49 protein-coding genes and 1 pseudogene (2 of these 50 cut by a window edge) are annotated in these 57,671 nt (G+C 73.6%); 25 read left to right on the top strand and 25 right to left on the bottom strand.

Annotated elements, in window-relative coordinates:
• The 4 genes and pseudogenes from BUE41_RS13455 to BUE41_RS32905 all read right to left on the bottom strand — a co-directional run.
• Positions 1-256, bottom strand: the 5' portion of a protein-coding gene (locus BUE41_RS13455) for a GH12 family glycosyl hydrolase domain-containing protein (protein ID WP_073457420.1). Its footprint begins 575 nt before the window's first position; the window shows 256 of its 831 coding nt (coding positions 1-256); the start codon lies at positions 254-256; the stop codon falls past the left edge of the window.
• Between the two features lie 133 nt (positions 257-389).
• Complete coding sequence (locus tag BUE41_RS13450) at positions 390-1,103, bottom strand: class II aldolase/adducin family protein (RefSeq protein WP_073457419.1); 714 nt, start codon at positions 1,101-1,103, stop codon at positions 390-392.
• 132 nt (positions 1,104-1,235) lie between these two features.
• Complete coding sequence (locus tag BUE41_RS31895) at positions 1,236-1,448, bottom strand: hypothetical protein (RefSeq protein WP_234997233.1); 213 nt, start codon at positions 1,446-1,448, stop codon at positions 1,236-1,238.
• 98 nt (positions 1,449-1,546) lie between these two features.
• Positions 1,547-1,921, bottom strand: a pseudogene (locus BUE41_RS32905) (nuclease-related domain-containing protein); the annotation flags it as partial.
• Positions 1,922-2,029: 108 nt separating this feature from the next.
• On the opposite strand from BUE41_RS32905, the gene BUE41_RS13440 reads away from it, so the two are divergent.
• Entirely contained in the window at positions 2,030-3,844 is a 1,815-nt protein-coding gene (locus BUE41_RS13440; RefSeq protein ID WP_073457417.1) for a glycoside hydrolase family 2 protein, read from the top strand.
• Positions 3,845-4,298: 454 nt separating this feature from the next.
• On the top strand, positions 4,299-5,657 hold the full coding sequence (locus tag BUE41_RS13435) for a serine/threonine-protein kinase (RefSeq protein WP_073457416.1): 1,359 nt from the start codon (positions 4,299-4,301) through the stop codon (positions 5,655-5,657).
• On the opposite strand, the gene BUE41_RS13430 is transcribed toward BUE41_RS13435, so the two are convergent.
• The 11 genes from BUE41_RS13430 to BUE41_RS13380 all read right to left on the bottom strand — a co-directional run bounded on the left by BUE41_RS13430 (position 5,654) and on the right by BUE41_RS13380 (position 18,737).
• On the bottom strand, positions 5,654-7,111 hold the full coding sequence (locus BUE41_RS13430) for an amidohydrolase (RefSeq protein ID WP_234997231.1): 1,458 nt from the start codon (positions 7,109-7,111) through the stop codon (positions 5,654-5,656). The two genes, BUE41_RS13435 and BUE41_RS13430, sit on opposite strands and share 4 nt — an antisense overlap.
• A 21-nt stretch (positions 7,112-7,132) precedes the next feature.
• On the bottom strand, positions 7,133-7,615 hold the full coding sequence (locus BUE41_RS13425; RefSeq protein WP_073457414.1) for a hypothetical protein: 483 nt from the start codon (positions 7,613-7,615) through the stop codon (positions 7,133-7,135).
• A gap of 9 nt (positions 7,616-7,624) precedes the next feature.
• On the bottom strand, positions 7,625-8,908 hold the full coding sequence (locus tag BUE41_RS13420; RefSeq protein WP_073457413.1) for a VWA domain-containing protein: 1,284 nt from the start codon (positions 8,906-8,908) through the stop codon (positions 7,625-7,627).
• Positions 8,905-11,100, bottom strand: coding sequence for a DUF5682 family protein (locus BUE41_RS13415; protein ID WP_084754910.1), 2,196 nt, complete (start codon positions 11,098-11,100; stop codon positions 8,905-8,907). The genes BUE41_RS13420 and BUE41_RS13415 overlap by 4 nt, the downstream gene beginning before the upstream one ends.
• Positions 11,097-12,182 (bottom strand): ATP-binding protein, encoded by a 1,086-nt coding sequence (locus tag BUE41_RS13410; RefSeq protein WP_073457412.1) that lies wholly within the window; start codon positions 12,180-12,182, stop codon positions 11,097-11,099. Before BUE41_RS13410 ends, BUE41_RS13415 begins: the two co-directional genes overlap by 4 nt.
• Complete coding sequence (locus BUE41_RS13405) at positions 12,179-13,729, bottom strand: DUF5691 domain-containing protein (protein WP_143172133.1); 1,551 nt, start codon at positions 13,727-13,729, stop codon at positions 12,179-12,181. The genes BUE41_RS13410 and BUE41_RS13405 overlap by 4 nt, the downstream gene beginning before the upstream one ends.
• Positions 13,726-15,075 (bottom strand): SWIM zinc finger family protein, encoded by a 1,350-nt coding sequence (locus BUE41_RS13400; protein ID WP_073457410.1) that lies wholly within the window; start codon positions 15,073-15,075, stop codon positions 13,726-13,728. Before BUE41_RS13400 ends, BUE41_RS13405 begins: the two co-directional genes overlap by 4 nt.
• 50 nt (positions 15,076-15,125) lie before the next feature.
• The gene (locus BUE41_RS13395; RefSeq protein ID WP_073457409.1) at positions 15,126-15,488 is read right to left on the bottom strand and encodes a VOC family protein; all 363 of its coding nucleotides are present in this window, start codon (positions 15,486-15,488) and stop codon (positions 15,126-15,128) included.
• A 168-nt stretch (positions 15,489-15,656) separates the two neighbouring features.
• Positions 15,657-16,250, bottom strand: a complete 594-nt coding sequence (locus tag BUE41_RS13390) for a class I SAM-dependent methyltransferase (RefSeq protein WP_073457408.1) — start codon at positions 16,248-16,250, stop codon at positions 15,657-15,659.
• 180 nt (positions 16,251-16,430) lie between these two features.
• Positions 16,431-18,086: an AMP-binding protein gene (locus tag BUE41_RS13385; RefSeq protein WP_073457407.1), complete on the bottom strand. Its 1,656-nt coding sequence runs from the start codon at positions 18,084-18,086 to the stop codon at positions 16,431-16,433.
• Positions 18,087-18,110: 24 nt separating this feature from the next.
• A complete protein-coding gene (locus BUE41_RS13380; RefSeq protein WP_073457406.1) occupies positions 18,111-18,737 on the bottom strand; it encodes a TetR/AcrR family transcriptional regulator in 627 nt (208 codons plus the stop codon).
• Between the two features lie 72 nt (positions 18,738-18,809).
• On the opposite strand from BUE41_RS13380, the gene BUE41_RS13375 reads away from it, so the two are divergent.
• Genes BUE41_RS13375 through BUE41_RS13340 form a run of 8 tightly spaced genes read left to right on the top strand, consistent with a single transcriptional unit; the run spans position 18,810 to position 28,881 of the window.
• On the top strand, positions 18,810-19,961 hold the full coding sequence (locus BUE41_RS13375) for an acyl-CoA dehydrogenase family protein (protein WP_073457405.1): 1,152 nt from the start codon (positions 18,810-18,812) through the stop codon (positions 19,959-19,961).
• 33 nt (positions 19,962-19,994) lie between these two features.
• Complete coding sequence (locus BUE41_RS31890) at positions 19,995-20,498, top strand: AMP-binding enzyme (protein WP_073457404.1); 504 nt, start codon at positions 19,995-19,997, stop codon at positions 20,496-20,498.
• Positions 20,499-22,094, top strand: coding sequence for an acyl-CoA carboxylase subunit beta (locus BUE41_RS13365; RefSeq protein ID WP_073457403.1), 1,596 nt, complete (start codon positions 20,499-20,501; stop codon positions 22,092-22,094).
• Positions 22,095-22,098: 4 nt separating this feature from the next.
• Positions 22,099-24,039: an acetyl/propionyl/methylcrotonyl-CoA carboxylase subunit alpha gene (locus BUE41_RS13360; protein WP_073457402.1), complete on the top strand. Its 1,941-nt coding sequence runs from the start codon at positions 22,099-22,101 to the stop codon at positions 24,037-24,039.
• Between the two features lie 21 nt (positions 24,040-24,060).
• A complete protein-coding gene (locus BUE41_RS13355) occupies positions 24,061-25,572 on the top strand; it encodes a class I adenylate-forming enzyme family protein (protein WP_073457401.1) in 1,512 nt (503 codons plus the stop codon).
• Entirely contained in the window at positions 25,569-26,324 is a 756-nt protein-coding gene (locus BUE41_RS13350; RefSeq protein ID WP_073457400.1) for an enoyl-CoA hydratase/isomerase family protein, read from the top strand. The genes BUE41_RS13355 and BUE41_RS13350 overlap by 4 nt, the downstream gene beginning before the upstream one ends.
• The gene (locus BUE41_RS13345) at positions 26,324-27,118 is read left to right on the top strand and encodes a TIGR03084 family metal-binding protein (protein WP_073457399.1); all 795 of its coding nucleotides are present in this window, start codon (positions 26,324-26,326) and stop codon (positions 27,116-27,118) included. The genes BUE41_RS13350 and BUE41_RS13345 overlap by 1 nt, the downstream gene beginning before the upstream one ends.
• A complete protein-coding gene (locus BUE41_RS13340) occupies positions 27,115-28,881 on the top strand; it encodes an acyclic terpene utilization AtuA family protein (RefSeq protein WP_073457398.1) in 1,767 nt (588 codons plus the stop codon). Before BUE41_RS13345 ends, BUE41_RS13340 begins: the two co-directional genes overlap by 4 nt.
• Before the next feature lie 270 nt (positions 28,882-29,151).
• Here the strand turns inward: BUE41_RS13340 and BUE41_RS13335 are convergent, their stop codons facing one another.
• Complete coding sequence (locus tag BUE41_RS13335) at positions 29,152-29,724, bottom strand: TetR/AcrR family transcriptional regulator (protein ID WP_073457397.1); 573 nt, start codon at positions 29,722-29,724, stop codon at positions 29,152-29,154.
• A gap of 73 nt (positions 29,725-29,797) precedes the next feature.
• On the opposite strand from BUE41_RS13335, the gene BUE41_RS13330 reads away from it, so the two are divergent.
• The 7 genes from BUE41_RS13330 to BUE41_RS13300 all read left to right on the top strand — a co-directional run bounded on the left by BUE41_RS13330 (position 29,798) and on the right by BUE41_RS13300 (position 36,915).
• Positions 29,798-30,634 carry an SDR family NAD(P)-dependent oxidoreductase gene (locus BUE41_RS13330; RefSeq protein WP_073457396.1) on the top strand — a complete coding sequence of 279 codons (837 nt, stop codon included), beginning with the start codon at positions 29,798-29,800 and terminating at the stop codon, positions 30,632-30,634.
• Between the two features lie 205 nt (positions 30,635-30,839).
• Positions 30,840-31,901, top strand: coding sequence for a sensor histidine kinase (locus BUE41_RS13325; protein WP_084754903.1), 1,062 nt, complete (start codon positions 30,840-30,842; stop codon positions 31,899-31,901).
• A 43-nt stretch (positions 31,902-31,944) separates the two neighbouring features.
• Complete coding sequence (locus BUE41_RS13320) at positions 31,945-32,718, top strand: LytR/AlgR family response regulator transcription factor (protein ID WP_073457395.1); 774 nt, start codon at positions 31,945-31,947, stop codon at positions 32,716-32,718.
• The gene (locus BUE41_RS13315; RefSeq protein WP_073457394.1) at positions 32,715-33,065 is read left to right on the top strand and encodes a DUF485 domain-containing protein; all 351 of its coding nucleotides are present in this window, start codon (positions 32,715-32,717) and stop codon (positions 33,063-33,065) included. The genes BUE41_RS13320 and BUE41_RS13315 overlap by 4 nt, the downstream gene beginning before the upstream one ends.
• A gap of 26 nt (positions 33,066-33,091) precedes the next feature.
• Positions 33,092-34,777 (top strand): sodium/solute symporter, encoded by a 1,686-nt coding sequence (locus BUE41_RS13310; protein ID WP_073457506.1) that lies wholly within the window; start codon positions 33,092-33,094, stop codon positions 34,775-34,777.
• Between the two features lie 147 nt (positions 34,778-34,924).
• On the top strand, positions 34,925-35,275 hold the full coding sequence (locus BUE41_RS13305; protein WP_073457393.1) for a DUF485 domain-containing protein: 351 nt from the start codon (positions 34,925-34,927) through the stop codon (positions 35,273-35,275).
• The gene (locus BUE41_RS13300; protein ID WP_073457505.1) at positions 35,275-36,915 is read left to right on the top strand and encodes a solute symporter family protein; all 1,641 of its coding nucleotides are present in this window, start codon (positions 35,275-35,277) and stop codon (positions 36,913-36,915) included. The genes BUE41_RS13305 and BUE41_RS13300 overlap by 1 nt, the downstream gene beginning before the upstream one ends.
• Positions 36,916-37,123: 208 nt before the next feature.
• On the opposite strand, the gene BUE41_RS30200 is transcribed toward BUE41_RS13300, so the two are convergent.
• Together BUE41_RS30200 and BUE41_RS13295 are read right to left on the bottom strand one after the other, a co-directional pair.
• Positions 37,124-37,285, bottom strand: a complete 162-nt coding sequence (locus BUE41_RS30200) for a DUF1059 domain-containing protein (protein ID WP_143172132.1) — start codon at positions 37,283-37,285, stop codon at positions 37,124-37,126.
• A gap of 236 nt (positions 37,286-37,521) precedes the next feature.
• On the bottom strand, positions 37,522-38,253 hold the full coding sequence (locus tag BUE41_RS13295) for an AfsR/SARP family transcriptional regulator (RefSeq protein ID WP_073457392.1): 732 nt from the start codon (positions 38,251-38,253) through the stop codon (positions 37,522-37,524).
• A gap of 161 nt (positions 38,254-38,414) precedes the next feature.
• On the opposite strand from BUE41_RS13295, the gene BUE41_RS13290 reads away from it, so the two are divergent.
• A complete protein-coding gene (locus BUE41_RS13290; RefSeq protein ID WP_073457391.1) occupies positions 38,415-39,380 on the top strand; it encodes an MBL fold metallo-hydrolase in 966 nt (321 codons plus the stop codon).
• The gene (locus BUE41_RS13285) at positions 39,380-40,894 is read left to right on the top strand and encodes an FAD-dependent monooxygenase (protein WP_073457390.1); all 1,515 of its coding nucleotides are present in this window, start codon (positions 39,380-39,382) and stop codon (positions 40,892-40,894) included. The genes BUE41_RS13290 and BUE41_RS13285 overlap by 1 nt, the downstream gene beginning before the upstream one ends.
• An 82-nt stretch (positions 40,895-40,976) precedes the next feature.
• Here BUE41_RS13285 and BUE41_RS13280 read toward each other — a convergent pair whose 3' ends face one another.
• Positions 40,977-41,342 carry a hypothetical protein gene (locus tag BUE41_RS13280; protein WP_234997229.1) on the bottom strand — a complete coding sequence of 122 codons (366 nt, stop codon included), beginning with the start codon at positions 41,340-41,342 and terminating at the stop codon, positions 40,977-40,979.
• Positions 41,343-41,358: 16 nt separating this feature from the next.
• Here BUE41_RS13280 and BUE41_RS13275 point away from each other — a divergent pair, with 16 nt between their 5' ends.
• Both BUE41_RS13275 and BUE41_RS13270 read left to right on the top strand, forming a co-directional pair.
• On the top strand, positions 41,359-42,546 hold the full coding sequence (locus tag BUE41_RS13275) for a homogentisate 1,2-dioxygenase (RefSeq protein WP_073457388.1): 1,188 nt from the start codon (positions 41,359-41,361) through the stop codon (positions 42,544-42,546).
• Complete coding sequence (locus BUE41_RS13270; protein WP_073457504.1) at positions 42,543-43,667, top strand: fumarylacetoacetate hydrolase family protein; 1,125 nt, start codon at positions 42,543-42,545, stop codon at positions 43,665-43,667. The genes BUE41_RS13275 and BUE41_RS13270 overlap by 4 nt, the downstream gene beginning before the upstream one ends.
• A 51-nt stretch (positions 43,668-43,718) precedes the next feature.
• Here BUE41_RS13270 and BUE41_RS13265 read toward each other — a convergent pair whose 3' ends face one another.
• Positions 43,719-44,774 (bottom strand): class I SAM-dependent methyltransferase, encoded by a 1,056-nt coding sequence (locus BUE41_RS13265; RefSeq protein WP_073457387.1) that lies wholly within the window; start codon positions 44,772-44,774, stop codon positions 43,719-43,721.
• 129 nt (positions 44,775-44,903) lie between these two features.
• Here BUE41_RS13265 and BUE41_RS13260 point away from each other — a divergent pair, with 129 nt between their 5' ends.
• Entirely contained in the window at positions 44,904-46,970 is a 2,067-nt protein-coding gene (locus tag BUE41_RS13260) for an alpha/beta fold hydrolase (RefSeq protein ID WP_200803883.1), read from the top strand.
• A gap of 16 nt (positions 46,971-46,986) precedes the next feature.
• Here the strand turns inward: BUE41_RS13260 and BUE41_RS13255 are convergent, their stop codons facing one another.
• Complete coding sequence (locus BUE41_RS13255) at positions 46,987-50,208, bottom strand: ATP-binding protein (protein WP_073457386.1); 3,222 nt, start codon at positions 50,206-50,208, stop codon at positions 46,987-46,989.
• Between the two features lie 88 nt (positions 50,209-50,296).
• Here BUE41_RS13255 and ligD point away from each other — a divergent pair, with 88 nt between their 5' ends.
• Positions 50,297-51,274 (top strand): non-homologous end-joining DNA ligase, encoded by a 978-nt coding sequence (gene ligD / locus BUE41_RS13250; RefSeq protein ID WP_234997228.1) that lies wholly within the window; start codon positions 50,297-50,299, stop codon positions 51,272-51,274.
• 105 nt (positions 51,275-51,379) lie between these two features.
• On the opposite strand, the gene BUE41_RS13245 is transcribed toward ligD, so the two are convergent.
• Both BUE41_RS13245 and BUE41_RS13240 read right to left on the bottom strand, forming a co-directional pair.
• The gene (locus BUE41_RS13245; RefSeq protein WP_200803882.1) at positions 51,380-52,762 is read right to left on the bottom strand and encodes an alkaline phosphatase PhoX; all 1,383 of its coding nucleotides are present in this window, start codon (positions 52,760-52,762) and stop codon (positions 51,380-51,382) included.
• Between the two features lie 77 nt (positions 52,763-52,839).
• Positions 52,840-53,454 (bottom strand): TetR/AcrR family transcriptional regulator, encoded by a 615-nt coding sequence (locus BUE41_RS13240; RefSeq protein WP_234997226.1) that lies wholly within the window; start codon positions 53,452-53,454, stop codon positions 52,840-52,842.
• Between the two features lie 199 nt (positions 53,455-53,653).
• On the opposite strand from BUE41_RS13240, the gene BUE41_RS13235 reads away from it, so the two are divergent.
• On the top strand, positions 53,654-53,878 hold the full coding sequence (locus BUE41_RS13235) for a hypothetical protein (RefSeq protein WP_073457383.1): 225 nt from the start codon (positions 53,654-53,656) through the stop codon (positions 53,876-53,878).
• A 91-nt stretch (positions 53,879-53,969) separates the two neighbouring features.
• Here the strand turns inward: BUE41_RS13235 and paaK are convergent, their stop codons facing one another.
• Positions 53,970-55,229 carry a phenylacetate--CoA ligase PaaK gene (paaK, locus tag BUE41_RS13230; protein WP_084754899.1) on the bottom strand — a complete coding sequence of 420 codons (1,260 nt, stop codon included), beginning with the start codon at positions 55,227-55,229 and terminating at the stop codon, positions 53,970-53,972.
• Between the two features lie 50 nt (positions 55,230-55,279).
• Positions 55,280-57,271, bottom strand: a complete 1,992-nt coding sequence (gene paaZ / locus BUE41_RS13225; RefSeq protein ID WP_073457381.1) for a phenylacetic acid degradation bifunctional protein PaaZ — start codon at positions 57,269-57,271, stop codon at positions 55,280-55,282.
• Positions 57,272-57,480: 209 nt separating this feature from the next.
• On the opposite strand from paaZ, the gene BUE41_RS13220 reads away from it, so the two are divergent.
• Positions 57,481-57,671: the start of an FAD-binding oxidoreductase gene (locus BUE41_RS13220; protein WP_073457380.1), read on the top strand. The gene runs 1,204 nt beyond the window's last position; 191 of the gene's 1,395 nt are visible here — the first part of the coding sequence; it begins with the start codon at positions 57,481-57,483; its stop codon lies beyond the right edge, outside the window.

Here is a 57,671-nt window from a genome sequence, read left to right as displayed (position 1 = left end):
TCGACGGGTACGCGGCCGGCATGGACGAGTTGTGGTGGGCGCCCTCGGTGACCTCGAAACCGACGTCGAAGGCGCGCACGCACTGGGGCTCGTCCGAACCCCAGACGTTGTTCTGCACCTCGTAGCGGCCGTCGGCGACCGGTGTGGAGCCGAACTTCTCGCACACCACGTCCCCGGGTGCCGCGCTCGCGGGGGCCGAGGCGACGGTCAGCAGCGCGAGCACGGTGCAGGCGAAGGTCAGCAGCGTTCGGCGCACCCGATCATGCTGGGGGCGGCGGGGCCGGCGGGGTGGGCACGACGCGCCGAGGAGTGCGTCACGATCAGGCGAACCGGTGGCGAGCCGGCGAACGCAGGGCCCGAGCCACGACCCCGTCCTGCGTGGGCCCGCCCTACGTGCGGGGCTGGCCGTAGCCGCGCAGCAGCTCCCCGACGCGGGCGATCTCCTCCGGCGGCAGCAGCCGGGGCGTCCCGGCCAGCTGCGCCTGGTGCCACAGCCGGCACAGCCACTCCAGCAGCACGGCCCGGTCGTACGCCTTCGCCAGGTCCGGTCCGATGGTGGTGGCGCCGTGGTTGGCGTGCAGCACCGCGGACCCCGTCGCCAGTGCGGCGACAGCGTGCGCCGCCAGTTGCGGCGTGCCGTACGTGGCGTAGGGCGCGACCGGCACCCGGCCCCCGAGCTCGGCGATCATGTAGTGGATCGGCGGGAGCTCGTCGACCAGGGTGGACACCGCGGTCGCGTAGAGCGGATGGGTGTGCACTACTGCACCCGCGTCCGTGGCCGCGTAGATCGCCGTGTGCATCGGCGCCTCGGAGGACGGGACCGGTCCGGGTCCGACGGTGCGCCCTTCGAGATCGATCACGCAGATCTGTTCGGGCGTCAGCTCCGGGTACGGCACGCCGGACGGGGTGATCGCGATGCGGTCGCCCATCCGCACCGAGATGTTCCCGGACGTGCCCAGCGTGAGCCCGTCGTCCGCCATGCGCCGGCACCGGTCGACGATCGCGGTCCGCGCTGCGTCGAGGAGATCCGCGTGGTCGTCTCCGCCGCCGAACCGGTGATCGGCCCGGTGATCAGCGCGGTGATCAGCGCGGTGATCGGTCATGGGCTCAGCCTGCCATCGGGCGGTTGTGGATGATCGCGCGGTCGATGGGCGTGACCTCGCTGAGGTCGCCGCCGGTCGGGCGCACCGGGCGCATGATCGGGGCGGTCCGCGCTGCCTCCGCTCACCCATGGCTCAGCCCACCGCCGTCCAGGTGGCGGGACGGCGGGCCACCGCGAACGCCGCGGCGACGTCGGCCCGGTTCCACACTGCGGGAAGCCTCCGCAGAGTGCTGACGAGCTCGGTGGCCGTGCACACGATGATCCCGCGCGGGGCGGCCTGCTCCCACAACAGGGCACCCACGAGCGCGACCACCGGCAGCACCGGCACCGGCGTGCCCAGCGCCACCGACAGGGCCTCGGCCGCGCGGCAGGCCTCGGCGCGCGCGGTGCCGAGGTGACGACCACGCGCCCGCCGACCAGCACCGTCTCGCCGTCCACGACGACCCGGCCCTCGGGATGGTGGTGGGTGTTGATCACGACCACGCCCGGCGGGCCGAGCACGAGATGATCGATGTCGCGGATCCGCCCGCCCACCTCACCGAGCGGCACGGAGTGCAGGACCCGCCAGCGCGGTTCCCGGCCGAACGCGCGGCCCAGCAGCCGGTCGAGCGTCGGTGCTCGGGCGAGCCGGGACAGGACCTCGGCGACCGCGACCTCCCCGTCGGCACCGAGGCGCCAGCTGCGGTCGGCACCCGGGCCCTCGGCCAGGCGGCGCCGAGCCGCCTCGTGAGCGACGTGGATGCCGGGCGGGGTGGCGGCGAGGTCGGTGGTCAAGCCGGTGGTCAGGACTGCGGGACGGGCGATCGGGAGGTTCGGCATGGCTGCATGGTTGCGGAGACCCCCGACAGGGATGGGCGGGCGCCGCCCGTCGTAGCCTCGGGAGGCGGGCAGCGCTGATCAGCTCCCTCGAGACGGAGGTGTCGGCAGGTGATCGAGGTCCCTCGGCCCGAGCATCCGCGCCCGACGGCGGTGCGCCCGCTGTGGCGCTGCTTGAACGGGCGCTGGGAGTTCGAGATCGACCAGGGCGACTCCGGGCTCGAGCGCGGGCTGCTCCACCGGCCGCTGAGCGGAGAGATCCTCGTGCCGTTCGCGCCGGAGTCGGCCGCCTCGGGGGTTGGCGTGACCGACTTCCTCGAGGCGGTCTGGTACGCCCGCGACGTCGAGATCCCGGCCGAGTGGACCGGACACCGGGTGCTGCTGCACTTCGGCGCCGTCGACCACGACGCCACTGTGTGGGCCGACGGCGTGGAGGTGACGCGCCACCGCGGCGGGTTCTCGTCGTTCACCGCCGACCTGGGGGAGCGGGCCGGGCAGACCGTGCGGATCGTCGTGCGGGCCCGCGACAGCCGGCACGGGGTGCAGGCCCGCGGCAAGCAGTCCACGCGGTACGCCAACGCGGACTGCCACTACACCCGCACGACCGGGATCTGGCAGACGGTCTGGCTGGAGGCGGTCCCGCCGCTGCACGTGCGGAGCCTGCGGATCACGCCGAACCTGGCGGCCGGCTCGGTCACCGTCGCCGCCCCGTTGAGCGCGAACCGGCCGGGGCACCGGCTCGTGGTCACGCTCGCCGACGACGCCGGACCGGTCGCGTCCGCCGAGTCGCGTGCCGACCTGGACCTGACCCCGACCGTCACGGTGATCGTGCCGCCGGAGCGGCTGCGGCCCTGGTCACCGCGCGACCCGCACCTCTACGACGTCACGGTGCGGCTCGTCGGCGCCGCGGGCGAGGTGATCGACGAAGTGCGCAGCTACACCGGCATCCGTTCGGTCGCCATCGACGGCAAGCGGCTGCTGCTCAACGGTGAGCCGGTGTTCCAGCGGCTCGTCCTCGACCAGGGCTGGTGGCCGGACACGTTGATGACCGCGCCGTCCGACGAGGCGCTCGTCCGGGACATCGAGCTGGCGCAGGCCGCCGGGTTCAACGGGGCCCGCCTGCACCAGAAGGTGTTCGAGGAGCGGTTCCTCTACCACGCCGACCGCCTCGGCTACCTCGTGTGGGGCGAGTTCGGCGACTGGGGCGCTGCGGGGCACGGGCCGGCCGGGGACAACCAGCAGCCGACCGCGTCGTACGTGACGCAGTGGCTGGAAGTGCTGGCCCGCGACCACAACCACCCGGCGATCGTCGGGTGGTGCCCCCTCAACGAGACCTACCAGGTGCTGCACGACCGCATCACCGTGCTCGACGACGTCACGCGCGCGATGTTCCTGGCCGCGAAGCTGGCCGACCCGACCCGGCCGGTGATCGACGCGTCCGGGTACTCGCACCGCGTCGCTGAAACAGACGTCTACGACGCCCACCTGTACGAGCAGGACCCGGCGCGGTTCGCCGAGCTGGTCGAGGGCCTCGCCGAGGACGCGCCGTTCGTCAACACCCACGAGGACCGCAGCATCTCCCTGCCGTACGCCGGGCAGCCGTACTTCATCTCGGAGTTCGGCGGGATCTGGTGGGACCCGGACGCCGCCCGCGACCCCGGTGCCGGCGCGGACCGGGAGCGGTCGTGGGGCTACGGCGACCGCGTGCGCGACGAGGAGGAGTGGCACGAGCGCTTCGCCGGGCTGACCGGGGTGCTGCTCGCCGATCCGGACATGTTCGGCTACTGCTACACCCAGCTCACCGACGTCATGCAGGAGCGCAACGGCATCTACCGGTTCGACCGCACGCCCAAGCTGGACGTCGAGCGGGTGCGGGCGGCCCAGCTGCGGCCTGCGGCGAGCGAGGCCCGGCGGCCGGAGGGCTGAGCCGGGCCGGCCCGGCTCCGGGCGCGCTGCGAATCCCGCACACCGTCTCGCGAGTCGCGCGTTTCGTCCGGCGAGTCCGGCACTCCAGCCGGCGAGTTCTGCGATTTGCCCGCTGAGTTCGGCGTCGCACACCCGGCGAGCCCGTACTCGCTCGGCCCGGCACAGCGGCCATGGGCCGCCGGAACGCGCAGGTCGTACGGCCGAACGGGGGACTCGACGGCAGGAGGCGATGCTCGCCGAACCGCACGACTCGACTCACGGAGCGCGGGGCCGGCGGGCAAGACGCGGCACTGGCTGTGCTGTGTGCGCGACTCGCTGGCCGAAACGCGCGACTCGCCGGGCGAGCTGCGGGACTCGCGTACCCGCCTGCGTCTCCACGACCCCCACCGCGGAGCAGGTGATCCACACTGCGGGGGAGTTCCGCCCTCGCCAGGACGCCGTAGGGTCGTCGCCGATGGACCCGCTGCTCCCCACCGATCCGCGCACCATCGGCCCGTTCCGGGTCGACGGGCGGATCGGCGCCGGGGGCATGGGACAGGTCTATCGCGGCACCGACCCCCACGGCCGCCGGGTCGCGATCAAGGTCGCGCACGCCGAGCTGGTCACCGACGCGAAGTTCCGCGAGCGGTTCCGCCGCGAGATCCGCATGGCTTCGGCGATCCCGCCGTGGTTCACCGCCGCGGTGCTCGCCGCCGATCCCGACGCCTCGCCGCCGTGGCTGGCCACGGCGTTCGTCGACGGCCCGTCGCTGGAGGACCGGGTCCGCGAGGGCGGGCCGCTCCCGTCCGCCCAGGCCACGCAGCTGGGGGCACGGCTGGCCGCCGGGCTCGCCATCGTCCACGCCACCGGCCTGGTCCACCGCGACCTCAAGCCGTCCAACGTGATCCTCTCCTCAGACGGCCCCCGGCTGATCGACTTCGGCATCGCCCGCGGTCTGTTCCCCGCGGGGCTCACCGGCACCGGGCACCTCATGGGCACCCCGTCGTTCATGTCGCCGGAACAGGCGGCGGGCGCCCGCGACGTCGGCCCGCCGTCCGATGTGTTCGCCCTCGGCACCCTCCTCGTCTACGCCGCCACCGGCGCCTCTCCGTTCGACGCCCCGACGGTCGCCGGCACGATCTACAAGATCGTCAACACCACGCCGGACCTCTCCGCCCTGCCCGAGCCGCTCCGCTCGACCGTGCAGCGCTGCCTCGTCCGCGATCCCGCCGCCCGCCCGACCGCTGTCCAGGTCCGCGACGCACTCGGCGGCGCCGCGTTCGAGCCGCCCCCGTCGGTGACGGTGCCGCTGGTCCGCCGTCCGGCCCCACCCGAGCCGCCCCCCGAGCGAACCCGTGCGCCCGACCCGCCGCCGCAGCGCCGCCGCACCTGGCTGATCGCGGTCGCCGCCCTGCTCGCCATCGTCGTGGCCGGCGCAGTCCTGGCGCTGCGCGGCTCGGCCGGCCCGGCCCCGGTCGACGCCCGACCCGGCACCGACGCCGTCGTGTTCCGCAGCCCGTCGGGCAACATCGGCTGCCGCATCGCCGCCGGAGAGGCCCGCTGCGACGTCGGCGAACACACCTGGACGGTGCCCGCCCGCCCCGCCGACTGCACCGGCGCCTGGGCGGCCGGTGCAGTCGTCACCGGTGACGCACCCGGCGCGCTGACCTGCGCCACCGACGCCATCGGCTTCGACGGCGCCGTCCTGGGCTACGGCGAGGCGGTGCGGCTCGACGCACTGACGTGCGTGAGCCGTCCGTCCGGCGTGCGCTGCGAGAACGCCGCCACCCTGCACGGGTTCACGGTCTCGCGCACCACCTTCGAACTGTTCTAGCTCGAGATCCGGTGGGTCACCCGCCCCGCCACCGTGGTGAGCAGCACCTCCGTCGCCCGCAGATCCGGGCTGACCGTGAGATCGCCGGTCACGACGGTGAGATCGGCGACGTCCCCCTCGGTCAGCGCCGCCCGGCCCCCGCACGACGCCGCCACCGCCACCGCCAGCGGCAGCGCCTGCTCGGGGTGCCACGGTGGGCGCTCGTCGTCGGTGCGCGTGACCGCCGACGCGATCCCGTCCCACGGGTCCAGCGGCGCGACGGGCGCGTCGGAGCCGAACAGGAGCGTCACCCCGGTCGCGTGCAGGCTCGCGTACGGGTACGCGTGCGCGGTGCGGTCGGCCCACCACCGGTCGGCGACGTCGCGGTCGTCCGGCTGGTGCGCGGGCTGCACGCTCGCGGTGATCCCGAGCTCCGCGAACCGCGCGACGTCGCGGGGGCGCACCAGCTGCGCATGCTCGATGCGCCCCCGGGTGCCGACGGCGGCGAACGCGTCCAGCGCGACCGCGGCCGCGGCGTCCCCGATCGCGTGCACGGCCGAGCTGATCCCGTGCGCTGCCGCGTGAGCGATCAGCGACGTGAGCTCGGGCAGCGGCAGCGCCAGATGGCCGCGGGAGTCCGTGCCCGGGTACGGCGTGCAGCACCACGCCGTGCGGGTGTTGAGCGACCCGTCGACGAACAGCTTCAACGGCCCCACCGTCACCAGCGGGTCGGTCAGCACGTGGCCGGTGCGGTGCCCGCGGGCGATCGCGGTGTCGAGCAGGTGCCGGGAGATCACGCAGCCCACCCGCGTGGCGAGCGGCCGCTGTTCCGCCCGCCGGACCCAGTCCGCGGCGGTGTCGCCGTACTCGAAGTCGTCGATCGCGGTCACCCCGCGCGCGGCTGCCGCAGCGAGCGCGTCGTGCACCCAGGCGTCGGTGGTGGCGGTGTCGGGCGCGGGCAGCGCCGCCGTGGCGCGGTAGCAGTCCTCCTCGACGAGCACACCGGTCGGGTGGTCGAGCCCGATCGCGACGAGCGCGGCGGGGGAGAGCCACAACGTGTGCAGGTCCTGGCTGGTCAGAGCCACCGGGCGGTCGGGGAGCGCCGCGGCCAGCAGGTCCTTGTGCGGCTCGTCGGGCCACAGCGCGTCGCGGAACCCGCTGCCGATGACGAAGTCCGTGCCGGGCCCCGCGGCCGCCGCCACCCGGGCCACCGCGTCGGCGGCGGAGCGGGCACCGTCCAGCGGGATGCGCCGGCGCGCGGACGCCCACTGCCCGAGGTGGACGTGCGCGTCGCGCAACCCCGGCAGGATCGTGCCGCCGTCGCCGTCGAACACCTCGGCAGCGCCGGACGCCCCGGTGCCGGCCGGCCGGATCGCGGTGATCACCCCGCCGTCCGCCCCGCCGCCCACCCTGTCGTCCACCTCGACGTCGACGACCGGTCCGCCCGGCCCGTTGCGGACGTTCCTGATCAGCACCAGGCGAGGTTAGACAGTGCGTCAGCGCACCGTGCAGGCCCGCTCCGCCTCCGCGGTGAGCTCTACCCGGCCGTCGGTCGCGCACAGTCCGCGCATCAGGCCGCTGCGCAGGATCTTCGCCGACGGCACGGTCAGCTCCACCGCCTGCAGATCGACCAGCATCTGCGAGTACGCGACGGACATGAGCCGCGTGCCGCACTTCGCCGTCATCTCCCGCGGCGCGTTCGAGGCCAGCACCCGCTGCAGCGCCTCCGCGCCCGCGACGAAGTCGGTCTCGGCCTGGCGCAGCGCCGCGACCAGCGAGTCGGTGATCGCGGTGCGGGCGGCGTCGCAGTCGCGCTTCTCCTGCTGCTCGGCCCGCACCGCCTGCGCCTCGGCGGTGTTCGCGGTGGGGGTGCCCTCGATCGCCCGGGCGCAGCCGCCCGATACCGCGGCGGCCAGCACTGCCGCGAGGACGGCTCGCGCGACCGGTTGGGCGGAGCGGGACGATCCGGCGGTGAACATGCGCAGAACCTACGACCCGAACGAGTGACGCGCCTGCGTATGCCTACGGGCGTCGAGGTGCTGCTGCACCCAGTCGGCGACGTCACCCCGGCGGAGCGCGACGGCCAGCAGATCGGGGAACGCGTCCGGGGTGCAGGCGAACACCGGGATGCCCAGCCCGGCCAGCGCCGCGGCGTTCTCCTTGTCGGAGACCGGCGCCCCGTCGTCGGACAGCGCGAGCAGCACCAGCACCTGCACCCCCGCGGCGTGCAGCGCGGCGATGCGGCGCAGCATCTGCTCCTCGTCCCCGCCCTCGAACAGATCGGTGACCAGAACGAACAGCGTGTCGCGGGGCTTGGTGATCAGCTCGGCGCAGTACGCGACGGCCAGGTTGATGTCGGTACCGCCGCCCAGCTGCGTGCCGAACAGCAGCTCGACCGGATCGTCGAGGCGGTCGGACAGGTCCACGACCGCGGTGTCGAACACCACCAACGACGTCCGCAGGGTACGGATCGTCGCCAGCACCGCGCCGAACACCGCCGCGTACACCACGGAGGTGGCCATCGACCCGGACTGGTCGATCGCGAGTACGACCTCCCGCTCCAGCGCCTGTCGGCGACGCGGGTACCCGATCAGCCGCTCCGGCACCACCGTGCGGTGCTCGGGCAGGTAGTTCCGCAGGTTCGCCATCACCGTGGCGCCCAGGTCGATGTCCGACGGGCGGGGCCGGCGGGTGCGGGCGGCCCGGTCGAGCGCACCGCTCACCGCCGAGCGGGTGCGCTCGGCGATCCGCCGCTCGATCTCCTCGACGACGCGCGCCACCACCTGGCGGGCCGTCTCCCGCGTGGTCTCCGGCATCACCCGGTTCAGGCTCAGCAGGGTGCTCGCCAGGTGCACGTCCGGCTTCATCGCCGAGAGCAGCTCAGGTTCGAGCAGCAACCGGTGCAGGCCCAGCCGGTCGATCGCGTCGCGCTGCATCACCTGCACCACCGTCGACGGGAAGTAGGTGCGGATGTCGCCCAGCCAACGCGCCACCGACGGCGCGGACCGGCCGAGGCCACCCCTGCGGCGCTCAGCCGGGTCATCGCCGGAGAAGTCCTCGCCCGCGTCGGGTTCGGGCCGGTCGTAGAGGGCACCGAGGGCCTCGTCGATGCGGACGTCCTCGGGGCCGAGACCAGGGCCCTCTCCGAGCATCGGTCCGGTCGCCTCCCCGGCGTCGGCCTCGGTTCCGGCGCCGGGCTCGTCCTCGAGCCCCAGCTGCTCCTCCGTGCCGGGCCCGAGGAGCAGCCGCCACCGCCGTTTCCGCTCGGTCACCGCGCACCTCTCAGCAACGCCGCCACTGCGGCGACGGCCGGTGCGGCGCGGCGATCGTCCACCGCCTCGTCCGCCGGGCCCGCCTGCCTGCCGTCGAGCGCGCCCACCGCGCGCGCCACCTCCTCCCGCTCGGCCCGGGAGTACTGGCCGAACGTGCGGCGCAGCAGCGGCAGCACCACCACGAAGTCCTCCTCCGCCAGACCCGTCACCCACTCGTCGATCAGTGCGACGAGCTCCTGATCGTGGGCCAGCAGCAGCCCGCCGCCGGACAGCAGCCCCTCCACCCACGCGGCCTGCGCCGCCGGTGGCACGCCGATCGACAGCTGGGCGGACAGCCGTCGCGCCACCTCGTCGTGGCCGAGCACGCCGCCGTCGGCGAGCAGCCGCACGATCCGCCCGGCGAGCAGGCCGTGCACGTCGCGGCGATCGACGAGGCCGCGCAGCGCGGCGGTCCAGCGGGCGAGGTCCTCCCGCTCGTTGAACAGGGCCAGCGCGGCGTGGACCCCGTCGACGGCGGTGCGCATCTCGCGAGCCGCGTCTTCGCCGAGCCCGGTGACCGCCGCCGGTAGTCCCGCACAGATCCGCACGAGCAACGCCTCGACGATCCCGCGCAGCGCCGCGGTGTCGGTGCCGCGCACGTCGCCGTAGCGCTGCGCCCGCACCAGCGGCGGCAGCGCGGTCATCAGGTGCACGACGTCGACGTCCAGCGCGGCCTTCTCGTCGAGCGTCCGCAGCACGTCGGGCAGCGCCTCGGGCAGGTCGGTGAGCAGCACCTTCTCAACGGTGCGGGTGACCTCCACCAGGTCGGTGGCGGTCGCGGCGTCGTGGACGAGCCGGGCTGCGGCCGCACCCGCGACCGTGGTGCCGAACCGAGCCGCGTCGATCACCGCGACCGCCAGTTCCGGCCGCCAGCGCACGTCCCACGTCTCCCGGAACGTGCCGGTCGAGGCCACATCGTCCGCGGCGGGCGTGCCCCAGTCGATCCCCAGCACGGCGAGCCGGTGCAGCAGCTGGGAGCGGCCGCGGTCGGTGTCGCGGCGCAGGTCCAGCGCCAGCCTGCGGCCCACCGGCTCGCGCTTGAGCCGCAGCTTGCGCGCCTGCGCGACGAGGTCCACCTCCAGCGGCACGGCGGGGGTGTCCTGGGGCACCGAGCCCAGCCGCTCGCCGACCACCAGGTCGTTCGTCACGTACCGCAGCGGCACCGGATCGCCCTCGCACAGCACGGCCAGCGCGGCCTCCTGCACCTCCGCCAGCCCGGGCAGCGAACGGCCGCGCAGCGCGGCGAGCGCCTCCGCCAGCCGCACCGCCTCGATCACGTGCGCGGACGACACCGGCAGGTCCCGTTCCCGCAGCACCGCCGCCACCTTCGTGAACCACCGCGCCACCGGCTCGTCGGGCGCGGTGAACAGGTGGTCGTACCAGCCGGGGGAGTCGACGCCCGCCCCGTAGCCCGACGACGACGCGAGCCGCGCGTGCGTGAACGGAACCCAGGTCAACGCGGCCTTGCGCTTCGGCAGACCGCGCAGGATCCGGGTGTCGGCGGCCGCGGGCGGCAGCGGCTCGGCCAGCGCCGGGCCGTGCCAGGCGCCGCACACGACGGCGACCGGACCGTCGACCTCCTTCAGCACGGCGCGCAGCGTGCGCCGCATGTACGCCTCGCGCCGCTGCTCCCACACGTCCTCCTCGGGCGCGTCGCGGCGCAGCTCGGTCATCGCCTCCAGCAGCGTCGGGAACGGCGACTCGGCGTCGAGGGTGCGCGATTCGACGACCGCGTCCCACCAGCGTTCGGGATCGTCGTGGCCGGCGGCCCTGGCCAGCTCGGCGATCGGGTCGACGGGCCGGGCCCGCCGCCGCGGGGGCGGTTCGGTGACCCGCGCCAGCACCGACGCCGACGGCAGGTCGCAGAACCGCACCCCCACATCGTGCGCGAGTGCCCAGCGCAGCGCCTGCCACTCCGGGGAGAACCCGGCGAACGGCCAGAACACCGACGTCTGCGGTGCGTCCGGCGCGTAGGCCAGTAGTGCCACCGGAGGCGCCATGCCCTCGGCCGCGGCGAGGTGCGCGATCGGGTCGGCGTCGGCCGGACCCTCGATCACCACGGCGGCGGGCTGCAACCGATCCAGCTCGGCCAGCACCGAGCGGGCCGAACCGGGTCCGTGGTGGCGGACGCCGAGGACCACGATCCGGCTCACTCGTCGTCCCGGCAGGCCCGGTAGAAGTCGCCCCAGCCCTCCCGCTCGCGCACCACGGCCTCCAGGTACTCCGTCCACGCCACCTGGTCGCCGACCGGGTCCTTCACGACCGCACCGCGGATGCCGGAGGCCACGTCAGCGGCCCGCAGGACGCCGTCGCCGAAGTGCGTGGCCAGGGCCATGCCGCTGGTCACGACGGAGATCGCCTCGGCCGTCGAGAGCGTGCCCGACGGCGACTTGATCGCCGTGCGGCCGTCGGCCGTGGCGCCGGAGCGCAGCTCGCGGAACACCCGCACGACCCGGCGGATCTCCTCCATCGCCGACGGCACCGGCGGCAGCTCCAGCGATGCGCCCAGCTCCGCGACCCGGCGGGCGACGATCTCGACCTCCTGGTCCTCGGTGGCGGGCAGCGGCAGCACGACCGTGTTGAAGCGGCGGCGCAGCGCCGAGGACAGCTCGTTGACGCCGCGGTCGCGGTCGTTCGCGGTGGCGATCACCGTGAAGCCCTTCACCGCCTGCACCTGGGTGCCCAGCTCGGGGATCGGCAGGGTCTTCTCCGACAGGATCGTGATCAGCGCGTCCTGGACCTCGGACGGGATGCGGGTCAACTCCTCGACGCGGGCGACGCGGCCCTCCGCCATCGCGGTGAGGATCGGCGACGGCACCAGCGCCTCCCGACTAGGGCCCTCGGCGAGCAGCCGTGCGTAGTTCCAGCCGTAGCGGATCGCGTCCTCCGACGTTCCGGACGTGCCCTGCACGAGCAGCGTCGAGTCACCCGACACGGCCGCAGCCAGGTGCTCGGACACCCACGTCTTCGCGGTGCCGGGCACGCCGAGCAGCAGCAGCGCCCGGTCGGTGGCCAGGGTGGCGACGGCAACCTCCATCAGCCGCCGCGGGCCCACGTACTTCGGGGTGATCACGGTGCCGTCGGGGAGCGTGGTGCCGAGCAGGTAGTCGACGACGGCGCGGGGCGAGAGCCGCCACGACGGGGGTCGGGGCCGGTCGTCCTGCGCGGCGAGCGCGGCTAGCTCGTCCGCGTAGGCCTGCTCGGCGTGCGGGCGAAGCAGATCGGTGCTGGTCACGAGGGGTCAACCTTCGGTTCGGATCGCTCGGTGAGTTCGTGCTGGAACGTCCGCCGCACCTGCAGCACGGCAGCCAGGCCGCGCAGCGTGGCCGGCCACACGGTCATCTCGGGTGCCCGGCGGGACAACGCCTCGACGGTGTCGGCGACGTCGGCGGGCAGCCCGGGGCCGGCCAGCCGGACCAGCTCGCGGTGGGCGAGCGTGACCGGTTCGCCGTACGAGAGCGCAGCGGCCAGCCGGGCGAGCACGACGTCGGCGAGGACGTCCGGCCAGGGGGCCGGGCAGTTGGCCAGCTCGGCCAGGTGCAGCTGGCCCGGGTCGGTGCGCAGCAGGCGCGCGACGCGCTCGGCCCGCTCGTGCGGGGGCAGGGCGGCGGCCAGCTCGTCGTCGGGCACCCAGACGGACAGCAGGAACGCCGGGCCGCGGGTGTCCGCCCGCGGGGGATCGGCCAGCAGCGCGTCGATCCAGTGCCGATCGCCCTCGCGGCGGACAGCGATCCGCCAGCCGGCGTGCACCTCGAGGGCGAGATCGCCGGTGGCGGCGCGGGTGAGAGCGGCGGGATCGTGGTCGCGCCACGCTGCGAGCGGAGCCCGGGCGATCACCTGAAGCAGCCACCACACCGGCGGGGAGAGCTCCACGCCCCGCGGAGGCTGTTCGGTGACGCCGTCGCGGCCCAGCTGCGGGGTCCACTCGGTCGGCGGATCGGGATCGAGCTCGAGGCCGCGCTCGCCGCGGCGCACCCGCAGCGCCGCCCGGGCACGCTCGGCCGCGCGGCGCGCGAACTCGCTGTCGGGCAGCAGCGCGAGCAGGTCCGCCGCGGTGGCCCGCACCGCGCCCGCGCGGTCGTCCAGCGCCGCCTCGAGGAACGGTTCGTCGGCGGGGGAGAGGCCGGTGCGCAGCGTCGCGATGAACGCCGCGCGGTCGTCGCCGGTCTCCTCCGCCCAGGCGGCGGCGAGCAGCTCGCGGGCAGCGGCCGGATCGGCGGAGCGCAGAGCGGCCAGGTGGGCACGTCGGGCGGCGCGGGTGCCGGTGGCCCACACCTGCGGATCGGCCGGGTCAGCGGGACGGTCGGCGAGCCAGGCCCAGTCCCCGCGGAACCGGGCCAGCCAGCGGCCGCGCCGCCCGCAGACCTGTGCCGCGAGCGGCCGCAGATCGGGCCCGTGCGTGGCCGCGTCGAGCAGGGCGGGCAGGTCCGGCGGCGGCACGATCCGGCCCGCGTCGGCGGTGGCCTGCAGCAGCGCCGCCGTGATGAGCTCGTCGGTATCGGTCAGCCGCCGCACGAGGATGCGAGCGGCCCGGGCGGGGAGTTCGGGCGCGTCCTCCGGTCCCGCCGGCTCCGGCGGCTCGGCGGTGGGCGGGGGCGGGATCCGCCCGGCCCGGCGCCGGACGTCGAGCAGCGCGGCGGCGTCGAGCAGTGCGGCCGCGGGCTCCTCGGCGGAGACGGCGTCGACGTGGTCGGCGGCGGCGCCGGGCAGCTGGGTGACGGCGACGGGCCGGGTGCCGGTGCCCACCGTCGCCGCGGCGACCAGTTCGTCCCAGGTGGTCACCACCACCCCCACCGGCGCGCGGGTTCCGGCTCGGTGCCGAGCCGGACGGCGCGGTCGCCGTGCCAGCAGGTGAGCGGGCGCAGGGCGCTGCCCGTCCACTCCCCGGCCACGGGCACGGGCTCGCCACCGGACGTGGCGACGAGCGGCCAGATGTCCACCCCGGACAGCTCCAGCGGCAGTGCGCCGTCGCCGCTGTGCAGCTCCCACCCGGACCCGGACACCGGTACGCCGGTCAGCACCGCGGGCCACTCCACCAGCCACGGGTCCTCGGCGAGCGCGGCGGCGTAGTCGTCGAGGAACGCACCCACGTCGCCGGCTTCCGGGGCGCCGGCGCGACCGAGGTCGCCGTGCCGGACGCCGACCAGGGCGCGCAGCGGCTGGCCGGGGTAGAAGTGCAGGTCGGCGTCGAGGACGGTGCCGGGCAGCAGCACCGCGTCGGGGTGCGACGAGAGGCTGGTGCCGCCCGCGGCGAACAGCAGGACGAGCGCCCACCGTCCGGTGTCGGCGCCGCGCAGCCACACCCGGCGCGTCTCGACCCTGCCGTCCGCGCTGTCGCGGATCGCGTGCACCACCCACCGGTCGCGCACGCCCTGCCGGGCGAGCACCTCGTCCCGGGTCACCGTGTACCCGACGCGGGAGCGCACGGTGGCCGCCCGCTCGGGCGGCAGCGCCTCGATCCGGTGGTAGGCGCGCACCAGCAGACGCAGCCGGGCGTACTCAGCGAGCAGCCGGGCGGGCCAGCCCGACCCGGACGCCGGAGTGCCCGCGCTGCGGCGCACCAGGTTCGCCGCTCCCGGGGCCTGCGCGTCGACCAGACGGGCCGCCATCCGCTCGACGCCCGCGTCGCCGGCGGTCTGCGCGAGGCCGGTGCGGACCCGGTCGCGCAGCCAGCGGTCCAGCTCGGCGAGGCCGTCGCAGACCCGCCGGTGCCGCTCGGCCGCCCGTTTGGCCGCGGCCGCCTCGTCGCGCTGTCGGGGCCGCTCACCGGACGCGGCAGCGTCGCGGGCGCGCAGCCAGTCGGCCGCGAACGGCGGCACGGCCGGGTCGTCCGGCACGAGCTGCCGCGACCAGAGCAGCAGCAGCGCCAGCGCGTGCTTGCACGGGGTCTTCCCCGCTGTCTTCCCCGCCTTCTTCTGCGCTGCGCACGTACAGGTGAACGCCGGACCCTCCAGGTCGACGGCGACCCGGCGAGCACTGCGCCCCGTGCCGTACACGCCCCACACGACGCGGTCGCCCGCGCCGTAGGCCTGCCACCGGGTGGGGTCGGTGGCGCCGATCGCCTGCCGTATCGACCCGCGGTCGGGCGCGAGCGCCGCCACCCGGTCCGTGCCCCACCGTTCCCGCACGCCCGCACGGTATCCGGCGGGCCGGACGGTTCCGGGAGGCGACCGGCTCGTCAGGCGGAGATCCGCTGGGGGAGCTGCTCCGGCACCTGGTCGAGCAGGTACACGGGGTGCCCGGCGGGGTCGAGGAAGCTCGCCCAGTGACCGCCCGGGATGGCCCGGGGCTTCGCGACGAACGTCAGCCGGTCCCGGTGCTCGGCGTAGAAGCGCTCGACGCTGTCGACGAGGAACGCCGGTCCGGGTTGTTCGCCCGCGACCCGTGGCCCGACCATGAACTGCACGTTCGTCCCGGGGATGGTGAAGGCGACGGTGTGGTCGCCGTGGCGCCACGCCTCGGTCCAGCCGAGCGTGTCGCGGTAGAACGACAGGGCCTCCTCGACGTCGGGGACCGGGTTGTAGGTGAATGCGAGCCGCACGGCACCTCCAATGTCGGGGACAACACTGTCGCATGCGCCCGAACGGGTGAGAACACCGGCCCGCCCGTTCGCTGCCCGGCGCGTTCTCTATTACGAACGGGTTACGGCAAGTGGGTGGTGCGGGACCTCGCCCCTGTGGGCGTTGAGCCAGGCGGGTGGTCGCGGGGGTCAGCCGGTGACGCGCCGTGTCCGCAGCACGCGGAACCCGTGCCGGCTCGTCAGCCGCTCGGTGGGCCAACCGCTCTCGGTGAGCCAGCGCTGCAGCGAGTCCGAGCCGAGGTTCTTCTGCACCACCATGATCGCCGCACCGCGCTCGGTCAGCCGGGCCAGCCAGCGCAGCAGCAGCTCGTGCAGCGCCTGCTTGCCGATGCGGATCGGCGGGTTCGACCAGATCGCGGCGAACCGCACCTCCTCCGGCACGTCCTCGACCACCCGCACGTTGCGCAGCCCGGCCGCCTCGGCGTTGGCGGCGCACAGCTCCCGCGCCCGTTCGTTGACGTCCACCGCCCACACGGTCGCACGCGGGCACCGCACAGCCAGCGTCAGCGCGATCGGCCCGTACCCGCAGCCGAGGTCGAGCAGGTGTCCGGTCATCGGCGGCGGGGGAGCGTGCTCCAGCAGCACGGCCGTGCCCTTGTCCAGCCCGTCGCGGGCGAACACCCCGGCCGCGGTGGCCAGCTCCAGCTCCCGCGACCCCACGGTGAGCCGCACCGAGCCCAGCGGCCCGGCGGGCCCGGTGGGCGACTCGAAGTAGTGGGTCACGAGTCCGGGAGGCTAGCAAGATCGCGTCCAGGTCGGCGTCCGCGCTGCTCGCACGGCAGCACGGTCGACCTGGACCGATCGTGGACCGGCGGCGGTCCGGCGCCGTCCGGCTCGCCGGTCCGCCCTCCGACACGCGGATGGCGACCCGGATCCGGATCACCGTCCGCGAGGTGGACGCGGTCATGAGGTGTAGTGCCCGGCGTACTCCTCCCTCAGCTTGTACTTCAGGACCTTGCCGCCGACGGTCTCCGGGAGCTGGTCGGTGAAGACCACCGACTTCGGGGTCTCGAAGCCCGCCAGGTGCTCGCGGCAGTGCGCGATCAGCTCCTCCTCCGTGACCGACGCGCCCTCGGCCGGGACCACCACCGCCGTGACGGCCTCGCCCCACCGCTCGTGCGGCAGCCCCACGACCGCGGCGCGGGCGACGCCCGGGTGCCGCAGGAGCACGGCCTCGACCCGCTGGGAGGAGACGTTCTCGCCGCCGGTCTTCACGATGTCCTTGTACCGGTCGACCATGATCCGCAGGCCGTGCTCGTCGACCTGGGCGGAGTCGCCGGAGTGGAACCAGCCGCCGCGGAACGCCTCGGCCGTGGCCTGCGGGTTGCGGTAGTAGCCGGCGGTGATGATCGGAGAGCGGTAGACGGCCTCGCCGGGCACCCCGCGCACCGGCTCGCCCAGCTCGTCGACCACGTCGGAGGCCAGCAGCGGGCTCGGCACGCCGACGTAGTTGACCGCGGGCGCGGTGGTGCGGTGCACCTCCGGCCACTTCGTGGGCCAGAACCGGTGGCAGGCGATCGCCTCGGTCTGGCCGAAGATCCCGAGCGTCATGAACTGCGGACCGATCCGCTTCTCCAGGCCGGTCAGCAGATCGGGCGCGAGCGCGCCCCACCCGTAGACGAGCATCGTCAGCGACGAGACGTCCAGCTCCGGCCGCGCGTCGAGGGTGTCCGCGAGGGCCGAGACGAACTGCGGCGAGCCGGCCCACAGCGCCGTGGCGCGCTCGAGCGCGATCGCCTCCGCGACGGCGTCCGGGGCCGGCTTGCGGCCCAGCACGATCGAGCCGCCGGACAGGAAGGCGGAGAAGGTGAAGATCTGGTCGCCGACGTGGTAGATCATCGGCAGGAACGTGGCGACCTTCAGATCGCACTCGTGGCGCACCCCGCGCGAGAGCGAGAGCGCGAAGTTCAGCGCAGCCAGGTACGTCGAGCTGTGCGTGACCATCGCGCCCTTCGGCATCGACGTGGTGCCGGAAGTGAACAGCAGTTCCCATACGTCGTCGCCGTGGATCTCGACGTCGGGCTCGGTCTCCGGCTGTCCAGCGAGCAGCTCGCTGAACGTCGGGCCCAGTGTGCCGCCGACCTGCACGAACGCGGCCACCTCCAGCCCGGCGGCGGTGAACGTCTGCTCGGCTCGCGGCCACAGCTCGGCGTCGACGATCGCGAGCTTCGGTTCGGTCAGCTCGATCAGGTGCGTGACGACGTCGGGGGCGAGTGCCGGGTTGAGCGGTACCGCGACCATCCCGGCCTTCGCGATGCCGATCTTGGTCAGGAACGCCTCGACCGAGTTCTCGCAGAACAGCAGCACGCGGTCGCCCGGCTCCAGTCCCCGCGCGGCCAGTGCGTGGGCGAGCTGGTTGCACAGCGCGTCGGCCTGCCGGTTCGTGACACGAGCGAACTGCGGTTCACCGAAGGCCCCGGGTGCGCCGGCGATGGCGGTCTGGTCCGGGTAGCTCCACGTGAGGCGCTCGAACACGTCCCCGACGGACGTGCGTTCCCAACGGTGCACGGCCCGGCGGCCGCGCAAGGTGGTGACGTCGAACTCGACGGCGTTGTCCATGCCCTACAGCATGGGTGACACCGATCACGCGGACAAGACCTGAGTCAATTGAAATTCACTTGGCGAGGGTTCGATGCCGAGGCAGCCGTGCGCCATGGTGTCCAGGAGCGAGGCGAGCCGCTCCGGGGGGAGACCGCTGCGGAAGAACAGGGTCGACTGGATCGCGCCGATGGCCGCGTGCACGGCGACCCGCAGTTCCGGGTCGGTCAGGTCGCGGCGCAGCGGGGCGAGGGTGTGCACCCAGTCCTCGACGTAGTGCCGCTGCGCCCGGCGCAGCCGCCGCCGCGCCTCCTCGGGGAGGTTCTGCTGCTCGCGGTGGTAGACCGCGAGGATCGACCGATGTTCGATCGCCACCGTGATGTGGTCTCTGACCAGGGCGGACATCGTCGTGTGATCGTCGGTTCCGGCCGCGATGACCTCGTCGGTCCCGCGCTGCAGACGGGCCATCCCCTCCTCGAGGAGGACGACGAGGATCTCGTCCTTCGAGGCGAAGTGCCGGTAGATGCCCGAGCCGACGATGCCGGCCTCGGCCCCGATCTCGGCCATGCCGACGTTGTGGAACCCGCGGGCCGCGGTCAGCCGGGCCGCCGCCTCGAGGATGCGGGCTCTGCGCTCGGGATCACGTCGTCTGGTCGAAGAGGGTCGTGCCACCTGGTCATCATCGCAGGCGCCGGTTATGCTCGCCTCTAGTGAATGAAAAATCACTTGTGAGAGGTACGGCGGGTGGACTTCCACGAGAGCGACGAGCACCGCGATCTGCGGGCCGCGGTCGCCGCGATCGCGAAGCGCTTCGGTCCCGACTACTACGTGGAGCACGCGCGCTCCAGAACCCCGTGCACCGAGCTGTGGAAGGCGTTGGGTGACGCCGGGTTCATCGGCGTCTCGGTCCCCGAGGAGTACGGCGGGGGCGGTGGCGGGCTCGTCGAGCTGTCCATGGTGTGCGAGGAGATCGCCGCCCAGGGCACGCCCCTGCTGCTCCTGCTGGTGTCCGCGGCCATCTCCGCGGAGGTGATCGCCGACTTCGGCAGCGAAGAGCTGAAGAAGCGCTGGCTGCCCGGCCTGGCCGCCGGCTCCACCAAGGTGGTCTTCGCGATCACCGAGCCGGACGCGGGCTCCAACACCCACAAGCTCACGACCACCGCCCGCCGGGTCGGCGACGAGTGGGTCGTCACCGGCACCAAGCACTACATCTCCGGCGTCGACGAGGCGGAGGCGCTGCTGCTCGTCGCGCGCACCGGCTCCACCGACGACGGCACCGCGGCGCTGTCGCTGTTCGTCGTGCCGACCGACGCCCCGGGCCTGGTCGCGACCCCGCTGCCGGTCGACGTGATGCTGCCGGAGAAGCAGTTCGTGCTGCACTTCGACGACGTGCGGCTGCCCGCGACCGCGCTGGTGGGGGAGGAGGGCGCCGGGTTCCGCCAGGTGTTCCGCGGCCTCAACCCAGAGCGCATCACCGGTGCCGCGCTCTGCGTCGGCGTCGCCCGGCACGTGCTCGCGCAGGCCGCCCGGTACGCGCAGGAACGCCAGGTGTGGGGCCGCCCGATCGGCACCCACCAGGGCGTGGCGCACCCACTGGCCAAGGCCCGCATCGAGACGGAGCTGGCCGCGCTCATGATCCGCAAGGCCGCGTGGCTGCACGACCGTGGCGAGCCGGCGGGCGAGGCGTCGAACATGGCCAAGTACGCCGCCGCCGAGGCCGCGCTCGCAGCCGTCGACGCGGCCGTGCAGACCCACGGCGGCAACGGCCTGGCCAGCGAGTACGGGCTGCTGCCGTACTGGGGTCTCGCCCGCTTGCTGCGGATCGCGCCGGTCAACCGGGAGATGATCCTCAACCACGTCGCCCAGCACGGTCTGGGCCTGCCGCGCAGCTACTGAATCCCCGTCTCCCCCGAGCAGCGGAGCTCAGCATTGACCACGAACCTGATCCACCGCGTCAACGTCGGTGACTCGCTCACCCGCTCGGCCGCCGCCCGCCCGGCGCAGATCGCGATCGTCGACGGCGACCGCGAGTGGACCTACGCCGAGTTCAACGCGTGGGTGAACCGGATCTGCCACGGCCTGGTCGCCCGCGGCTACACCCGCGGCGACGCGACCGGTGGCGAGAACGTCGCCTCGATCGAGGTCGAGAAAGCCGTGTACGCGGCGTCGGCGGAGCTCGGCGACCCGGTCGCCGAGGCAGTTGTGGTCGGGCTGCCGCACGAACGGTGGAGCGAGGCGATCACCGCTGTCGTGGTGCCCGGGCCCGGTGCCACGATCGACGAGTCGGAGCTGCTCGCCGCGCTGAAGAAGCGGCTGGACGGGTACAAGGTGCCCAAGTCGGTGATCGTCGTCGACGAGCTGCCCCGCACCTCCACCGGAAAGATCCAGAAGAACGTCGTGCGCGACACCTTCGCGAACCACTACGGAGCCTGAATGCCCGTCCTCACCTCGAAGGTCGACACGTCGGACGAGGAGTTCGTCGCCAACCGCGCCTACCAGCTGGAGCTGATCGACCAGCTGAACGCCGAGCTGGAGAAGGTGATCGCCGGTGGCGGCGAGGTCTACACCGAGCGCCACCGCAAGCGCGGCAAGCTGCCCGTCCGCGAGCGGCTGGAACTGCTGCTCGATCCCGACAGCCCGTTCCTGGAGCTGTCCCCGCTCGCCGCGTGGGGGAGCGAGTTCGCCGTCGGCGGGTCGGTGCTCACCGGCATCGGCGTCGTCTGCGGCGTCGAGTGCATGATCATCGGGCACGACCCGACGGTGCGCGGCGGCGCGATGAACCCGTACTCGTTGAAGAAGACGCTGCGCGCGCTGGAGATCGCGCGGGTCAACCGGCTGCCGGTGATCAACCTCGTCGAGTCCGGTGGTGCCGATCTGCCCACCCAGCTCGATCTGTTCGTCCCGGCCGGGCGGATCTTCCACGAGCTGACGGAGCTGTCGGCGCTGGGTATCCCGACGATCGCGCTGGTCTTCGGCAACGCCACAGCAGGCGGCGCGTACGTGCCCGGCATGTGCGACTACGCCGTGCTCGTCGACAAGGGTGCCAAGGTGTTCCTGGGCGGCCCGCCGCTGGTCAAGATGGCCACCGGCGAGGACGCCGACGACGAGGAGCTGGGGGGTGCCGAGATGCACAGCCGCGTCTCGGGGCTCTCGGACTACTTCGCCACCGATGAGCTGGACGCGCTGCGGCTCGGCCGGAACATCGTCAAGCGGCTCAACTGGCGCAAGCTCGGGCCGCCGCCGGGCCCGGTGCGCGAACCCCGCTACGACCCGGAGGAGATCCTCGGCATCGTCTCCCGCGACGTGAAGGTTCCGTTCGACCCCCGGGAGATCATCGCGCGGGTCGTCGACGACTCCGACTTCGACGAGTACAAGCCGCTCTACGGCACCTCGTTGGTCACCGGCTGGGCGCAGATCCACGGCTACCCGGTCGGCATCCTGGCCAACCACCGCGGCGTGCTGTTCAGCGAGGAGGCGAAGAAGGCCAGCGAGTTCATCCTGCTGGCCAACCAGACCGACACGCCGCTGGTGTTCCTGCAGAACACCACCGGCTACATGGTCGGCAAGCAGTACGAGCAGGGCGGCATCATCAAGGACGGCGCCAAGATGATCAATGCCGTCACCAACAGCGCCGTCCCGCACATCACGATCAACATGGCCAGCTCGTTCGGGGCCGGCAACTACGGCATGTCCGGGCGGGCCTACGACCCGCGGCTGATGTTCGCCTGGCCCGGTGCCAAGCTCGCGGTGATGGGGGCGACCCAGCTCGCCGGGGTGCTCTCGATCGTGGGCCGGGCCTCGGCGAAGAGCCAGGGCAAGCCGTTCGACGAGGAGGCCGACCGCAAGCGCACCGCCGCCATCGAGGCGCAGATCGAGAAGGAGTCGCACTCGTTCGCCGTCACCGCTCGGCTCTACGACGACGGGATCGTCGACCCGCGCGACACCCGCACCGTGCTGGGCATGTCGCTGTCGGCCGTGCACTCCCAGACCGTCGCCGGCCGCCGCGGCTTCGGCGTCTTCAGGATGTGAGCGAATGATCGACAAGCTGCTCGTGGCCAACCGCGGGGAGATCGCCGCCCGCGTCATGCGCACCGCGCACCGGCTGGGCATCGCGACGGTCGCGGTGTTCTCCGATCCCGACGCCGACGCGCCGTTCGTCGCGCTCGCCGACGAGGCCGTCCGGCTGCCCGGCGCCACGCCCGCGGAGACCTACCTGCGCGGCGACAAGATCATCGAAGCGGCCCGGCTGACCGGCGCCGACGCCGTCCACCCCGGCTACGGGTTCCTCTCCGAGAACGCCGGGTTCGCCCGCGACTGCGCGGCGGCGGGGATCACGTTCGTCGGCCCGACGCCCGAGGTCATCGCGTCGATGGGCGCGAAGACCGAGGCCAAGGCGCGCATGGCGGCCGCCGGGGTGCCGGTCCTGCCCGGCGCCACGATCACCGACGACACCGACCTGGTCGCCACCGCGGAGGAGATCGGCTACCCGCTGCTGGTGAAGGCGGCGTTCGGTGGCGGTGGGCGCGGCATGCGCGTCGTGCACGGGCCCGACGAGCTGCAGACCGCCGTCGAGGCCGCCCGGCGCGAGGCCGCCGCCGCGTTCGGTGACGGCACCGTGTTCCTGGAGCGGTTCGTCGTCGATCCCCGCCACGTCGAGGTGCAGATCCTCGGCGACACCCACGGCAACGTCGTGCACCTGTTCGAGCGGGAGTGCTCGATCCAGCGTCGTTACCAGAAGATCGTCGAGGAGGCGCCGTCCCCGGCCGTCGACGAGGCGCTGCGCAAGGAACTGGGCAGCGCGGCGGTGGCCGCGGCGACCGCGATCGGCTACACCGGCGCCGGCACCGTCGAGTTCGTGCTCGCCTCGGACGGCACGTTCGGGTTCCTCGAGGTCAACACCCGGCTGCAGGTGGAGCACCCGGTCACCGAACTGATCACCGGGCTGGACCTGGTGGAGCTGCAGCTGCGGATCGCCGAGGGCGAACCGCTGCCGCCGTCGGTGACCGAGGCGCGCATCGACGGGCACGCGATCGAGGTCCGGCTCTACGCCGAGGATGTGGCGGCCGGGTTCCTGCCCGCCACCGGCACCCTGCACACGTTCGCGATCGACGGCGACGTGCGCGTCGACGCCGGCGTCACCTCCGGCTCGGCCGTGAGCCCGCACTACGACCCCATGCTGGCCAAGGTGATCGCGCACGGCGCCACCCGCGCCGACGCCGTCCGCGCGCTCACCCGGGCGCTCGCCACCGCGCGCATCCACGGGGTCACCACCAACCGCGACCTGCTCGTCGGCATCCTGCGCGAACCGGAGTTCCGTGCCGGGAGGACCGACACCGGGTACCTGACCCGGCACGATCCCGCCGCGCTCTGCGCTGCGCCGGACCCGGTGCCGTTCGCGGTGGCGGCCGCGCTCGCCGCGCAGGCCCGCAACCGGGCCGAGGCGCGCGTCCTCACCTCGATCCCGTCCGGCTACCGCAACGTCGGCGGGGTGCCCCAGAGGATCGCGTTCGCCCGTGGTGACGAGCAGCTCGACGTCCGCTACCGGGTGCGGCCGTTCTCCGCGACCGTGAACGGTGCACCGGTCGACGCCCGGCTGGTCTCGGCCACGCCCGACGAGGTGGTGCTGGAGATCGGTGGGATCCGCAGGCGGTACACGGTCCGGCGGGCCGACGGCACCGCCTACGTCGACGGGCCGGACGGCTCGGTCGCGCTGGTCGAGGTGCCGCGGTTCCCGGACCCGACGACCACGCTCGCGGCCGGCTCGCTGGTCGCCCCGATGCCCGGCACGGTCGTGCGCGTGCTGGCCGAGCCGGGGACGACCGTCGAGCTCGGACAGCCGCTGGTCGTGCTGGAGGCGATGAAGATGGAGCACACCGTCGCCGCTCCCGTGGCCGGGGTGCTCGCGGAACTGCACGTGGACGCCGGCACCCAGGTCGACACGGGCCAGGTGCTGGCCGTGGTGGAGGAAACCTGACACCGAAGGCAAGGAGGCCCGGTGAACATCGCCACCCTGTTGCGTCGAGCCGCCGCCGACCACGCCGACCGCGTGGCCCTGCGGCTCGACGACATCGAGATCACCTACGCACAGTACGCCGACCAGGCGGCCCGGTTCGCCGCCCACCTGCGCGCCGAGGGCGTGCAGCCCGGCCAGCGGGTGGGCGCCTACCTGCCGAACTGCCTGGAGTACCTGATCGCGTTCCTCGGGGTCTGGCAGGCGGGCGGCATCGCGGTGCCGCTGAACTACCTGTTCCCCGATGCGGCGCTCAAGCACGCGATCCTCGACTCCGGCGTGACGCACCTGCTGGTGCAGCCCTCCGACGCCGACCGCGTCAAGGCGCTGCTCGGCGACGCCTGCCCGGTGCTGCTGACCACCGGCGCCGGCGGCAGCTTCGCCGCGGCCGTGGCGGCGCAGCAGCCGTTCGACGGTGTCGTGCCGCGGCTCGACGGCGATGAGGCGCTGATCATGTACACGTCCGGGTCGACGGGCGTGCCGAAGGGCGTGCGGCAGACCCACCGCAACACCCTCGCGCACTGCGACGCCGTCATCGACCACTACCAGCTGACCGCCGATGACCACGTGCTCAACTGCATGCCGCTGTTCCACGTCGGCGGGCTGCAGCTGTCCAGCTTGACGCTGCTGCTGCGCGGCGGCCAGATCACGTTCATGCCGAAGTGGGACGTGACGCGCTGGCTGGAGCTGGCGCAGACGCTGCGGCCCACCTTCGGCGGGCTGATCTCGACGATGATGATCGACGTCGGCAACCGGACCGTCCAGAACCCGGTGGTGCTCGACTCGTTCCGCATCTGCATGTTCGGCGGGTCCCGCACGCCGACGGCCGCGATCGAGCGGCTCGCCGCCGGCACCGGCATCCAGGGCACCGAGATCTACGGCCAGACCGAGCAGAGCGGGCTCGTCGTCACCTACGCGCCGGGGGAGCAGCGGCGGCCGAACTCGATGGGCCGCCCGCTGGAGCAGATCGTGCAGACCCGGCTCGTACCGCCGGGCGGTGGCCCCGACATCCGACCCGGCGACGAGGGCGTGGGTGAACTGTGGGTGCGCGGCGACGCCGTCACGCTCGGCTACTGGAACCTCGACCTGCCCGAGAAGTGGGCGACCGACGAGACCGGCACCTGGCTGCGCACCGGCGACCTCATGTCGATCGACGCCGACGGCTACCTGTACTACGTCGACCGGATCGACGACATGATCGTCTCCGGCGGGGAGAACATCTTCCCGCAGATGGTGGAGGAGCACCTGGCCGACTGCTCGCTCATCGCCGAGGTCGCCGTCATCGGCACCCCGCACGAGCGGTGGGTGGAGCAGGTGACCGCGATCGTCGTCCCCAACCGCGAGGGGGTGACGGCCGCCGACATCGAGGCCTACTGCGCGACCAACCCCAACCTGCGCGGCATGCACCGGCCCAAGCGCATCGAGATCGTCGACGAGCTGCCGCGCACCGGTTCCGGCAAGTTGAACCGCCCCGAGCTGAAGAAACGGTTCCGATGAGCGAGCAGGTGGTGACGTACGAGGTCGTCGACGGCGTCGCGTGGCTGACGATCAACCGGCCCGAGGCCCGCAACGCGCTGTCCGAGCCGGTCCGCGAGGGCCTCTGGGAGGGCGTGCACCGCTTCAACGCCGACGACTCCGCGAGCGTGCTGGTGCTGACCGGAGCCGGGGACAAGGCGTTCTGCGCGGGCGGTGACCTCAAGGAGATGGCGGAGACGGCGCTCGAGGTGCCGCCGCCGGACTTCGTGCCGCAGTTCGGCCGCAACGTCGAGGTCGTCAAGCCGACGATCGCGGCGGTCAACGGCGTGGCCTTCGCCGGCGGGTTCCTGCTGGCCCAGCAGTGCGATCTCGTGGTGGCCGCCGAGCACGCGACGTTCGCGGTGAGCGAGGTGAAGGTGGGCCGCGGCTCGCCGTGGGCGGCACCGCTGTCGTGGCTGGTGCCGCCGCGGCTGGCCATGGAGATCCTGCTGACCGGCGACCCGATCGACGCTCGCCGCGCCGAGGCGCTCGGCCTGGTCAACCACGTCGTACCGGCCGCGGAGCTGCGCGACCACGCGCAGCGCCTGGCGCAGCGGATCGCGAAGAACGCGCCGCTGTCGGTGCGGGCCGCCAAGGCCACCGTCTACCTCTCGCGGCCCGACGTCTACGACCGGGCGGAGGAGATCTGGGAACCGGTGTACCGCTCCACCGACGCGCAGGAGGGGCCTGCCGCGTTCCGGGAGAAGCGCGCGCCCGTCTGGAAGGGGGTCTAGTGGCCGTCTCGATGGAGGTGCTGGCCGACGACCTGGCGGCCGAGACCGCGGTGCTGCGGGACGTCCTCGCCCCGCTGGCGGAGGCCGACTGGCGCCGGCCCACCCCGGCCGCGGGCTGGTCGGTGACCGACCAGGTGTCGCACCTGGCGTACTTCGACGACGTCGCCGTCCAGGCAGCCACCGATCCCGACGCCTTCGCCAGGACCGTCGAGGAGCTGGTCGGCGACGGGGTCATCGACCCGGATGCGATCGCGGCGCGGTACCGGCACCTGTCCGGTGCGCAGCTGCTGGCCTGGTTCGACCGATCACGCGCGGGGCTGTTGGCGGCGTTCCGGCAGCTCGACCCGGCCAAGCGGGTGCCGTGGTTCGGCCCGTCCATGAGCGCGGCCTCGTCGCTCACCGCGCGGATCATGGAGACCTGGGCGCACGGTCAGGACGTCGCCGACGCGTTCGGCGTCACCCGCGAGCCCACCGACCGGCTGCGGCACGTCGCGCACATCGGCATCGGTGCGCGCGCCTACAGCTACCAGGTCAACGGAAAGGAACCGCCCACCACGCCGATCCGCGTGACGCTGAACGCTCCGTCCGGAGCCGTCTGGACCTGGGGACCGGAGGACGCGGAGAACACCGTGACCGGCCCGGCGCTGGACTTCTGCCTGGTGGTCACCCAGCGCCGCCACATCGACGACGTCTCGCTCGTCGTCGAGGGGCCGGTCGCGGCGGAGTGGATGGCGATCGCACAGGCCTTCGCCGGTCCCGCCGGGACCGGCCGCAAGCCGGGGGAGTTCGCATGACGCGACCGGTGATCATCGGCAACTGCTCGGGCTTCTACGGCGACCGCCTCGCCGCTGCGCGGGAGATGGTCGAGGGCGGCCCGATCGACGTGCTGTGCGGGGACTACCTCGCCGAGCTGACCATGCTCATCCTGGCCAAGGCGCAGGCCAAGGACCCGGCGCTCGGCTACGCCACCACGTTCCTGCGGCAGGTCGAGGAGGTCCTCGGCACCTGCCTGGAGCGCGGCATCAAGATCGTGTCCAACGCGGGCGGGCTGAACCCGGCCGGGCTCGCGGCGGCGATCCGCGACGTCGCGGCGAAGCTGGGGCTCTCGGCGAAGGTCGCGCACGTCGAGGGCGATGACCTGCGCGGCAACCTCGACGCGATCACCCCGCCCGTGGAGGGCAAGCCGGTCTCCGCCAACGCCTACCTCGGCGGCTGGGGGATCGCCGAGGCGCTCGCGGCCGGGGCGGACGTCGTCGTGACCGGGCGGGTCACGGACGCGTCGCTGGCCGTCGGGCCTGCGGCGTGGTGGCACGGCTGGGCCCGCGACGAGTTCGACGCGCTCGCCGGCGCCGTCGTGGCCGGGCACGTGATCGAGTGCGGCCCGCAGGCGACCGGTGGCAACTACCCGTTCCTCGACGAGATCACCGACCGCCGCTACCCGGGCTTCCCGATCGCCGAGGTGGCCGCCGACGGCTCGTCGGTGATCACGAAGCACCCGGGCACCGGCGGGCTCGTGTCCGTCGGCACGGTGACCGCGCAGTTGCTCTACGAGCTGCAGGGACCCGCCTACCTCGGGCCCGACGTCACCACGCACTTCGACACGATCACGCTCACGCAGGAGGGCGAGCACCGGGTGCGGATCTCCGGGGTGCGCGGCAGCGCCCCGCCGCCGACGCTGAAGGTGGCGCTCAACGAGGCGGGCGGCTACCGCAACACGATGACGCTGGTGCTCACCGGGCTGGACATCGAGGCCAAGGCGGCGCACGCCGAGGCGCTGCTGTTCGACATCCTCGGCGGCAAGGACCGCTTCACCGAGGTCGACGTGCGGCTGCTGCGCTTCGACCGGCCCGACGCTCCGACCAACGAGCAGGCCACCGCGCACCTGCGGGTGACCGTGAAGGACCCGGACCCGCGCAAGGTCGGCCGCGCCTTCTCCAACGCGACGATGGAGCTGGCGCTGGGCGGATACGCCGGGTTCCACACCACCACACCGCCCACCGCGGAGAGCGCGTTCGGGGTGTACCGGCCGGCGAGCGTGCCGCGCTCGGCGGTGCAGCACGTGGTGGTGCACGCCGACGGCACGCGCACGGTGGTGACGGACCCGCCCACGGCCGATGCTGCCGGGGTGGAGGGCAACGAACGGCCCTTTCGTCCACCCCGAGTGGACGAAAGGGCCGTTCGTCCAGACCTGGTCCCGGACCCCGAGCCCGTGGCCGGACCGACCCGGCGGGTCCCGCTCGGCACGGTGTGCGGCGCGCGGTCGGGGGACAAGGGCGGCGACGCGAACATCGGCGTCTGGACCCGGGACCCCGCCGCCTACCCGTGGCTGCGCGGGTTCCTCACCCCGGACCGGGTGCGCGAGCTGCTCGGCCCGGAAACCGCCGAACTGGACATCGAGGTGCACGAGCTGCCGAACCTCAACGCGGTCAACGTGATCGTGCACGGGCTGCTGGGGGCGGGCGTGGCCAGCTCGACCAGGCCCGACCCGCAGGCCAAGGGGCTGGGGGAGTACCTGCGCAGCCGGGTCGTGGAGATACCGGAAGCGCTCCTCGGCTGAGCTGGTGCCGGTGGACGCGATTCACCTCAACAGCGCCTCGGCCTCGTACCCCCGGACCGACCCACCGCTCCTGACCGAGCACCACCGGAAGGTGGCCACGGCGCTCGCGCGTCGACGACGGCGGGCAGGTGCCTAGCGGCCCACAGCGGAACGATACGGGGCCGTGAGCTGCGGAGGAGCCACCGTCGACGCGGGGAGTGCACGAGCCGCGATCCGGCGACGAAGGAACCGCGCACAATCAGCACTGCGGCTCTCCGCGGTTCCCGGGCCCTAGCTCTGCGGCTCGAGCGCCGGCAGCAGCAGCTCGGCCAGGAACACCTCGAGCTCCACCGGCGGCGGGGTGAGGATCAGCGACACCGTCGTGCGCACCAGCCACTGCGCCAGCACCCCGGGATCGCGCTGGGCGATCGTCCCCGCCGCCGCGGCGGCCTCGAGCAGCGGCCGCAGCACCCCGGTGACCAGCTCGATCAGCGCCGCGCCGTCCCGGGTCACGTAGGTGCCGATCAGCTCGGGCTCGTCGGCGAGCACCTTCGCCAGCACCGGGTGCTCGCGCGCGCGGCGCACGACCTCGGCCATGAGGTCGACGACCGTCCGCGGGCCGACCGGTCCGTCGATCCAGCCGCTCAGGGAGGTGAGCAGGCGGTGCGCGTCGCGGATCAGCAGCAGCATCGCCTGCCGCTCCACCGTGCCGACCTGCCGGTACACGGTGGTGCGGTTGACGCCGAGCTCGCGGGCGACGTCCTGCACCGACGTCCGGCGCACCCCGTAGCGGGCGAAGCAGCGCGCGGTGGCGTCGAGGTAGGGATCGAGCGACGCGGGGGGTACCGGCGGTAACACGGGCATCGCGGCCTCTCCTCGCGTGTGCAACACTGCAACAGATCAGTCGCTTTGTTGCAGCGTAGCCGAGGGGGACACCGTGCGGGACTTCACCGACAAGGTCGCCGTGATCACCGGCGCCGGGTCCGGGATCGGGCGGGCGCTGGCCGTCGCCCTCGCCGGCCGGGGTGCGCGGCTCGCGCTGTCCGACGTCGATGCCGTCCGGCTCGCCGACACGGTCGCGACCTGCGAGAAGCTCGGCGCGAAGGCCGTCGGCCACGAGCTGGACGTGGCCGACCGGACCGCGCTCCTCGCCCACGCCGATGCGGTGGTGACCGAGTTCGGCCAGGTCAACCTGGTCGTCAACAACGCCGGGGTCGCGCTCATGGCCACCGTCGAGGAGATGTCCTGGGAGGACCTCGACTGGCTGATGGGCGTCAACTTCTGGGGCGTCGTGCACGGCACGAAGGCCTTCCTGCCGCACCTCATCGCCTCCGGCGAGGGCCACCTGGTGAACGTCTCCAGCGTGTTCGGCCTGATCGGGGTGCCCACCCAGAGCGCCTACAACGCGGCCAAGTTCGCCGTGCGCGGGTTCACCGAGGCGCTGCGCGAGGAGATGCTCATCGCCGGGCACCCGGTGGGCGTCAGCTGCGTGCACCCGGGCGGCATCGACACGAACATCGCCCGCTCCGCCCGTAAGCCCGCCGGCATGGACGACGAGGAGGCGGCGCGCAGCTTCCGTCGGATCGCCCGCACCTCGCCCGAGGACGCCGCCAAGACGATCATCCGCGGGATCGAGCGCAACTCCCCGCGGATCCTCATCGGGCTGGACGCGCGCGCGATCGACCTGCTGCCGCGCGTGCTCGGCTCGGCCTACCAGCGGTTGATCGCCACGGGCTCGCGGCTGACGAAGCGCTACGGCGTCGACCTCGGCTGATCACGGAAGGCATCCCCGCGGTGGTGGCCGGGACGCAACGAACGGCACTCTCGTCCACCCGGAGTGGACGAGAGTGCCGTTCGTTGCGCTTCGGCCCGGCCCGTCGTTGCGCTTCGGCCCGGCCCGCACCCACCACGGCGCCGGGCCGCGCCGGCATCCGTGCGCCAGCCTCCACCGCCGCGGCCGCGCCTGCCATCATCCCGACGTGGCTCGGTGGTGGCGGGTCGGCGGCGCCCGGCCGGCGGGGGCGGAGGCCCTCGGTGTGCTCGGCGTCGGCCGCCGCATCGCCGACGAGCTGCGCGCCGGGATCGGCGGGCCCGGCGCGCCGTCGGCGGTGCGCCGGCTGCGCCGCCTGCTCGGCGTGCGGACGGTGGGGCTCGTCGGCCTCGGCGGTGAGGAGGTGTGGTCCGGCAACGGCCTGGACCCGCGGGTGGTCCAGGAGATGGTCGCGACCGTCCTGCGCACCGACAACCGCGCCAAGGGGCCGGACGGGCTGGTCGCGCTGCCGCTGCACACCCGCGACGAGGTGGCCGGCGCGCTCGTCGTCACCGCCGACGGACTGGACCGCGCCGCGCTGGACGAAGCCGCGGCGTGGGTGGGCGAGGCGCTGGAACGGGCCCGGCTGGAGCGCTCGGCCGAGATCGCCGAGCGGGCCGAGCTACGGGCGCTGCGCGCGGAGATCTCCCCGCACTTCGTGTACAACTCGCTCACCGCTATCGCGTCGTTCGTCGAGTCGGACCCGGAACGAGCAAGGGAGCTCATGCTCGACTTCGCCGAGTACACCCGCCACAGCCTCGCCCGCGGCGGCGACTACACGACCGTCGCGGGCGAGTTCGCCGCGATCGAGGCCTACCTGGCGCTGGCCAGGGCGGTGCTCGGGGACCGGCTGAAGGTTCAGCTGCGCATCGCCCCGGAGATCCTGCCGGTCGCGCTGCCGTACCTGGCGCTGCAGCCGCTGGTGGAGAACGCCGTCAAGCACGGGGTCGAGGCGACCCCAGAGGGCGGGCTCGTGCAGGTGAACGGGGTAGCCGAGGGCAACGAGGCCATCCTCACCGTCGAGGACGACGGGCCGGGCATGGATCCGCAGCACGCCGCCGACGTCCTCGCCGGCCGCGGCGACCCGAACAGCGTCGGACTGCTGAACGTCGATCGGCGGCTGCGCACGGTGTTCGGTCCGGGTTACGGTCTGGTCATCGAGACGGCCGAGGGTGCCGGGACGAAGGTGCTGGTGCGGGTGCCGCGGTTCCAGCCGGGGGTGGTGGCGTGACCGGCCGTCTCGGGTGCAGGACCTGGATCGAGGAGCGCGGACAGTGACGTCGAGCGGGGGGTGGCGGGTGCTCGCCGTCGACGACGTGGAGCCCGCGGTGGGGGAGCTGCGCCGCATGCTCGACGCGGCGCCCGAGATCGGCTCGGTGCGCACCGCCACCGACGCGGTGACCGCGCTGAAGCTGATCCAGGCCGAGCCGCTGGACGTCGTGTTCCTCGACATCTCGATGCCCGGCATGGGCGGGATGGAGCTGGCGTCGCTGCTCTCCCGCATGCAGGACCCGCCGGTCGTGGTGTTCGTGACCGCCTACGAGGAGCACGCTGCCGACGCCTTCGGCATCGGCGCCGCCGACTACCTGCTCAAACCGGTGCGCCCGGAGCGGCTGCGGGCTGCGCTGGAGCGGGTGCGGCGCTTCATCGACACGCCTGCCCCACCCGCGAAGCCCGCTGTCGACTCGCTCGCCGCCGTGCCGGTGGAGCTCGCCGGGCGCACCCGGTTCATCCGCCGCGACGACGTGCGCTACGTCGAGGCGCAGGGTGACTACGTGCGCCTGCACACGCCGTCCGGCGCGCACCTGGTGCGCATCCCGATCTCGCGGCTGGAGGAGCTGTGGGCGAGCGCGTCGTTCGTCCGCGTGCACCGCAGCTACCTGCTGGCCGTGCCGGCGGTGCGGGAGCTGCGCAGCGACCTGTCCGGTGGCCTGCTCGCCCACACCGACGTCGGTGACGTCCCGGTGAGCCGTCGCCACGCACGGGAGCTGCGCGAGGTGCTGCTCGACGCGGCCACCCGAGGCGTCTTCGACGGGGGCGGCTCGTGACCCGGCAGCGGCGCGTGGTCGTGACCAGCCCGCAGACCCGGGTCGCACTCGCGCGCCGGCGGCTCGGGCACACCGCGCTGCCGCCGCACCTGGCCCCCGGCGATCTGGAACGGGCTCGGCGCATCCACCGCGAGCAGCTGCGCTGGGCGCTCGTAGCGGTGGCGCTGCTGTGCGCGGTCATCGTGGGCATCCCGCTGCTGCTCGCCGCCTTCCCCGGCCTCGACGACGTGCGCGTGTTCGGGGTTCCGCTGTCCTGGCTGGCGGTGGGGGTGCTGCCGTACCCGCTGCTGATCGCGCTCTCCCGCTGGCAGCTGCGCCGGGCGGAGCGCATCGAACGGGCACCGTGATCGCCGCGGGCACGGGCTCCGCCCCGATGGTGGTCACCGCCCTCATGCTGGTGGTGATCGCGACGCTGCTGATCGGGGCCCGCGGCGTGGCGATCCGGTCGACGTCGGACTTCCTCGTGGCGTCGCGGCGGCTCTCGCCCACGGTGAACGCGGCAGCGGTGTCGGGGGAGTACCTCTCGGCGGCGTCGTTCCTCGGCGTGGCCGGGCTCGTCGTCAAGGACGGCATCGGTGCGCTGTGGTACCCGGTCGGGTTCACCGCGGGCTACGTCCTCATGCTCGCCCTGGTGGCGGCCCCGATGCGGCGGACCGGTGCGCTCACCGTGCCCGACTTCGCCCAGGCCCGGCTCGGCTCGCCCGGGCTGCGCAGACTGTGCGCGGTCGCGGTGATCGCGATCGCGGTGCTGTACCTGGTGCCGCAGTTCAAGGCGGCGGGGCTGCTGCTCAACCTGGTCGGCGGCACTCCGTACTGGGTCGGCGTGGTGGTCGCCGGGGCCGCCGTGTCGATCACGCTCGCGCTGGGCGGGATGCGCGCGGCCACCTACGTGCAGGCGTTCCAGTTCGCGCTGAAGATGGTGCTGTTCACCGTGCCGGCGATCTGGCTGCTCGTGCACGTCGGCGCGGAGACCCGCTCGTCGGCGCTCACCCCGGTCGAGTTCACGACGTTCGCCCAGGAGACCCCCGTCGAGTTCCGGCTCGACACCCGGCTCACGATCACCGAGCCGACCACCGTCGCCGTCGACGGGCAGCCGCCGCAGGTGCTCGCTCCCGGCGACTACACCGCACGCACCGGCAGCACGTGGAGGTTCGCCGCGGGCAGCGACGTCCCGGACGTCGCGGGCGCGGTCGCGCCGGGCGGCGAGAGCTGGACCCGACCGCTGCTCGACCCGTCCGGGGCCGGGTTCCCGTTGCTCGCGACGCTGTCGGTCCTGGTGGCCACCGTGCTGGGCACGATGGGCCTGCCGCACATCGTCGTGCGCTTCCACACCAGCGCCGACGGGTGGGGTGCGCGCCGCACCGCGGCCATCACCGTGGCGATGCTGTCGGCGTTCTACCTGTTCCCCGCCGTGTACGGGCTGCTGGGCGCGGCACTGCTGCCGGAGCTGTTCCTCACCGGAGGCACCGACACGGTCGTGGTCGCCCTGCCGTCGCGGGTGGACACCGGCTGGGCCGGCCAGCTGGTCACCGCGATGCTCACCGCCGGTGCGTTCGCGGCGTTCCTCGCGACCTCGCTCGGCCTGCTGCTGGCGCTGTCAGGTGCGGTCTCGCACGACTTGATGAGCACGGCGGCGCCGGTGCGGCGGCTGCGGTTCACCACGCTCGCCGCGGCCCTGGTCGTCGTCGCGCTCGCGCTGCCGGCCGCGCACCTGGACATCTCGGTGCTGGTCACCTCCGCGTTCGCGGTCGCGGCCTCGACCTTCTGCCCACTGCTGGTGCTGGGGCTGTGGTGGTCCGGCCTCACCGCCCGTGGGGCGGCCGCCGGCATGGTCGTCGGGCTGCTCGCCTCGGCCGGGGTGATCGTCGTCGGCCTGCTGGCGTCGCCGCCGCCCGGCCTGGTGTCGGTGCTGCTCGGTCAGCCCGCGCTGTGGTCGGTCCCGCTGGCCTTCGCCACGATGGTGCTCGTCTCCCTGCGCGGCACTGCCCCGGCCTGGGCGCCCGCCGCGATGCTGCGGCTGCACCTCGACGAGCGCCGCGCGCGCAACCGTTCGTCGTAGCTGTCGACCGTTCGTCGACCGTTCGTCGCGGCACTGGTCGATGTGTCGCGCGCCACTACCGGGCGTGACCGCGGTCACCGGATCCTCTGCACCTGATCACCGCGTCTGCACCGTGAGTCAGCGGCCGAATGCGAGGAGGCATCTCGGATGAGCACCCCTCTGGGAAGGTCGGAGGCGGCCGGACCGCCGACCGGAGCGCCCGACTGGGAGAAGGCGCAGGCCGAACCGGAGTTCCAGGAGCTGCGCCGCCGTCTGCGCAGCTTCGTGTTCCCGGTGTCGGGGCTGTTCCTGGCCTGGTACCTGCTGTACGTGCTGCTGTCGGTCTACGCACCCGGCTTCATGTCCACCAAGATCGGCGGCAACTTCAACATCGGCCTGCTGATGGGCCTTCTGCAGTTCGTCACGACGTTCGCGATCACCTGGTGGTACGTGCGGTGGGCCAACCGGCGCTTCGACCCGCTCGCCCGTTCGATCCGTGAGGAGCTGGAGCAGCGGTGATCACGACCAACCTCGCCCAGAGCGCGCTCGAGACCGCCAGCAACCCGCTCCTGAACACCGCGATCTTCACCGTCTTCGTGGTGGTGACGCTCGCGATCGTCGTGCGGGTGAACCGCAGGCGCACCGAGACGACCGGCGACTTCTACACCGCCGGGTCCGCGTTCAGCGGCCGCCAGAACGGCATCGCGATCTCCGGCGACTACCTGTCGGCCGCGTCGTTCCTCGGCATCGCCGGTGCCATCGCCCTCAACGGCTACGACGGCTTCCTCTACTCGATCGGATTCCTCGTCGCCTGGCTCGTCGCGCTGCTGCTGGTGGCCGAGCTGCTGCGCAACACCGGCCGCTACACGATGGGCGACGTGCTGGCGTTCCGCATGCGGCAGAAGCCGGTGCGCGCCGCCGCGGCCACGTCGACGCTGGTCGTGTCGTTCTTCTACCTGCTCGCCCAGATGGCCGGTGCCGGTGGCCTGGTGGCCCTGCTGCTCAACGTGACCAGCGGCTTCGGCCAGGCCGTCGTCATCGCGATCGTGGGCGTGCTGATGATCGCCTACGTCCTGATCGGCGGTATGCGCGGCACCACCTGGGTGCAGATCATCAAGGCGGTGCTGCTCATCGCCGGCGCGCTGCTGATGACCCTGTGGGTGCTGGCGCTGGTCGGGTTCAACTTCTCCGGCCTGCTCGGCGAGGCCGTCGCCAACAGCAGCAAGCTGGGTGAGCAGTTGCTCAACCCGGGTAACCAGTACAAGAACCCGATCGACTTCATCTCGCTGTCGCTGGCCCTGGTGCTGGGCACCGCCGGCTTGCCGCACATCCTGATGCGCTTCTACACCGTGCCCACCGCGCAGGAGGCCCGCCGCTCGGTGAGCTGGGCGGTCGCCCTGATCGGGCTGTTCTACCTGTTCACGCTGGTGCTCGGGTACGGCGCGGCGGCGCTCGTCGGCGCGGACGTGATCCGCTCCGCCCCGGGCGCGGCGAACTCCGCGGCGCCGCTCCTGGCCGCGCACCTCGGCGGCACCCTGCTGCTGGGCCTGATCTCCGCGGTCGCGTTCGCGACGATCCTCGCGGTCGTCGCCGGCCTGACGATCACCGCCTCGGCGTCGTTCGCGCACGACATCTACACCAACGTGCTCAAGAGCGGCGAGGCGAGCCCGCAGCAGGAGGTCAAGGTCGCGCGGATGACGGCCGTCGTGATCGGCGTGCTGGCCATCGTCGGCGGCATCCTCGCCAACGGGCAGAACGTCGCGTTCCTCGTGGCGCTCGCGTTCGCCGTGGCGGCCTCGGCGAACCTGCCGACGATCCTGTACTCGCTGTTCTGGAAGCGGTTCAACACCACCGGTGCCCAGTGGAGCATCTACGGCGGTCTGATCAGCACGATCGTGCTGATCGTCTTCTCGCCGGTGGTGTCGGGCAAGCCGGTCGATCCGGCCACCGGCAAGAGCGCCTCGATGCTGCAGGGCGTCGACTTCCACTGGTTCCCGCTCGACAACCCGGGCATCGTCTCGATCCCGCTGTCGTTCCTGCTTGGCTACCTCGGCACCGTGCTGAGCAGTCGCCGTGACCCGGCCGACCCGCAGAAGTACGCCGAGATGGAGGTCCGCTCCCTCACCGGAGTGGGCGTCGAGAAGGCCGTGACGCACTAGGGGGGAGCGCACGGCCGCGGTGCCCGCCGTCCCGCAACCGGGGCGGCGGGCACCCCCCTTTCTGGTCCCAGATGCCTCGAGAATGACGTTGTGGTGATCAACAAGCGCCTCTCTGATCGCCACAACGTCGTTCTCAACGCGAGGTTGTGTACCCCGGGGTCACGGGTGCCCTCCCGCCACCCGCGACGCCCGCGGCGGCTGGCAGGGATCAGGCCGGTACCACCTCGATCCATCCGCGCACGACCTCGGGTGTCACCGAGCCGACCAGCTCGGGATGATCGCTCGACACGTGGCGCAGGACCTGCGCGACGATCTGCTCCTCGTCCTCGTGCCGGGCGGCGTAGCCGCATTCGCAGCTGACCTGGTTCATCGTGTGCTCCCCTCTGCGTCCGCCCCGGTGCTTCCCCTCGGGGCCGCACCATGGTGCTCGCCCGGGGCTGTCGTGGCGTTGCCGCGGCGTTGTCGAAACCTTGTCGCCGTCTCCGTGCCGCTGCCTCCGTGTCGCTGTCTCCGTGCCGCTGTCTCCGTGCCGCTGTCTCCGTGCCGCTGTCTCCGTGTCGCCGCCTCTCGTCGCCGCCTCTCGTCGCCGTCTCCTCGTCTCCGGGCTCAGAGCAGGTCGGCGTGCACCGCGGCCGCGACCGGGCCAGGAGCGGTACCCAGCTCGGCGCGCAGCACCGCCTGCAGCTCGGCGTACACCCCGAGTGCGGCGGCCCGGTCGCCCCGCGCGGCGAGGGCGCGCATGAGCAGGCAGTACCCGGTCTCGGCGAGCGGCTGGGACGCGATGAGCCGGCGGGCGCTGCGCTCGGCGCTGGCCAGCTCGGTGGGGCCCAGGTGCAGGCAGGCCTCGGCGTAGCAGGCGAGGGCGCGGTCGTGGTCGTGGGCGAGCTCGCGGCGGCGCTCGTCGATCCACGGGTGGTCGAGATCGGCGAGGAACTCCCGCTGGAGCACGAACAGCGTGCTCAGCGCCTGCGTCCAGGCCCGCCGCCAGTCCCGGCGCGCAGCGGCTGCGTCGGCCTCGTGCAGGGCCGCGGCGGCCACGGCGGTGTCGACGACCGCGTCCGGGGCAAGCACGAGCTGCAGGTTCTGCCGGCCGCGGATCTCGATCGGCGCGAGCGCCGCGCGGGCCTTCGACAGCAGCGCGGCGAACCCGGCGGGCGCCGACGGCCCCGGCTCGGCCGGGTGCCACAACAGGTCGATCAGCCGGCTCCGGTCGGCCCCGCGCGGGTGCGCCGCCAGGTACGCCACGAGCATCCGTCCCCGGCGGCCCGGCAGATCGGCCGTGATCGACCGGCCGTCGACGACCACCGCGAAGCCGCCGTGCAACTGGACCCGGACCACGCTGCAGGATTTCGGCGGGGCAGGGGAGAAGTCAACCCGGGAATCCGCGTCGAGAACGAAGCCATGGTGATCAAGAAGGCTTGTTGATCACCATGACTTCGTTCTCGACGCCGGACCCTACCGCTTGTCCGCACCCCCGTTGCGGTGCGACCGTGGAGCGCATGGCAGCGAAGCCGTTCGCGTCGTCGCAGGATCTCGCCGAGAAGCAGCAGACCCTGGAGGTGCTCGCCGACGGGGTGTACGCGCTGACCGCCGAGGGTGATCCGAACGTCGGGGCGATCGAGGGCGAGGACTTCCTCGTCTGCATCGAGGCGCTCGCGACGCCCGTCGCCGCCCGCAAGTGGCTGGCCAGACTCCGCGAGCACACCGACAAACCCGTCCGCTACCTGGTGCTCTCGCACTACCACGCGGTGCGCGTGCTGGGCGCGTCGGCGTTCGACGCGGACGTGATCGTCGCGCACGAGAACACCCGTGCGCTGATCGCCGAGCGCGGGGAGGCCGACTGGGCGTCGGAGTTCGCGCGGATGCCGCGGCTGGCCGAGGAACCCGCGTCGGTGCCGGGGTTGACCTGGCCGACACTGACGTTCTCCGACCGGCTCACGATCGACCTCGGCGGCGACCGCGGCGATCTCGTGCTGCAGTACTGCGGGCGCGGGCACACCGAGGGCGACATCGTGGCGTGGCTGCCGAAGCAGCGGATCCTGTTCGCCGGCGACCTGGTGGAGGCGCAAGCGGCGCTCTACACCGGTGACGCGTTCCACCGGGAGTGGGCGGGCGGCACCCTCGACGCGGTCGCCGCACTCGGTGCCGAGGCGCTGGTCGGCGGGCGCGGCGCCACCTGTCGGGGCCGGGACGAGGTGGCCGCCGCGATCGCGCAGACCCGGCACTTCCTCCGTACCCTGATCACCGAGACCCAGGCCGTCATCGACGAGGGCGGCACCCTCGCCGACGCGTTCGCCGCCTGCCACGCCGCCCTGCACGAGCAGTACGGGCACTGGCCGATCTTCGAGCACTGCCTGCCGTTCGACGTGTCCCGGGTGTGGGACGAGCTGCACGGGATCGAGCGGCCGGTGATCTGGACGACCGAGCGCGACCAGGAGGTCTGGGCGCAGCTCCAGGGCAGCTGATGGTCCCGGTGGTGATCGTCGGTGCCGGTCCGGTCGGCACCACCGCCGCACTGCTGCTCGCCCGCTGGGGCGTGCCGTCGATCGTCCTGGACGCGCTGCCCGGCCGGGACCGGGTCGGGTCGAAGTCGATCTGCCAGCACCGCGACGTCCTCGACATCTGGGCGGCGGTCGGCGTGGGTGAGCAGGTCGCTGCGGAGGGCCTGACCTGGACGACCGCGCGCACCTACCACCGCGGCACGGAGCTGTTCAGCACCACGTTCGCCGACCGCGGCCGCTCCCCGTTCCCGCCGTTCGTGAACATCTCCCAGGCCCGCACCGAGGAGCTGCTCGACGCCGCCGTCGCCGCCCAGCCGCTGGTGGACGTGCGCTGGGGGCACCGGGTGACCGCGATCGAGCAGGACGCCGACGGGGTCACCGTGCGGTGCGGCGACGAGGAGCTGCGTGCGGAGTACGCGCTGCTGTGCGCGGGCGGGCGCTGCGGCGAGCTGCGCGACCAGCTCGGCGTCGGCTTCCCCGGCCGCTCGTTCGACGACCGGTTCCTCATCGCCGACCTGCGCACCGACCTGCCCGGCTGGTCGCACGAGCGGCGGTTCTTCTTCGACCCGGTCTGGAACCCCGGCCGACAGGTGTTGGTGCACCCGTGCCCGGACCGGATGTTCCGCATCGACTGGCAGGTGCCCGCCGACTACGACCTGGCCGCCGAACGGGAGTCGGGTGCGCTGGACGCGCGGGTGCGGCAGATCATCGGCGACCGGCCGTACGAACTGGTGTGGACATCGGTGTACCGGTTCCACTCCCGCTGCGCGACCCGGTTCCGGGTGGGCAGGGTGCTGCTGGCCGGCGACGCCGCGCACCTGTACTCACCGTTCGGGGCGCGCGGGATGAACTCCGGCGTCGCCGACGCCGAGAACGCCGCGTGGAAGCTGGCGTGGGTGCTGCGCGGGCTGGCAGAGCCGGAGCTGCTGGAGAGCTACCACGTCGAACGGCACGCGGCAGCGCAGGAGAACCTGCAGGTCACCAGCGCGACGATGGACTTCCTCGTCCCGCCGGACGCCGATCGGGCGGCGTTCCGGGCCGACGTGCTGGCGCGGGCGGTGACCGATCCGGCTGCGCGGGCGCAGGTCGACTCGGGCCGGTTGTACGAACCGTTCTGGTACGTCGACTCGCCGCTGACCACACCCGATCCGCAGCGGCCGTTCCGGGGCAGGCCGCCGCGCGGGAGCGTGCCGGACCCAGGGCCGGGGGTGCTGGTGCCCGACGTGCCGGTGGGGAGCACCCGGCTGCGCGCGCTGGCCCGGGACGGGTTCCTGCTGATCGGCGGGTCCGCGCCCGGGTGCGCGTCGCTGCCCCTGGAGGGCGAGGTGGCCGAGGTGCTCGGCGCCCGGCCCGGCGAGGTGTGGGTGGTGCGGCCGGACGCGTACGTGGCCGCGGTCGTCCCGCAGGAGCAGGTGCCGGCCGCGCTGGCCCGGGCCGTGGGTGGGGCCGTGGACCGGACGCGGACCGCGGTCGGCTGAGGTGCCCTGCGCCGAGAACGAAGTCACTGCGGACTGAATCGATTCGAATTCGCCGCAACGTCGTTCTCGACGCAGGAGACCCTCAGGACTTCAGCCAGCTCGCCGCCGTCTGCCGGCTGATCCCGAGCGCCCGGGCCATCGCCGCGGTCTCCAGCCCGGCGGCCGCGCCCTCGGCGAGCAGCGCCTTCTGCTCGGCCTGCAGCCGCTCCAGCTCCGCGGCCGTGGCGCGCATGCGCTCCAGCAGCGCGTGCGCCTCCGGCGTGGCCGAGGCACGGGAGCGGCCGACCCCCGGGCGCGGGAACGAGCGCACCGCGTCGGCGTCCCAGCGGCGCGGCCCGGCACCGGGCAGCGGGGCCGGGGCCTGGCCGCGGGAGACGTAGGCCAGCCACGTGCCCGGCTTGACCCCCCAGGCGGCTGCGCATTCAGCGGCTGTCCAGGTCTCGCCCACGGTGCAGGATGGTCGCATGCCCTACTACCGCAGCGTTGGCGAGATCCCACCGAAGCGGCACACCCAGTACCGGACACCCTCCGGCGGCCTGTACTACGAGGAGCTGATGGGGGAGGAGGGCTTCTCCTCCGACTCCGCCCTGCTCTACCACCGCGGCATCCCCTCGGCGGTGGTGGATGCGCAACCGTGGGAGCTGCCCGACCAGGCCCTCACCGAGAACCGCCCCCTGCTGCCTCGGCACCTGCGGCTGCATGAGCTGTTCCCCGGCGCGGAGGGCAAGCGCGCCGATGCGGTGACGGGTCGCCGGTTGGTCCTGGGCAACGCCGACGTGCGCATCTCCTACGTCGTCGCGGGCGAGGCGTCCCCGCTGTACCGGAACGCAGTCGGCGACGAGTGCGTCTACGTCGAGGCGGGCACCGCGACCGTCGAGACGGTCTTCGGGGTGCTCGCGGCGCGGCAGGGCGACTACGTGCTGCTGCCGCGGTCGACGACGCACCGCTGGGTGCCGACCGGTGACGAGCCGCTGCGGCTGTACGTCATCGAGGCGAACTCCCACATCGCGCCGCCGAGCCGGTACCTGTCCCGCTACGGCCAGTTCCTGGAGCACGCCCCGTACTGCGAGCGGGACCTGCACGGCCCCACCGAACCGTTCCTCGTCGAAGGCGAGGACGTGGAGGTGCTGGTCAAGCACCGCGGCGCGCGCGGGATCACCGGCACCCGCTACGTGCTGCCGACGCACCCGTTCGACGTGGTCGGCTGGGACGGGTGCCTGTACCCGTACACGTTCAACGTCGCCGACTTCGAACCGATCACCGGCCGCGTCCACCAGCCGCCGCCGGTGCACCAGGTCTTCGAGGGCACCAACTTCGTGATCTGCAACTTCGTGCCGCGCAAGGTCGACTACCACCCGCTGGCGGTGCCGGTGCCGTACTACCACTCCAACGTCGACTCCGACGAGGTCATGTTCTACTGCGGCGGCGACTACGAGGCTCGCAAGGGCTCCGGCATCGGGCAGGGCTCGATCAGCCTGCACCCCGGCGGGCACACCCACGGCCCGCAGCCGGGCGCGGTCGAACGGGCGCTCGGCGCGGAGTTCTTCGACGAGCTGGCGGTCATGGTCGACACCTTCCGTCCGCTGGAGCTGGGTGAAGGTGCGTTCGCCTCGGAAGACCCGGACTACGCGTGGACGTGGGCGCGGCGATGACGTTCGGGGTGTTCTCCCTCGCCGACGGCCGCAGGCGCATCGGGGTGCGGGCCGGTGAAGAGGTGCTCGATGCGGCCGCGGCGCTCCCGCGGTTCGCCGACCTGCTCTCTGCACCCGTCCTCAACCCGCTGCTCGCCGCCGGGCCGGACACCTGGGCCGCGGTGCGCGAGGCCGCCCACGACGCGCTGGACCGGGCCGAGCACCGCGTCGCACTCGCCGACGCCACCCTGCACCTGCCGATCGAGGTCGCCGACTACGTCGACTTCTTCTCCAACGAGCACCACGCCCGCAACGCCGGCGAGATCTTCCGCCCCGGGCAGGACCCGCTGCCGACCAACTGGAAGCACATCCCGATCGGCTACCACGGCCGGGCGGGCTCGATCGTCGTGTCCGGCACCCCGATCGTGCGGCCGTGCGGGATGCGCCGCAGCTCGGCCGGGCCGGTCTACGGGCCGTCGCGACGGTTGGACATCGAGGCCGAGCTCGGGTTCGTCGTCGGCGTCGGGTCGCCGCTGGGCAGCCGCGTGCCGGTCACGGAGTTCGCCGAGCGCGTGTTCGGGGTGTTCCTGCTCAACGACTGGTCCGCGCGCGACCTGCAGGCGTTCGAGACCGTCCCGCTCGGCCCGTTCCTCGGCAAGTCGTTCGCGACGTCAGTCTCGCCGTGGGTGGTGCCGCTGGCCGACCTCTCGGCGGCCCGCGTCGACCCGCCCGCCCGTGATCCCGAACCCGCCGATTACCTGAGCGACGCCGAGCCGTGGGGCCTCGACATCACGATGGAGGTGCGCCTCAACGGGCACGTGATCAGCCGCCCGCCGGTGCGGGAGAACTACTGGACCGGGGCCCAGCAGCTCGCCCACATGACCGTCAACGGGGCCCCGAGCCGCACCGGTGACGTCTACGGCTCCGGCACCGTCTCCGGCCCCGAGCGGGAGCAGCGCGGTTGCCTGCTGGAGCTGTCGTGGGGCGGCAAGGAGCCGATCACCCTCCCCGACGGCAGCACCCGCACGTTCCTCGAGGACGGCGACGAGGTCGTCATCTCCGCGACGGCGCCGGGACCGGACGGATCGGTGGTCGATCTCGGCGCGGTCGCGGGGACGGTGCTGCCGGCGCGCACCGGGTGATCCGAGCGGGATCGGACCCCGAGCCGGTCCCCGCGCGCACTGACGCCTGGCTCAGGGCCTGGCCTCGAACACCAGGTTGAACGGCGTCTCGGCGACGCGGCGGAAGCGGGTGAACCCGGCCTCGGTGCAGACCTGGCGGATGGCGGTCTCGCCCGCCTGCGCTCCCAGCGCGTAGCCGCCGGGCTGCGAGAGCGCGTTCGGCACGCACAGGAAGCTGGAGAACGAGTAGTAGACCCGCCCGACCGGGTTGAGGTTCTCGGCGACCGAGTCGCTCGCGGCCGGTTCCACGATCATCCACGTGCCGTCGGGGGCGAGCGCCTCTCGCACGTGCCGGGCCGCGCCGACCGGGTCGCCCATGTCGTGCAGGCAGTCGAACGAGGTCACCAGGTCGTAGCCGGTTCCGCCGAACGTCTGGGCCGAGGCGACCTCGAAGGTCACGCGGGTGCTCACCCCGGCGTCGGCGGCCCGTTTGCGCGCCAACTCGATCGACCCGGCGTGGTAGTCCGAGCCCGCGATGCGCGACGCCGGGAAGGCGGTGGCCATGAGCACGCTGGAGGCGCCCAGCCCGCATCCGATGTCGGCGACCCGGGCGCCGGCCGTCAGCTTGGCGGTCACGCCGTCGAGCGCGGGGATCCAGCTGTCGACGAGGTTCGCGACGTAGCCGGGTCGGAAGAACAGCTCGCAGCCGGAGAACACGTCGTCGTCGTGGGTGTGCCAGCCCACTCCCGCCCCGGTGCGGAACGCGTCGGTGATCTGTTCCTCGGCCTTCAGGGTGCCCAGGGCCAGCACGAACGCGCCCGGGAGGTAGACGGGACCGTCGGGGTTCGCCAGCGCGAACGCCTGCTCCTCCGAGAGCGAGAACGTGTCCGTCGCAGCGTCGTGGCCGACGTAGCCGCCCGCGGCCTGGCCGCGCAGCCACTCGGTGAGGTAGCGCTGGTCGCACCCGGTGCGTTCGGCGAGCTCGGCCGCCGTCGCCGGGCCCTGCGCCAGCGCCCGGTACAGCCCCAGTCGGTGCCCGACGACGACGTTGCCCGCCGCCATCGTGGCGCCGAGGTCGGCGGCGAACCGGTCGATGAAGTCCATGAGTTTGTCGGTGTCGACGGCCATCGGTTCCTCCCGGGTCGTGTGCTGGTCGGCGCAGGGTCCGTCCGGCCGTTGCGCCGCCGTTGCAACGCGACTGCAATGGGGCGCTCGACGCTGTCGTCGTGCAGGAGGACCGTCGTGCAGGAGGACCGGATGCGGCAGACGCACGGCACCACGAGCCGCGGGATCGCCTGGGCCGTGCACGGCAGCGGCACGCCCGCGGTGTTCCTCACCGCGCCCTGGGCGGTGATCCACTCAGGGATGTGGAAGGCCCAGGTGCCCTACCTCGCCCGGCACCACCGCGTGATCACCGCCGACCCGCTGGGCAACGGCCGGTCGCGGCGCAGCGCTGACCCCGCCGAGCACACCGTCGACGCGCTGGTCGGCGATCTGATCGACGTGCTCGATGCGACCGGCACGCAGCGAGCGGTGCTGGTCGGGCACTGCACAGCCGCGTTCCGCGCGCTGATGGCCGCGGGCCGGCACCCGGACCGGGTGCTCGGCGTCGTCCTGCTCGACCCGAACGTGAAGGCGCTCGCACCGGAGCTGCCCGCCCGGGCCGTCCACTCGCGCACCGAGCCGCTGGACACCGACGAGGGCTGGGCGAAGGACAACCACCACTACTGGCGCCGCGACTACCGCGGGTTCCTGGAGTTCTTCTTCGCGGAGCTGGTCACCGAGCCGCACATGCACAAGGTGGTGGAGGACTGCGTCGCCTGGGGCCTGCAGACCACGCCCGAGGTGCTGATCGCCACTCAGCTCGCCGGCGGCCCGGCCGCCTCGGTGGAGGAGGTCCACGCCGTCGTCGCCGCCGTCACCTGCCCGGCGTTGGTGATCAACTCGCGGGACGACCGGTGCATCCCGCCGGAACGCGGCCGCGCGCTGGCCGACCTGCTCGGTGCCGATCTGCTGGAGCTGCCCGACGCCGGGCACCTGGCGATGGCGACCCGCCCGGTCGTGGTCAACCGTGCACTGCACGCCTTCGCGTCCCGGTTCGCACCTGCCCCGCCGCCGCGCCGGCGGTGGCGGGGACCGCGGGCGCTCATGGTCAGCTCACCCATCGGGCTCGGGCACACCCGCCGCGACCTCGCCATCGCCCGCGAACTGCGGGCGCTGCATCCCGGACTGACGATCGACTGGCTCGCCCAGCCACCGGTCGACGCGGTCGTCGCGGCGGCCGGGGAGCGGGTGCACCCGGCCAGCCGGCACCTCGCCGCGGAGAGCGTGCACATCGAGGCCGAGGCGGGGGAGCACGACGTGCGGGTCTTCGAGGCCCTGCGCCGCATGGACGCCGTCCTCGTCGCCAACTTCCACGTCTTCGACGACGTCCTCGACGAGGGCTACGACCTGGTCGTCGCGGACGAGGGCTGGGAGGTGGACCACTTCTGGCACGAGAACCCCGATCGGAAGCGCAGCGCCTACGCCTGGCTCACCGACTTCGTCGGCTGGCTCCCGATGCCGGCCGGTGGTGACCGCGAGGCCCTGCTGACGGCCGATCTCAACGCGCGCACGCTCGACCACGTGGCCCGGCTGCCGCACGTCCGCGACCGCGCGGTGTTCATCGGTGAACCCGTCGACGTGCTCGACGCCCCGTTCGGCCCGGGATGCCGTCGATCCGGGAGTGGACCCGCGAGCACTACGCGTTCAGCGGCTACGTCACCGGGTTCGTCCCCCCCCGCCGACCGGGAGGAGCTGCGGGCCGAGCTGGGCTACCGGGCCGACGAGCAGATCTGTCTGGTCACCGCGGGTGGATCGGGCGTGGGCGCGCACCTGCTGCGCCGGGTCGCCGCGGCGCACCCGCAGATCCGCCGTGCCGTCCCCGGGCTCCGCATGATCGTCGTGACCGGGCCGCGCACCGATCCCGCGGCGATCGGTGCGCCCCCTGGCGTCGAGGTCCGCGGCTTCGTGCCCGACCTGCACCGCCACCTCGCGGCCTGCGACGTCGCCGTCGTGCAGGGTGGGCTGGCCACCACCATGGAGCTGACGGCGGCCGGTCGCCCGTTCGTCTACGTTCCCCTCGGCAACCACTTCGAACAGCAGATCCACGTCCGCCACCGGCTGCAGCGCCATCGCGCGGGTCGCTGCGTCCGCTACCCGGACGCGACCCCGGACCGGCTCGCGGACGCGATCACCGCCGAGCTCGCGCGGACCCCGGACTACCTGCCCGTCCCCACCGACGGTGCCCGGCGCGCGGCGGAGCTGATCGCCGAGCTGCTGTGACGCCAACGGTGGACGATCAGGCCGCGGCCAGGTCCTCGGCCCGGGCGACGACGCCGGGCATGCCGTGGATCGCGCCCAGCCGGGCGCACTCTGCCAGCAGACCGGCGGGATCGGCTCCGCACACCAGCGCGGCCTCGGCGGCGACCAGGCCGGCGTGCGCGACCACGGGACGCCAGTCCCGGCGCCGGGCCGCCGCGAGCAGCGGCGCCAGCACGGTGCGGGCCCGGTCCGGATCACCGGCGGCGAGCCACCCCCGCGCCACCCCGCAGTAGGCGTCGAGGCCGACGAACCACGCGTGCTCGCCGATCCGGGCGACGAGGGCGTCCGCATCGGCGAGCACCGCGTGGTCCTGCGGTGTCAGGGCGGCGAGTGGGCCGAGGCAGCGCAGCAGGTACGCGCTGGCGCCGTGCCGGCTCGCCCGCTCCCGCGCTGCCCGGAGGACGCGCACCGCCTCGGCGGTCTCGCCCCGCTCGGCCAGCGTGGCGCCCAGCAGCGCGTCGGCGTCGGCGATGTACCAGGGATGGGCCGTCTGCTCGGCGAGGCGGGCCGCCCGGCGCCCGTGCTCCTCGGCCTCGTCGAGCCGGCCTCGCAGCCGGGCGATCCAGCCGAGGTGAGCGACGAACCAGGACGCGGTCACCGGGTTGCGGCTGCGCCGGTTGATCTCCAGCGCCTCGTCGACGCAGGCCAGCGCGGCCGACCAATCGGCCGCGGCGATCGCCGGGAACGCCGACTCGAACACCGCCCACTGCAGCAGCTCGAAGTTCCGGGTGCGCCGCAGCAGCGGCACGAGCTCGGCCAGCACGGCGCGGAGCTCGGTCATGTCGCCGACGTAGGCGTGCGCGTTCTTCAGCCCGTCCAGCGCCGCGGCGAGCGCGTCGTCGGACGCGGCGGCGCGGGCCGCGCGGACCGCCCGCCGCCCCTGCTCCAGCGCGTCGCCGAACCGCAGGTCGTTGGTCGCCAGCACGGCCAGCCACCCCCGCAGACCCGCCTCGACGGCCCGGTCGCCGAGCCGCACGGCGATCGCGAGCCCCTCGGCGAGGTGCGCGACGCACTCGCTCATCGCCGCGCCGCCGGCGAGCAACGGATGGCCGCCGAGCGCCCGCAGCGCGTGCATCTGGGTTCGTTCGTCGCCGATGCCGCGGACCGTGGCGAGGGCGGCGCGGTGGTCGGCGGCGGCGTCGGCGAACCGGCCCGCCGCCTCGCGGGCCCGCCCGCGCAGCAGGTGCGCACGGGCCACCAGCTCGGCCGAGTCAGCGAGGCGGGCCTGGTCGAGCGCGCTGCCGAGGAGGGCGTCGGCGTCGGGCAGGGCGTAGCGCAGCAGCGCGCGCTCACCGGCCGTCAGCAGGGCCCGCGCTGCGCGTGGCCGGTCACCGACGGCCGCGGCGTGCGCGGCGACGGCTTCCGGTGAGTTCGTGAGCAGGTCGGCCGCTCGCCGGTGGTGGGCGACGCGCACGGGCTCGGCCGTCGTCGCGTAGAGCACCTCCTGGACCAGGTCGTTCACGAACTCGTAGCTGCGGCCGGACACGACGAGCAGCCGCGCCTGCACCGCCTGCTCGCACCGCTTCAGCGCGGTGTGCTCGGGCAGGCCGAGCACGGCGGCGACGACGGCCGGGTCGACGGCGGCGCCCAGCACGGCACCGGCCCGCAGCAGGTCCTCGATCTCGGGTCCGGCGCGGCGCACCCGGGCGAGGACGGCCGACTGCAGGGTGGCGGGCACCGCGGTGTCGCCGGAGCGCAGGCCGCGCAGCGTCTCGACGACGAACAACGGGTGACCGCCGGTGCGCTGCAGGATCTGCCCGGCCAGCCGAGCGTGTCCGGCGGCCGCGGCGAGCTCGCCCACCGCGGCCGCGGTGAGCGGCCCCAGCTCGATCCGCCGTCCCCGCGGGCCGAGCATGTCCAGCGCCGCGGCGCCCTCCTCGGAGCGCACCGCGACGACGACGAGGGCCCGGCACCGATCCGCCCGCCGCGCCAGGTAGTGCACGAGCTCGACGGTCGTCAGCCCGGCGTGCTGCAGGTCGTCGAGGGTGAGGAGGAGGGGACGGCGCCGGGACAACCCCCGCACCGCGTGGGTCACGGCCTCGAACGTACGCCGCAGGTCGTCGACCGAACCGTCGCGGCCGCCGGTCGCGGGTCCCAGGACGTCCTGCAGGACGGGCATCAGCTCGGCCAGATCGGTGGCGTACGGCCCGGCCAGGTCGCGCAGGTCCGCCGGGGGCAGTGCGGCCAGCGGTGGACCGAGGGCGTCGACCACGGGCTGCAGGAACAGGGAGCGCTCCGCGGTGTAGCACCGCGCACCCGCGACCAGCCCGCCGTCCGTGGTCACCCGCTCGGTGAGCTCCTCGAGCAGACGGGTCTTGCCGATGCCTGCTTCGCCGCACACCAGGATCAGGCTCGGACGACCGGTGGCGGCGTCGGACCAGGCCCGGTCCAGCGCGGCGAGCTCGGCGGCGCGCCCGACCACGCCGCTGCGGCGGGGGCCGGCCGCGGGCGCGGCCGGCTCGCTCACCGGTTGCCCGCGCAGCACCGCCAGGTGCACCGCCTGCGTGCGCGGATCGGGATCGGTCCCCAGCTCGGTGGCGAGCACCTCCCGCAACCGCGTGTACGCGGCCAGCGCGGCACCCGGGGCACCCGCGGCGAGGTGGGCCGACATGAGCAGCCGGCAGGCCGGCTCGTCCAGCCGGTCGGCGCGCACAGCTGCCTCGGCGGCGGCGATCGCGGCGTCCGAGTCCCCGGTGGCGAGGGCCGCGGCCGCGGCCGTGTGGCGCGCGGTGCGCAGCAGCGCCGCCGCTTCGGCCCGCACCGCGGCGACCCAGTCGCTGTCCGGCTCCCCGGGGAGGACCTCACCGGCCTCCAACAGCGCGATCGCCCGTTCGGCGGCGACCGCGGCCGGGCCCGGCGCGGCCGGCAGCCCGATCCGGGCGGTGGCGACGAGCCGTGCCGCAGTCCCGAGATCGGTCTCGACGTCGCCGAGCCGGTACCCGGTCCGGTCCCCGAGGACCACATCAGCTCCGAGCGCGGCGCGCAGCCTGCTCACCAGGGTGGCGACGTTCTCGGCCGGGCGGCGCGGCGGGGTGTCGCCCCAGAGCACCTCGACGATGCGCGGGACCCCCACCGTCCGGCCCCGCTCCGCGGCCAGCAGCAGCAACAGGCGCCGAGCCTTGCGGCTGCCGAGGGCGCCGCCGGGACCGGCCGCGGTGCCGAACGGCGGGCCGATCAGCCGAAGTGACACCTCGCCCATCCGGCCAGCGTCCTCGCGCACGGCGACGGTGGCCAGGGGCCGAACGGCGGCACGAGACCCGCCCACCGCCGGTCGGTATGGTGCGGCGATGGAGCGCAGGGAGGCCGGCGACCTGCCCGGATACATCCCGCCGATGCTCGCGACCGCGGCGAAGCGCCCGCCGCAGGGGCCCGGGTGGACGTTCGAGTTCAAGTGGGACGGGATCCGCGCCGTGGTCGCCGTCGCGGGGGAGCGGTGGCGGGCGCACAGCCGCAACGGCAACGACATCAGTGGCGGTTACCCGGAGCTGGCTGTGCTGCCCGAGCTGGTCGAGGGCCGGGTGCTCGTGCTGGACGGGGAGCTGGTGGTCCTCGACGCGGGTGGGCGGCCGGACTTCGGGCTCCTGCAGCACCGCATGCACATGCGCCCGCCGACACCGGACCTGCTCGCGCAGCTGCCGGTGCTCTACTACCCGTTCGACCTGCTCGTCCTCGACGGCGAGCGGATCACCGGCGCACCCTACGCGGAGCGCCGTGCCGCCCTGGCGGAGCTGGGGCCGGCCGCGCCCGGACGGGTCGTGGTGCCGCCGAACGTGGAGGGGCTACCCGCAGACCAGGTGCTGGAGGTGGCGCGCAGGCACGGCCTGGAGGGCGTCGTCGCGAAGCGGACCGCGTCCCGCTACGAGCCGGGCCGCCGCTCGCCGGCGTGGGTCAAGACCGCGTTGGTGCAGACCCACGAGGTCGTGGTCGTCGGGTGGCGGCCGGGGAAGGGGCGGAGGGCGAACGGGATCGGCGCACTGCTGCTCGCCGGCAACGGCCCGGACGGGCTGCGCTACCTCGGCGACGTCGGCACCGGGTTCACCGACCGCATGCTCGACGAGCTGGCCGCTCTGCTCGCCCCGCTACGGATCCCCGCGCCCGCGGTGGAGCGCATCCCGCGCGAGTTCGCCCGCGGCGCGGTATGGGTGCAGCCGGTGACGGTGGGGGAGGTGGAGTTCCGCAACTGGACCCACGACGGGCGGCTGCGGCACGCGGCCTGGCGGGGGCTGCGGCCGGACAAGGAGCCGGACGAGGTGACGGTGCCCTGATCGTGCTCGGGCTCCCATCTCCACGAACGCCGCTTTCGTGAGGAATGCTGCGCACGGAAGTGCCGTTCGTGGAGATGCGGGCTGGGCTTTCCGGGTGACCTGCCGCTACCCGGTCCACGGGCCCGTGATCGCGAACGTGGTGCCCGGCGTGTAGACGTTCACGAACAGCGTGCTGCCGTCCGGGGAGAACGTGACGCCGGCGAACTCGCCGTAGCCGTCGTCGACCTCCTGCCGGTTGCGCGCGAAGGGGTAGACCTCGCCCGCCCGGTCCACGCCGTAGACGTGCTGGCCGCCCGCGCCGTCCTCGCACACCATCAGCCCGCCGTACGGGGAGATCGCGATGTTGTCGGGGGACTCGCCGGGCAGCTCCAGCTCGGCGTCCGAGCCGAAGCGGATCTCCAGCACCAGCGCGTTCGCCGCCGGGTCGTAGCGCCACACCTGCCCGTGGTGCGACGCGGCCGCGCCCTCCCCGCTGCGCGCGTAGCTGGACACGACGTAGGCGCCGCCGTTGCCCCAGTACGCGCCCTCCAGCTTCTGGGCGCGGGTGATGCGCTCGGCGTGGTCCTGCATCCGGGTCGGTGTGCCCTCCGCCAGCGGGTCGGGCACCGGCACCCACTGGACGCCCTCGAGGACGGTCCCGGGTTCGGTCACCTCAGACAGGTCGGCGACGTCCGGCACCCGCAGCGCCTCCAGCCGCCCACCGGCCAGCAGGCTGCCCCGCCCGCGCAGCGGCCGGTCCGGCAGGTACCGGTAGATCAGCCCGAACGGGCCGGACGCGTCCTCGGTCTGGTAGACGATCCCGGTGCGCGGATCGACGGCGACCGCCTCGTGCCGGAACCGGCCCATCGCGGTGATCGGGCGCGGCTCGCGGTTGGCGGCCATGTCGAACGGATCGACCTCGAACACGAACCCGTGATCGCGCTCGTACCCGTCGTCGCCGGCGCGGCCCTCGCTCTCTTCGCAGGTCAGCCATGTGCCCCACGGCGTCGGCCCGCCCGCGCAGTTCACCGCGGTGCCCGCGAGGGCGACCCGTTCGCTCTGCACCGACCGGTTCGCGTCCAGGCCCAGCACCGTGCAGCCGCCCTTGGCGCCCGGGTCGTAGACCAGCCCCTCCACGCGGGGCACCGTGGTCGGGCTGTCGGGCTTGTTCTCGTGGTTGCGGACCAGCGCGAGCCGCCCGTCGGAGGAGGCGAACGCGGCCATGCCGTCGAACCGGCCGGGCACCCTCCCCTCGCCCGAGCGCAGCTGCTCGCCCTCCCGGCTCAGCACCGTGTAGCGGAAGCCCTCCGGCAGGTCGAGCAGACCCTCCGGGTCGCGCACCAGCGGCCCGTACCCGCCGCGCGGGGCCGTCGGCGACGGCGCGACCGGGCCGGGGTCGGGACCGCCCTCGGGGCCGCGGGCCGGCCCGGGTGCGCACCCCGCGAACAGCGCCGAGACGCTCCCCGTGACCGCGATCCCCAGCACCGCGCGCCTGCTGATCCCGGACATCCCGCCCCCTCCCTCAGACATCGGGTTCAACGCCCGACGAGCGCTGCGGTCGCGGCCCTTCGGCGAGGTGCGCCGAGTCAGAACGAGACCGCGGGGACCTGCTCGTGGCGCGCGTTCTCGGCGAGCATGGCGCGCAGCTGCCCGACGAGCCACTCGACGAGCTGGTCGCGCGGCACGGACCGGTCCTGCTGCCAGCTGACCGTGGCGCTCTCGGCGAGCGCGACCCAGCCGCGGACCGTCATCAGGAACAGCGGCGACGGGGCCGGGACCCCGCTGCGCTCCACGACCAGCCGCACGATCTGCTCGCGCACCCCGTCGACGAGTGCGGCCGTGTCCCCGCTCGCCACCACCGAGCCGCTGCGCAGCAGCGCCACGTACGCCTTCGCGTGCTTCTCGGCGACGTCGAGGAAGGCGTTGACGGCCGACCGCAGCTGGTCGAGCGGAGTGGCGCCGACCGGGTCGGCGATGCTCGCCCCGAGCTCCCGCACGATCGCCGACAGCGCCGCCACCCGCAGCTCCTCGATGCCGGAGAAGTAGCGGTAGAACAGCGCGCGCGACACGTCGGCCGCCCGCGTGATCTCGCGGACACCCACCTGCTCGGGCCCCACCGTGGCGAACAGCTCGAGCGTGGCTTCGATGAGGTGCTCGCGCCGGCGCTGCGGCGACATCCGGCGGGGTGGGTGGGCGACCATGACGATGATCGTCGCACCGCGGCGGGCGGAAGCCGACCATCTCCGGGCGTGTCCGGTGCGCGATGCGTCACCATCGGGTCACCGCGCGTGGACCCGGGGTAAGGGCTTTCTGCCCCTCGCGACACTGCCGCGTGACCCGCGTCACCCCGATCCTGGACATCGACACGGACGACGAGGGTCGACGACATCGGAGCAGGTCATGAGCGTGGCGACGGAGACGCTGACCGGACGCGACCGGGCCATCCTGCGGGCGGTCGCCGCGGGCCACGCCGAGCTGGGCGCGGGCTCGGTCCTCTACGTCGACGGCCGCTACTGCAGCGACCAGATCGCCGCCTGGCGCCTGACCGCCGCCGGTCTCATCCGCGCGGCCGAGGGCGCGACCGGCGAGCGGGTCCCCGCGGTGCTGGTGGGCTCCTTCTCGTGAACGCACCCCGCGTCGAGAACGAAGTCGTGGTGATCGAAAAGCCCTCTTGATCACCACAGGTTCGTTCTCGACGCGGTGCGGGCTTCGGGGTTCAGGCGTCCCGCAGGTCCTTCACCCGCTGGAGCTTGCCGACGGAGCGCTCCAGGGTGTCCGGGTCGACGATCTCGCACCCGACCGTCACCCCGATCGTCTGCTTCACCGCCTCGACGACCTCCGCGGCCGCGGCCGCGCGGCGCTCGGCGGGCGCGTCCGGGCGGGCCTCCACCCGCACGGTGAGCGCGTCGAGCCGCCCCTCCTTGTGCCGGACGAGCTGGAAGTGCGGGGAGAGCCCCGCGGTCCGCAGCACGATCTCCTCGATCTGGGTGGGGAAGAGGTTCACCCCGCGCAGGATGATCATGTCGTCGCTGCGGCCGGTGACCTTCTGCATCCGCCGCATCGCCGGGCGCGCGGTGCCCGGCAGGAGCCGGGTGAGGTCGCGCGTGCGGTACCGGATGATCGGCAGCGCCTCCTTGGTCAGCGAGGTGAACAGCAGCTCGCCCTCCTCGCCGTCCGGCACGGGCTCGCCGGTCTCGGGGTCGACGACCTCCGGGTAGAAGTGGTCCTCCCAGATGTGCAGCCCGTCCTTCGTCTCGACGCACTCCTGCGACACACCCGGCCCCATCACCTCCGACAGCCCGTAGATGTCGACGGCGTGCATGCCGGTGCGCTCCTCGATCTCGCGGCGCATCTCCTCGGTCCACGGCTCCGCGCCGAACACCCCGACCTTCAGCGACGTCGAGCGCGGATCGACGCCCTGGTGCTCCAGCTCGTCCAGGATCGTCAGCATGTACGTGGGCGTGCACAGGATCGCGTCCGGGGCGAAGTCGCGGATCAGCTGCACCTGCCGCGGGGTCATACCGCCCGAGATCGGCACGGTCGTCGCCCCGAGCGCCTCGATGCCGTAGTGCGCGCCGAGCCCACCGGTGAACAGCCCGTACCCGTAGGCGTTGTGCACGATGTGCCCCGGCCGCACCCCGGCGGCGCGCAGCGACCGGGCCATCAGCCCGGCCCAGTTGGCGATGTCGCTCTCCGTGTAGCCGACGACGGTCGGCCGCCCCGTCGTCCCCGACGAGGCGTGCACGCGCCGCACCTGCTCCCGCGGCACCGCGAACAGGCCGAACGGGTAGTTGTCCCGCAGATCGGCCTTCGTCGTGGTGGGGAACTTCGCGAGGTCGGAGAGCTCGCGGCAGTCGTCGGGATGGACGCCGGCGGTGTCGAACGCCTTCCGGTAGTGCGGAACGTTCTCGTAGGCGTGCCGCAACGTCCACTGCAGCCGCTGAAGCTGCAGCGCGCGCAGCTCGTCGACCGACATGCGCTCGGCCGGGTCAAGGGTGTCCGGTGCGGGCGGCTCCCCGAGTCGCGTCACTGCTGGGCTCCCTTCTTCTTCGCGACCAGCGTCAGCACGTCGTAGCGGGCGACCGACGTGCCGTCCTGGCGGGTGACGTCGGCGTCCCAGCGGACCTCGCCGTAGTCGGCGGTGTCGCGCGGGGTGATCTGCTTGCAGGTGAGCGTGACCGTCAGCGCGTCCCCGAACTTCACGGGCGAGAGGAAGCGCAGGTCGTCCACGCCGAAGTTGGCCAGCACCGGGCCCGGGTCAGGGTCGACGAACAGGCCCGCGGCCAGCGAGACGACCAGGTAGCCGTGCGCGACCCGCTCGCCGAACAGCGGGTTCTTCGCCGCGGCCTCGGCGTCCATGTGGGCGTAGAACGTGTCGCCGGTGAACTCGGCGAAGTGCTCGACGTCCTCCTGGGTGACGACGCGCGGCCCGGCGACGATCGTGTCGCCGATCTTGAGCTCGCTGAGGTCCTTGCGGAACGGGTGGACGTCGGTGACGGTGCGTGCCGAGCCCGGCACCCAGCGCCCGGTGATCGCGGTGAGCGTATCGGGGTCGGCCTGCACCGCGGTGCGCTGCATGTGGTGCAGGACCCCGCGCAGGCCGCCCAGCTCCTCGCCGCCGCCCGCGCGGCCCGGGCCGCCGTGCACCAGCTGGGGCAGGGGAGCGCCGTGCCCGGTGGACTCCTGCGCGTCGGCCTGGGTGAGCACCAGCACCCGGCCGTGGTACGGCGCCACACCCAGCACGACTTCGCGGGCGAACGCGCGGTCGCCGGTGACGACCGAGCCGGCGAGGCTGCCCCGGCCGCGGGCGGCGTAGTCGATCAGCTGCTCGGTCGCGGTGTACGGCAGGACCGTCGAGACCGGTCCGAACGCCTCCACCTCGTGCGGCTCGGCCCGTTCCGGGTCGCCGACCAGCAGCACCGGCGCCTGGTACGCGCCCGGACCGTCGGGTGCGGTGCCCTCGTAGGCGATGCGACCGGCGGCGGCGAGCGCCTTGATGCTGCGCCGCACCTCCTCGCGCTGCTCCAGACTCGCCAGCGCCCCGATGGGGGTCTCGGCCAGCTTCGCCGCCGCGGCCTCGACGACCGCGTCGACCCACTGCTCCGGCACGAACGCCCGGCGGATCGCGGTGCACTTCTGCCCGGCCTTCACCGTCATCTCGGTCACCAGCTGGCCGACGTAGAGATCGAACTCGGGCGTGCCGGGGCCGGCGTCGGGACCGAGCGCGGAGAAGTTCAGCGAGTCGGCCTCCGCGGAGAACCGCACGGCGTTGCGGACGATCACCGGATGCGCCCGCAGGGTGGCTGCGGTCGCCGCCGAGCCGGTGAACGCGACGAGGTCTTGACCGGTCAAGTGGTCGAACGCGTCGCCGAGCGAACCGGCGACGAACTGCCATGCGCCCTCCGGCAGGATCCCCGATTCGACGATCAGCTCGGTGAGCTTCGCGGTCAGGTACGCGGTGGGGCTGGCGGGCTTGACGACGCTCGGCATCCCGGCGAGGAACGCGGGGGCGAACTTCTCCAGCGGCCCCCACACAGGGAAGTTGAACGCGTTGACCTGCACCGCGACCCCGCGCAGGGGGGTGGCGACGTGCTGGGCGACGAACGTGCCGCCGCGCCCCGCCGGCACCACCGGGCCCTCGACGTAGACGGTGTCGTTGGGCAGCTCGCGGCGGCCCAGCGAGGCGTAGGCGTACAGCACGCCGATGCCGCCGTCGACGTCGAACCGGGAGTCGTTCTCGGTGGCGCCGGTGTGGGCGGACACCGCGTAGAGCTCTCCCCGGCGCTCTTTGAGGTAGCCGGCGAGCTGCTTCAGCAGCGCTGCACGCTGGTGGAAGGTGAGCGCGCGCAGCGCCGGTCCGCCGACCCGGCGGCCGTAGTCGAGCATCGCGGCGAAGTCGATGCCCGCCGAGGAGATGTGGGCGATCTCCTCGCCGGTGGTCGCGTCGTGGAGCGGGCGGCCTTCGTCGGTGGGGGTGTGCCACGCCCCGGTGACGTAGCTGCGCAACGCTGCGGACAAGGTGGGCCTCCAATGGCTCGACCGACCATTCGTTCGGGAACCTACCAGTGCGCTGCGTCACACGGAACAGCCCGGTGCGGCACGGGCAGCACCGGGCGTCCGGACGGCTGCGCGCCGATCGGGTGGTCCGCGGGAATCCGATAACGCCGCTGCCCCGTTCGGCGAGGCCTTCCGGTCGCCGAGGGGCGGCCATGAGTCGGGGAGGGATCATGAGCACAGCCGTCGGAACGGTGCCGGAGCTACGTGCAGCGATGCGGGGAGAGGTCGTCGTGCCGGGCGATCCGGGCTACGACGAGGCGCGGAAGGTGTGGAACGCGGACATCGACAGGAGCCCCGCCGTCATCGCCCGGTGCGCCACCACGGACGACGTGGCCACCGCGGTCGCCTTCGGTCAACTGGC

This window comes from Pseudonocardia thermophila (genome assembly GCF_900142365.1).
Lineage (GTDB): Bacteria > Actinomycetota > Actinomycetes > Mycobacteriales > Pseudonocardiaceae > Pseudonocardia > Pseudonocardia thermophila.
This window is presented reverse-complemented; position numbering and strand designations above follow the sequence as displayed.

Bases quoted from the DNA above. Each gene is read 5' to 3' on its own strand.
- BUE41_RS13450 (WP_073457419.1), bottom strand. From the start codon at position 1,103: ATGACCGATCACCGCGCTGATCACCGCGCTGATCACCGGGCCGATCAC.
- BUE41_RS13435 (WP_073457416.1), top strand. From the start codon at position 4,299: ATGGACCCGCTGCTCCCCACCGATCCGCGCACCATCGGCCCGTTCCGG.
- BUE41_RS13425 (WP_073457414.1), bottom strand. From the start codon at position 7,615: ATGTTCACCGCCGGATCGTCCCGCTCCGCCCAACCGGTCGCGCGAGCC.
- BUE41_RS13385 (WP_073457407.1), bottom strand. From the start codon at position 18,086: ATGGACAACGCCGTCGAGTTCGACGTCACCACCTTGCGCGGCCGCCGG.
- BUE41_RS13365 (WP_073457403.1), top strand. From the start codon at position 20,499: ATGCCCGTCCTCACCTCGAAGGTCGACACGTCGGACGAGGAGTTCGTC.
- BUE41_RS13360 (WP_073457402.1), top strand. From the start codon at position 22,099: ATGATCGACAAGCTGCTCGTGGCCAACCGCGGGGAGATCGCCGCCCGC.
- BUE41_RS13350 (WP_073457400.1), top strand. From the start codon at position 25,569: ATGAGCGAGCAGGTGGTGACGTACGAGGTCGTCGACGGCGTCGCGTGG.
- BUE41_RS13340 (WP_073457398.1), top strand. From the start codon at position 27,115: ATGACGCGACCGGTGATCATCGGCAACTGCTCGGGCTTCTACGGCGAC.
- BUE41_RS13335 (WP_073457397.1), bottom strand. From the start codon at position 29,724: ATGCCCGTGTTACCGCCGGTACCCCCCGCGTCGCTCGATCCCTACCTC.
- BUE41_RS13310 (WP_073457506.1), top strand. From the start codon at position 33,092: ATGGTGGTCACCGCCCTCATGCTGGTGGTGATCGCGACGCTGCTGATC.
- BUE41_RS13305 (WP_073457393.1), top strand. From the start codon at position 34,925: ATGAGCACCCCTCTGGGAAGGTCGGAGGCGGCCGGACCGCCGACCGGA.
- BUE41_RS30200 (WP_143172132.1), bottom strand. From the start codon at position 37,285: ATGAACCAGGTCAGCTGCGAATGCGGCTACGCCGCCCGGCACGAGGAC.
- BUE41_RS13290 (WP_073457391.1), top strand. From the start codon at position 38,415: ATGGCAGCGAAGCCGTTCGCGTCGTCGCAGGATCTCGCCGAGAAGCAG.
- BUE41_RS13285 (WP_073457390.1), top strand. From the start codon at position 39,380: ATGGTCCCGGTGGTGATCGTCGGTGCCGGTCCGGTCGGCACCACCGCC.
- BUE41_RS13275 (WP_073457388.1), top strand. From the start codon at position 41,359: ATGCCCTACTACCGCAGCGTTGGCGAGATCCCACCGAAGCGGCACACC.
- BUE41_RS13270 (WP_073457504.1), top strand. From the start codon at position 42,543: ATGACGTTCGGGGTGTTCTCCCTCGCCGACGGCCGCAGGCGCATCGGG.
- BUE41_RS13265 (WP_073457387.1), bottom strand. From the start codon at position 44,774: ATGGCCGTCGACACCGACAAACTCATGGACTTCATCGACCGGTTCGCC.
- BUE41_RS13260 (WP_200803883.1), top strand. From the start codon at position 44,904: ATGCGGCAGACGCACGGCACCACGAGCCGCGGGATCGCCTGGGCCGTG.
- BUE41_RS13255 (WP_073457386.1), bottom strand. From the start codon at position 50,208: ATGGGCGAGGTGTCACTTCGGCTGATCGGCCCGCCGTTCGGCACCGCG.
- ligD (WP_234997228.1), top strand. From the start codon at position 50,297: ATGGAGCGCAGGGAGGCCGGCGACCTGCCCGGATACATCCCGCCGATG.
- BUE41_RS13245 (WP_200803882.1), bottom strand. From the start codon at position 52,762: ATGTCCGGGATCAGCAGGCGCGCGGTGCTGGGGATCGCGGTCACGGGG.
- BUE41_RS13240 (WP_234997226.1), bottom strand. From the start codon at position 53,454: ATGGTCGCCCACCCACCCCGCCGGATGTCGCCGCAGCGCCGGCGCGAG.
- BUE41_RS13235 (WP_073457383.1), top strand. From the start codon at position 53,654: ATGAGCGTGGCGACGGAGACGCTGACCGGACGCGACCGGGCCATCCTG.
- paaK (WP_084754899.1), bottom strand. From the start codon at position 55,229: ATGTCGGTCGACGAGCTGCGCGCGCTGCAGCTTCAGCGGCTGCAGTGG.